The following is a 56,145-nucleotide window of genomic DNA, read 5'->3' as shown; positions in this document are numbered from 1 at the left end:
GGGAACTGGAAACCGTCGCGGCCGCCACCGAAACCGGCGCGGACCCGAGCGGCACCGCCACCGCCCCGCCCGAGGCGCAGCGCTTCGCCATCGACAGGGCGATCGTGACCGGCGGGGTACTCAGCTATACCGACCATGCCAGCGGCACCACACTGTCGCTGACCGATGTGGAGGTCGAGGCGGACCTGCCCGACTACGACGGCGCGGCGCAAGTGCGGGCCACCGCGCGGGCCAATGGCCAGCCGGTGACGCTGGAGGCGTCGATCGACGGGTTCGGCCCGCTTCTGGCGGGTGATGTCCGGCCTCTCGAGATGCGGTTCGGCGCCGGTGACAACTCGCTCGACTTCGCCGGGCGGGCCGGGCTGACCCCGGCGGCTGCCGAAGGCCGGATGGTGGCGGAACTTCCCGCGCCCACGGCACTTTTCGCAGCACTGGGTCAGGAGATGGCGCCGCTGCCCCAAGGGCTGGGGCGCGTCATCGCGGCGAGCGGCGACGTGACGCTCTCGGGCGACGGCTCGGCCCATTTGCGCGGCGGCGAGATCAAGCTCGACAGCAACGTGATCGGCGGCGACGCCGATATCACCATGGGCGCGGCGCGGCCGCGGCTGGTGGCGCGGCTCAGCGCGGACGCGCTCGACCTCTCGGCACTGGGTGGCGGGGAGGAGGGCGCGGGCGCGTCCGGCGGCGCGTCTGGCGGTGGCGCGCAGGCCACCGGATGGTCGACGGAGCCGATCGACGTCTCGGCGCTGGACAGCATGGACGCCGAGGTCTCGCTGACTGCCAATTCCATCGCGCTGGGGGCGCTGTCGCTCGATCGCAGCGATCTCGTGGCGCGGCTCGATGCGTCGCGGCTGGTGCTCGACCTGCGCCGGATCGGCATCTATGGCGGGGGCATCGGCGGCGAGTTCGTCGTCAACGGGCGCGGCGGCCTGTCGGTCGGCGGCGACTTGTCGATGGACGGCGTGCAACTGCGCCCCATGCTGACGGCGACGGCGGATTACGACCGTCTGGTGGGGGCGGCCGACGGGCAGCTCAAGTTCCTGGGCGCAGGCAATTCGGTCGATGCGCTCATGCGCAACCTCTCGGGCGACGGCCGCTTCGCCATCGGCAAGGGCGAATTGCTGGGGCTCGACATTGGCGGCATGCTGCGCAATCTCGACATGTCCTATCGCGGTGCGGGCGCGAAAACCGTCTTCGACAGCGTCACTGCCTCCTTCACCATCGCCAAGGGCGTGGCCTCCAACTCCGACCTAAAATTCAGCGGCCCCGTGGTCGATGCGACAGGGCGGGGCACGGTCGATCTGGGGCGGCAGACGCTTGACTACAGGCTGACCCCGGTCGCGCTGGGCTCGGATACGGGCGGGGGCGTGACCGTGCCGGTCAACATCACCGGGCCGTGGTCGAACCCGTCGATCAAGCCCGATCTGGACGAGCTTCTGAAGCAGAACCTGAAGGAAGAGCGCGAAGAACTGGAACAGCGCGCCCGTGACGCGGTCAAGAAGAAGCTGGAAGAGGAAATCGGCCCGGTCGGCGACGGGCAATCGACGGAGGACGCATTGCGTAACAGGCTGGAGGACGAGGCCAAGAAAGGCATTCTGAACCTGCTTGGCGGCGGCAGCAACTGACCGAATGCGTGCTCCCCGTGCGCCTCAGACGCCGGGGGAGGGCCCTTGGCAGTCGAGCGGCTCGGCGCTCTCCCATGCGACGCTCAGGTCGTCTTCCGGGCTGCCGCCTTCGGCGCGGGCGCGCAGCCCGTCATCGCCGCGCAGGAAATCCCAGCACTGCGGGCCGGGCTCGCGGTCGTAAACGAAGCAGATCTTGCCACGCTCAGAATACCAGAAGCCCGCAATGCAGATATCGCCCGCGAATCGCCAGATCACCTGGCGGCCGGGCAGGTACTGTTCTGACCCGTAAGGGGCGCCGTGCCGCTGGAAATGCAGCGTGCGGCCGGTCACGCGGGCGGCGAATTCATCGGGGCCGAGCGGCTCGGCGGCCAGCGCCGGAGCCGTGGTCAGGGCCAGCAGGACAAGACAACGCAGCATCGTCATTCCTCGCCAATGCGGACGGTTGACCGCGGGGGGATATGGTCAGGACAGGACGACGCGTCTGTCAAGTGTCGGGCCGGGGATGCGCCCGGTCTCGTAGAGCACCTCCAGCCGCGGGTGCATCAGCCGTTGCCAGAGCGGCGGGATCAGCGCCGCCCCGGCCATCACCGGCAGGCTGAAGGGCAGTTCCGGTGCGGTGTCGCGGGGCAGGTCGCGCAGGTCGGGATAGGATTTCGACGGGTTCGCGTGGTGATCGGAATGGCGCGGGGCGTTCAGCATCAGAAGCCCGCTCATCCAATGCGGCGCGTTCCAGGAATGCGCGGGCGAGACCGGCTCGTACTTGCCGTCCGGGCCCTTGTTGCGCACCAGCCCGTAATGCTGGACATAATCGCTAAGCAGGAGTTGCGAGACGCTGTAGACGCAAAGCAGCAGATAGACCGCGACGCCGGCCGGCCCGGCGATCAGCCATGAGAGCGCGATGAAGAGCAGCCCGCCGCCGATATAGGTGTAATACGGGTTCGACCAATGCCAGGGCCGGTGCCCCCGTATCTTGAGCCGCGCCGACTCCGCGATGCGACCGGCCCGGAACGACCCGCGCCAGGCGCGCGGCAGGAATTGATAGAAACTCTCGTCCAGCCGCGCCGTGTTCGGATCGAGCGGCGTGGCGACAAAGCGGTGATGGATGGCCGGATGAGCCGAGGCGTGATGCCCGAAAAGCAGCGAGATATAGACCCACCGGCCCAGCATCCGCAATTCGCGGTCCGATCGGTGGATCAACTCATGCGCGTTGGAGTTCGACACCTGCCCGAACCAGAGCCCGAAAGCGAAGAAGGCGGCCAGCCGGTCGCCAAAATCGGCCGGTCCCGGCCCGGCGATGGTCAGCACCGCGATGCCCAGAAGCAGGAAATGCACCGCCCCCAGCAGGATCGAGAGCATTTCCGCGCCGGCTCGGTCGCGCGCCACGGCACCATCTCGCGGGGCGAGGGCATCGACGACAAGGGTCGCCAGCGTGATGTAGAGCAGGGCCGCCAGCGTCCAGGACGCGCCCAGCAGCGCCCCGGCGATCAGCAAGGGCACGGGGGCAAGGGTAACAAGGGCGAACCAGCGTATATCGCGCGGCATGGGACTCTCCTGCGGCGGTTATGCTACAGGGTTGCGGCAGGATTAAGGACAATCTTTGCCGAGGCCGGGAATTGTATGCGTATCCCGGCCAGCAAGAGGACAGGATGATGCGCCACGCCGAAAGGACGGACCCGCAGCAGACCGCGCCGCGCACGATGTGGAGCCTCTGCGAGGCCCGGCTGTTGACGGCCATCGCGCCACGCGGCGCCCCGGCGCGCGGGCCGCGAGCCGGGCGCTGGCCCTTCCTGCCGCTCCTGCTGGTGCTGGCGATTCTGGCCGGACTCCTGGGTTGGGACGCGCTGCGGCAGCCCGCGCCCCCGCTCGCCGTCGCGGCGGCGCGGGACTGATCCGCCCCTTCCATCCAACGCCGAATGGTCTTAGGTGAAAGGTGGACAGGAAAGCGGGAAAGACATGGCGTTTTTCAGGAAACTCAAGGACAGGCTTTTCAAGTCGTCGTCGCGGCTCGAAGCGGGGCTGGACGCGATCATCGAGGAGGGCGGCGAGGAGGAACCCGTCGAAACGCCGCCGCAGCCCGATCCCGAGACCCCGGAGCCGCCCGCGCCCGGTCCCGAGAGGCCTGCGCCGCAGGAGCCCGAGCCGCAGGAGCCCGAGCCGGAAGAGCCCGCGCCCGAACCGGAGCCCGAGCCTGAACCGGAACCCGATCCCGTCCCCGCGCCCGAACCGGAGCCCGAGCCTGAACCGCAACCCGGCCCGTCTCCCGCGCCGCCCGAGATCACGCCGGAGCCCGAACCGCTGGGCGTACCCGCGCCCGGCCAGGACGATGTCCACCCGCCCGCGCCCTCGGAGGTTCCCGCCGCGCCGCCTGCCGAGTTCCCGCAGGACTTCCCCCAGGAAATGCCGTCGGACCGGCCGGTGCCTGCACCCGCCAACCCCGTGGCCGATGTGACGGAAACCGTCGAGGCCGCGCCCGCTGCGCGTGCGGGCTTCCTGGGCCGCATCCTGGGACGGGGTGAGAAGAAGACAGTGGTGCGCCGCGTGCTCGACGACGCGATGCTCGAAAGCCTGGAGGAGCTGCTGATCAGCGCGGATATGGGGGTGGAGACGGCGATGCGCGTGACCGCCAACATGGCCGAGGGGCGCTTCGGCAAGAAGCTCTCCACCGCCGAGATCAAGGCGTTGCTCGCGGCCGAAATCACCCGGATCATGGACCCCGTGGCCAAGCCGATGCCACTCTATGCGCGGGCGCCGCAGGTGGTGCTGGTCGTGGGGGTAAACGGGTCGGGCAAGACCACCACGATCGGCAAGCTCGCCAGCCAGTTCAAGGCGGCGGGCAAGTCGGTGATCATCGCGGCGGGCGACACGTTTCGCGCTGCGGCTGTGGAGCAGCTCCAGGTCTGGGGGGAACGCGCGGGCGTCCCGGTGATGACCGCGCCGGAGGGTTCGGATCCCGCCAGCCTGGCCTTCGACGCGCTGGCGCGTGCCCAGGCGGAGGGCGCCGATCTGCTGATGATCGACACCGCCGGTCGGTTGCAGAACCGCGCAGACCTGATGGAGGAACTGGCCAAGATCATTCGTGTGCTGCGCAAGCGCGACGAGACCGCGCCGCACAACACGCTTCTGGTGCTCGACGCCACGACCGGGCAGAACGCGCTGAGCCAGGTGGAGATTTTCCGCAAGATGGCCGATGTCACCGGGCTGGTGATGACCAAGCTCGATGGCACCGCCAAAGGCGGCGTCCTGGTCGCGCTGGCAGACCGGTTCGGCCTGCCAATCCACGCGATCGGTGTCGGTGAGCAGATCGACGATCTGGCGCCCTTCGACCCCGAGGACTTCGCCCGTGCCCTGACCGGGCTGGAGGAATGAGCGGCGCTAACCGTCGGGCGCGCTGCTGGCGCCGAGCGCGGCGACCAGCTTGCGCATGAGCCACAGCACGACAAGCGCGATTAGCGCGGCCAGACCCGCCAGGGGCAGCCGCCCAGTGCCGCAGGCCACGCCCACGGCGCCTGCGAACCACATGCCCGCGCCGGTCGTCAGCCCGTGGACCTTGCCGCGGCCCGTGATGATCGTGCCCGCCGCCAGGAAGGCCACGCCCGCCGTCACCGCCTCGATCAGGCGCAGCGGATCGACGCGCATGCGCTCGTCGCCCTCCGTCACAAGCGCCATCAGTTCAAACGCCAGCAGCGTGAAGAGACAGGCCGCCAGCGCGATCATCATATGGGTGCGCAGGCCAGCGGGCTTGTCGTGCATCTCGCGTTCCCAGCCGATCATTCCGCCCAGAATCATCGCGGCCACGAGCCGCAGCGCCGCGACCTCGGCCGGGATCGCGCTGAAGGCGCCGGTGAACTCGGCTATGATGGAGTCCGAAAACATCGCCCTCCATTGCCGCAGATCGCATGGCGGATGTAAAGGCCGGATCGCGCCGGCGCATGGGGCGCCGGCATGAGCGAGTTGATACTCGCGCTTGAAGGCACGTCGGCGGGCCATCACCTGGCGATGGGGCTGGCGCTGCTGGCGGCATTTCTGCACGCGGTCTTCGGGGCGCTCCAGAAAGGCGCGCACGACCCCTGGCTCAGCCGCGCCGCGATCGACATGAGCTATGGCGCCATGGCCGCGCCGCTGGCACTGCTGGCCGTGCCCTGGCCGGAGCCGTATATGTGGCCGATCTTCGCCGGGGTGTTCGCGATCCACGCGGTCTACAAGATCCTCCAGGCCATGACCTACAGCCGCGGTGCCTACACGGTGGTCTATCCGGTGGTGCGCGGGACCGGCCCGCTGGTCGCCGTGCTGGGCGCGGGGCTCGTCTTCGGCGAAGTCTTCACCTGGATCCAGTGGAGCGGGCTGGCCGTGTTGCTGGCCGGGATCTTCGGACTGGCGCTCTACAACATCGTCCATACGCATGTGGATCGCGGCACGCTCTATGTCGCGCTGGTCCTGGCAGTGATGACCGGGGCGATGGTCGCGGCCTATACAACATTCGACGCCTACGGCATCCGGGCCACGGCCGATCCCTTCACCTTCCTGGCCTGGTTCTTCTTCATCGACGGGCTCTTCTTCCCGGCGCTCATGGCGCCGCGGATGCTGCGCCTGACCGTGGCCGAGGCGCTGCCGCTGATGCGGCGCGGGCTGGCCGGTGCTTTCACCGCCTTCTTCAGCTTCGGCGCGATCATGCTGGCGACGCGGCTCGACAAGGTGGGTGAGGCGGCGGTGCTGCGCGAAACCTCGACTGTCTTCGCGGCGCTGATCGGATGGCTGATGTTGGGCGAGCGTGTCGGGCCGCGACGGCTGGCGCTGATGGGCTTGATTGCGCTGGGCGCGGTGATAGTTGAAATGGGCGGCTGAGGAGACGCGCAATGGCGGACAGGAAGATCAATCCCTGGGTGAAGACCGGGCTGGAGCTTGGGCCGATCCTGCTCTTCTTCATCGGCTATGTCCGGATGAAAGATAGCAGCTTCACCATTGCGGGCACCGAGTATGACGGCTTCATCCTCATGACCGCGGCCTTCATCCCGCTGATCCTGCTTTCCACCGGCATCCTGTGGTGGCTGACCGGGCACCTGTCGCGAATGCAGATGATGACGGCAGTGCTGGTCGTGGTCTTCGGCGGGCTATCGGTCTGGCTCAACGACGAGCGGTTCTTCAAGATGAAACCCACCGCGATCTACCTGCTTTTCGGCGGCATCCTGGGGGTGGGGCTGCTGCGCGGGCGCTCCTACCTGCAGGTGGTGATGTCGGAGGTGATGCCGATGACCGCAGAGGGCTGGATGAAGCTGACCCGCCGGGTGACGATCTTCTTCCTGGGCCTTGCGATCGTCAACGAGGTGGTGTGGCGAACCATGTCCACCGATGCCTGGGTCAACTTCAAGACCTTCGGACTGACCGCGGCGGTCTTCGTCTTCTTCATGCTCCAGAGCCGGCTCTTCCGCGAGCACGGCATCGAGGAGGAGGGGGGCAGGGACGGCTGACAACCAGCCAGCGCCCCGTCCCTAGCCCCGAACTCAAGCGGTGACGGTGACCCTCTCGGGTGTTGTTTGATCCGTGACGAGCCACGTCATGGGCGGACCGCGCGGGCGGTCTGGCAATCGCGCTGCGACATCGGGCCTTGGTTCCGCGCCGGGGATGTGGATAATCCTCCCCGGCCCTAACCCTTGCCGAAAAGGATCTTTTGCGCCTCGCGGTCGCTTTGCAGGTTCGAGCGCAACTCAGCCGCCACGGCCCGGCCTGCCTGCACGCCTGGGCGGCTGCTCACCGCCTCCAGCCAGCGCGCCATGTGGGGCTTGTCGTCGAGCGTCTGTTCCTGCCCTTCCCAGAGCGACGCCCAGGGCCAGATCGCCATATCCGCGATAGAGAAGAAACCGCCGGCCACGAACTGGTTCTCGGCCAGCCTGCGGTCGAGCACGCCGTAGAGCCGGGCGGTCTCGTTGCGGTAGCGGTCCTTGGCATAGGGCAGGTCGTTGGGCGGGTCCATCGAAGGAGCATATTTCAGGAAGTGATGCGCCTGTCCGGCCATCGGCCCGACGCCGCCCATCTGCCACATGAGCCATTCCTCCACCGCGACCTGCTCGCGCGGGGTGCTGCCGTAGAACTGCCCCGTCTTGCGGCCGAGATATTGCAGGATGGCGCCCGACTCGAAGACCGAAATGGGCTTGCCGTCAGGGCCGTCGGGATCGACGATTGCGGGCATGCGGTTGTTGGGGGCGATGGACAGGAAGGACGGCTCGAACTGCTCGCCGGCGCCGATATTGACCAGTTGCAGGTTGTAGGGCAGGCCCATCTCCTCCAGCGCGATGGAAACTTTCCAGCCATTGGGTGTGGGCCAGTAGTAGAGGTCGATCGGCTGCGTCATGTCGCGGTGCTCCCGTGGCGGTTGGTTGGTTGCCACATTACTTGGACGGATCGGAAGCGGTGGCAACCCCCCGCGATCGGGCGCGGATTTCAGGCAGGGGTCGCCCCGGCAGCCGCGGGGCGCCAGGCTGCCTGCGGCTCCGCCCGCGGTGTGAGCGCCGCCCGGAGCGCGGGCGCCGACCAGCCGTCGCGCTGCCGCAGGATCGCGTTGTAGAGCCCGAAGATCCCCGGCCTCAGATAGAAGCCCCAATGGCAGACGCGTCGCGTCGGCGGGGCAATAGCCACACCGCGCCTGCCGAGGGCGGCCAGCGTCTGCGGGCAGTCGATCGGGACATCCACCCAGCGCCGGGGCGCGTCCGGCAGCCCGCAGCCCAGCGTCCGCGCGCCGTGTGCCGGCGGTCGCACGAAACTGCGGAAGAGCAGATCGTAGAACGCATTGCTTTCGCTTGTGATATTGAAGATTTCCGCGCCCGAGGCCGCGTGATTGGCCAGCGCGGTTTGCGCCGTCCGGGCATAGTCCGCAGCACCCATCAGGATGGCGCGGCCAAGCACCGGGCGGCGCAGCGCGCCCATCGCCGTCAGCAGGACATGGCAGCCCATCGAATGGGCCAGCGCGTCCACGCGCCGGCCGGGGGCGAGCGCGGCCAGCGTCTCCAGCAGATGGCTGAGCGCGGCGCCGGCCTCGGCGGCACGCGCATAGGCCGCGCCAACTTCCGCGGGCCGGTTGCGCGCCGCCGCGTCCCAGCCGAAGGCGATGCAGAACCCGTCCGCGTGGCCCTCCGCGCTGAAGCCCATCCCGGCGGGCCAGGACCGCGCCTTCCGGCACCCCGGATCGGGCCTGATCGCGAAAATGTGACGATGCGGGTCGGCGGCGCCGTCGAAGGGCGAGAATTTCAGCCCGTGGATCATCACCGCGACCGGCGCATCTGGCGGGGTTTGCGCCAGCGTGCGAGCGATGCCCGCCTCCCAATGGTGGCCGCCGCCGCCGCGAAGACGGAGCCCGCCATCGCGGGTGTTCACTTGCAAGAGTGCCATCTGCCCGTGCCCGACCTCGATTGCCCGACCGTTTCTTCTTTGCCCGCCTGATAGCGCGGCTTTGCAACGGCTGCGTTACCCGAGCGTGACGGTGCGGTGACGGTTTGCGGCGCTTGACGGGCGGGGGCGGCTGGGCTATGGGCTGCGCATCGTGGCGATTTGTTACCGGATTGCGGGCCACGTTAAACAAGCCGCTAAAGAGGTCGAGGTGCGAAGTCCCCCCGACGCTCTGCGGTTCGGGGGTTTTTTTATGCACGGGGATCGTCGGAAATGAGCGAGAATTGGAAACCGGCCACCAAGCTGGTGCATGCGGGCACACGGCGCAGCCAGTATGGCGAAACATCCGAGGCGATCTTCCTGACGCAGGGTTTCGTCTATGACAGTGCCGAACAGGCCGAGGCGCGGTTCATCGAGGCGGGCGCGGATGAATTCATCTATGCCCGCTACGGTAATCCGACCGTGGCCATGTTCGAGGAACGCATCGCCGCGCTCGAAGGCGCCGAGGACGCCTTCGCCACCGCCTCGGGCATGGCGGCGGTCAACGGCGCGCTGATGTCGCTTCTGCGCGCCGGCGACCACGTGGTATCGAGCCGCGCGCTCTTCGGTTCCTGCCTCTATATCCTGGAGGATATCCTGCCGCGCTACGGGGTGGAGGTCAGCTTCGTCGAAGGCACCGACCTGCAAGCCTGGCGTGATGCGATCCGGCCCGATACCAAGGCGGTCTTCTTCGAATCGATCTCCAACCCCACGCTCGACGTGATCGACATCCGTGCGGTCTCGGAGATGGCCCATGCGGTGGGTGCCGTGGTGGTCGCGGACAACGTCTTCGCCACCCCGGTCTTCCAGCGCAGCCTGGAGCTTGGCGCCGACGTGGTCATCTACTCGGCGACCAAGCATATCGACGGGCAGGGGCGATGCCTGGGCGGCGTCGTTCTGGGCACGACAGAGTTTGTCCGCAAGACGCTGGAACCCTATATGAAACACACGGGCGGGGCGCTCAGCCCGTTCAACGCTTGGGTGATGCTCAAGGGGCTGGAGACGTTGGCCCTGCGCTGCACCGCACAGGCGGCGGGTGCGTTGGCCCTGGCCGACCGGCTGGCAGGGCATGGGCGGCTGGAACGGGTGCTCTACCCCACGCATGACGCGCACCCGCAGGCCGCGCTGGCGCGGGCGCAGATGACGGCGGGGGGCACCGTCCTGGCGCTCGACATCAAGGGTGGCAAGGAAGCGGCCTTCCGCTTCCTCAACGCGCTCCGGATCATTCGGATGTCGAACAACCTGGGCGACGCCAAGAGCCTTGTCACCCATCCCGCCACGACGACCCACCAGCGGCTCGCACCCGAGACGCGCGCCGCGCTGGGCATCACCGACGGGCTGGTGCGCGTCTCGGTCGGGCTGGAGGATCCGGAGGACCTGATTGCCGATATCGAAACGGCCCTCGACGCGGTCTGACGGACCCCAGCGGGCGCGCCCGGCCGGCCGGGGACGCGAAAACGCTGGACATTCCGGTGCCGCGTACCAGATAACCGGGGGTCATTGGGTTCTGCGACGGGGGAAGGCATGAACGTGCAGACGCCGAAATGCGAAGCGGATGCGAACCGCCGGAAGGCCGAAAGGGCCGCCGAGGCGCTGGCGCAGCTCAAGGCCTGGGCGGCGGCCGCCGAGCCCGAGGAAATTGCGGCGCTCGATGCCGATCTGGTGCGCTTCCTGCAGGGCGGCAGCGGCGGCAACGCCCGGCCGCTCAGCCGCGACTATCCGCATGATTTCCGCCCCGATGCGGGCTACCGCGCCGCGATGCCCGACCTGCAGAACGGCCCGGCCAGCCTGATCCGCGGCGAGAAGCAGCTTCTCCAGCATGTCGGGATCTCGAATTTCCGCCTGCCGATCCGGTTTCACACCCGCGACAATGGCGACCTGACGCTGGAGACCTCGGTCACCGGCACGGTCAGCCTGGAGGCCGGCAAGAAGGGCATCAACATGTCGCGCATCATGCGCAGCTTCTATGCCCATGCCGAACGCACCTTCAGCTTCGAGGTGATCGAGGGCGCGCTCGACGCCTACAAGGACGATCTGGAGTCGGGCGACGCGCGCATTCAGATGCGTTTCTCCTTCCCCGTCTGGGTCAACTCCCTGCGCTCGGGGCTGGCGGGATTCCAGTATTACGACATCGCGCTGGAACTGGTGGAGCAGGCCGGGCGGCGCAAGAAGATCATGCATCTCGACTACGTCTATTCCTCCACCTGTCCCTGTTCGCTGGAGTTGAGCGAACATGCCCGCGGTGCGCGCGGGCAACTCGCCACGCCGCATTCGCAGCGCTCGGTGGCGCGCCTCTCGGTGGAGGTTCTGGACGGCGAATGCCTGTGGTTCGAGGATCTGATCGAGATCTGCCGCGCCGCCGTGCCGACCGAGACGCAGGTCATGGTCAAGCGCGAGGATGAGCAGGCTTTCGCGGAGCTCAACGCCGCCAACCCGATCTTCGTGGAGGATGCGGCGCGGCTCTTCTGCCGGGGGCTGAAGGCGGACCCCCGGATCGGCGATTTCCGCGTCGTGGCCAGCCATCAGGAAAGCCTGCACAGCCATGACGCCGTGTCGATCCTGACCGAAGGCCCGACCTTCGCTACCGAGAGCATCGACCCGAAGCTCTTCACCACGCTTTTCCACGTCGGCTGAGCGCGGGCGGTGGCGCTTGACAGTCCCACGGGGGCGGGCCAAGCCTGAGCCTCATGTTTGACCTGCGTCCAGTCGGCTATGTGATCGGGCTCCTCGTCGCCGTCCTGGGCGTGACGATGCTGTTCCCGCTGGCGCTCGACCTGGTCGACGGGAACGGGCAATGGCCGGTCTTCCTGCAATCCATGCTGCTGACCTGCCTGGTGGGCGGGCTGATGGCGCTGTCCTGCGCCAACGGCGTGCAGGCGGGGCTGAGCGTGCAGCAGACCTTCCTGCTGACAAGCGGCGTCTGGCTGGTCCTGCCCGTCTTTGCAGCGCTGCCCTTCGGCCTGGGCGCCACCGATGCGCGCTATGTCGACGCCTTTTTCGAGGCGATGTCGGGGCTTACCACCACCGGATCGACGGTGCTGTCGGGGCTCGATACGCTGCCGAGGGGGCTGCTTCTGTGGCGCAGCATGCTGCAATGGTTCGGCGGCGTCGGCATCATCGTCGTGGCGATGGTGTTCATGCCCACGCTGCGGGTCGGCGGGATGCAGATATTCCGCAGCGAAGCCTTTGACACGCTTGGAAAAATCCTGCCACGAGCTGTGGAAATCGCTTCGCGCATCGCGGTGATCTATATTGGCCTGACGCTGGCCTGCACGCTGGCCTACATGAATGCCGGCATGGACGGGTTCGCGGCGGTGAACCACGCGCTGACCACGGTTTCCACCGGCGGCTTCTCGACCTCCGACCAGTCCTTTGGCCTCTATCAGGGAGCGCCGGAATACATTGCCTCGGTCTTCATGGTTCTGGCCAGCCTGCCGTTCGTTCTCTACGTGCAAATGATGGCCAGCAATTTCCGGCCGCTCACCCGCGACAGCCAGGTCCGGGCCTTCATTTCCACGATATTCGGCCTGATTGCGATGATCGTGGCCTTCCGGATGCTGGTCAACCTGGACCATCCCGAGCACGCCTTCCGCGAGGCGCTATTCAACGTCACCTCGATCATGACCGGCACCGGCTTTGCCAGCGTGGACTACCAGCTCTGGGGGGCCTTTCCCGTAGCGATCTTCTTCATCGTGGGGCTGATCGGGGGGTGCTCGGGCTCCACCTGCTGTTCGATCAAGATCTTCCGCTATCAGATTCTATTCGCATCCATTGCTGCGCAGATCCGGCGCATCCATTCCCCGCACGGGATCTTCACGCCGCGCTATCAGGGCCGCGCGGTGCCCGAAGACGCGCTGTCCTCGGTCATGGCATTCTTCATGCTTTTCTTCGTCACGCTCGGCATTCTGGCGATACTTCTGGGCATGACCGGGCTCGATTTCATGACCGCAGTCTCAGGCGCGGCCACCGCGCTCGCCAATATCGGCCCCGGTCTGGGCGACGTGATCGGGCCGGCCGGCAATTTCTCCGGTCTCAACGACACCGCCAAATGGATCTTGTCGGCGGCGATGCTGATCGGCAGGCTGGAGATCATGTCCGTATACGTCCTGTTCACCGTCACCTTCTGGAGGAAGTGAAGCGATGTCCGACCGTCCCCTGGGTGCCCAGATCAGCCACGCGCTGAAGGCCCGCGGCGTCGAGGTGATCTTCGGTATCCCCGGCGTGCATAATGTGGAGCTTTACCGCGGGATCGAGGAGGCCGGTCTGCGCCACGTCCTGACCCGGCACGAGCAGGGCGCGGGCTTCATGGCCGACGGCTATGCCCGCGCGACCGGCAAGCCGGGCGTGGCCTATGTCATCACCGGGCCCGGCCTGACGAATATCATGACGCCGATGGGGCAGGCCCGGTCCGACAGTGTGCCGATGCTGGTGATCTCGTCCTGCCTGACGCGGCCCGACCGGCATATGGGGCGCTACCAGTTGCACGAGATGCGCGATCAGGAAGCCGCGGCGGCCACCGTTACCGACTGGTCGCTGACCGCGCCGGACGGCCCCGGCGCCTGGCGCCTGCTCGACCGGGCCTTCGCCGAGTTCGCCGCGACACGGCCGGGACCCAAGCATATCCAGGTGCCCATCGACGTCCTGGAGGCGCCTGCCCCGCCCGCGCCGCGCCCCCCCGCGGCGCCCGTGCGCGCCGTCGCACCGCCGGAAGCGGCAGCCCGAGCAGCTGAGATGCTGCGCGCTGCGCGTCGGCCGCTCTTCGTCTTCGGCGGCGGGGCGGCGGGGGCTGCGGCGCCCGCGCGGCGGCTCATGGCCCGCACCGGAGCGGCGTCTTTCGTCAGCTTTGCCGGGCGCGGCGTCATCCCCGGCTCCGACCCGCTCAATTTCGGCTCCTATCTGGGCCGGTCCGAGGCGCCGGGCATCATCGCCACCGCCGATCTGGTGCTGGCGGTGGGTACCACGCTGTCGGAATGTGACATGTGGCGGCCCCATCTGGGCCATGACTGCCCGATGATCCGCGTGGATATTGACCCGGCCATGCTGGCCGACGAGCACCGCGCCGAACTGCCGGTCCTGGGCGATGCCCGCGCCTTCCTGGAGGTGCTGGAGGAGGCACTGGGAGCGCACCGCGCAGCACCGGGCTGGACGGCGGCCGAGGTCGCGGCGGCACGGGTGCGGATGCGCGCCGAGACGGATGCCGAGCGGCCCCATATCGCGCCGATCTGCGATGCGCTGCGCGAGGTGTTGCCGCCCGAGACGACGGTCTATTCCGACATGACGCAATTCGCATATGTCGCGCTGGAGGTCTGGGACATGGAGGAGCCCGGCCGCTGGCACCATCCCTACGGCTACGGCACGCTGGGATACGGGCTGCCCGCCGCCATCGGCGGCAAGATCGGCCTGGGCGACCGGCCGGTGATCGCCATCGCCGGCGATTATGGCTTCCACTACACGATGCAGGAGCTTGGCGTCGCGGTGGAACTGGGGCTCAACCTGCCGATCCTGCTGTGGGACAATGGCAAGCTCAAGGAAATCGAGCACTGGATGGAGCAGAGCCAGATCGCCCCCAATGCGGTGGTGGCGCGCAATCCCGATTTCTGCGCGCTGGCGCGGGCCTTCGGGGCGCGGGCGGCCGCGCCGCGGTCACGCGCGGCGCTTCAGGCGGCGGTTACCGAAGCGCTGGCGGGGGACGGTCCCACCCTCATCCACATGACGGCCGAGACGGCGAGCTGACGCGCCCCGCGCTCAGTTCCAGCAGGAGACCAGAACCGTGATGTGGCTGGCGAGCACCGTCAGGTCCTCCGGCGCCATGCTGGTCTGAGGCTCGGCGGTTTTCACCTCGATTCCGTTCTCGCGCAGCAGGTCCGCAATCGGTTCGGCGGCGGAGGCAAAGCGCACATCCTCGGGCAGTTGCTTGCCGTCGCCTTCGTCGCGCGGCATCAGCAGCCCGACCACGGCACCGCCCGTGTCGAGCACCGGCCCGCCTGTGTCGCCGGGCTGGGCAAGGACCGCCAGGCGGCGCATGTTCGGCTCGCCCGAGAGGCCCTGAATATCGGCCAGCGTGCCGAAGGTCAGCGTCGGCGCGCCCAGAAGCCCCGCGTAGGAATAGCCGGCGACCGCGATCTCCGAGCGCAGGCGCGGCGTGCCGGGGGTGAAGGCCGCGTGCCCCATCGGCGCGAGCCCAGATTTCGGCCGCAGAACCGCGATGCCCAGTTCCGCATCGCTCAGCGCAAGCTCGGCCTCGTAGGCGTTGTCGATGGTGATCCGGCCGCATTGCCGCGCCGCGTCAAGCGAGGTGAGCACCGTGCCGCGGTCGTCCACGTAGAAGCCCGAGCGCGCGCGTTCGGGTTTGCGGATCTCCAGCCCGGCCATCAGATCGACACTCTGCGTTGCAACCTCGACCCCGCGCGCGTCGTCCAGAACCTGCCCCGGGATCGCGGTGAAGCTTTCGCGCATGATCTCGCTCACCCGCTCCATGGTGGTGTCCATGCCGCGCGGCCAGATCAGCGTGAAACCCTTGACCGCGCCGTCCACCAGCCGCGCATGGGTGTAGGAGGCGATCTCGTCATTGCGCCCGGTCAGCAGGAAACTGTCGCGGTCCTTGTGGCGCGGCCCTTCCAGCGGGACGATTTCCAGCGTCTGCATGATTTCGTAGAGACCGTGGAGCGTGGCGCGGTTGCCCTCCTGGCTTATGAGAGCCACGCGCACCCCGCCCTGCGTTTTCGGCTCGTAGTGGGCAAAAGGCGCCTCGTAGCGGTCGAAGGCCACGAGCGCGGTCGGCATGCGGATCTCGATCCCGGCAGCCTCGTCGCGGATATCGGCCATGCCGAGGCGCGCGATCACTCTGGTGTAATTCTCCATCAGTTCCGCCCGCTGCCGTGTCGTCAGGATGCCGGTGGGCTCATGCCGGTTGGCTTCCTGCCAGGCGGCCATCGAGCGCCGTGTGCCGGGCCCGAACGCGCCGTCGATCCCGGCTGAGTAAAAGCCGAACCATTGCAGCGCGCGCTGCAGGTCGCGCCGTTCCTCCGCTGAAAGCCGGCGTTCGTTCGCGCGCGCCTCGCGCGGGGTTTCGTCGGGCAGCGCGGCGGGGGCCGTGTCCTCAACGGTCGCTGCGGGCACTTCCGGAGCTTCCTCCGTGACTTCGGCGGCCTGGTCGGCCGCGGTGGTGCCCGCCTGGGCGTCCATCGGCCAGAACTGGCGGCGATATTGCCCGCCATCCACCACGTAGCTGTCGCCGGGCACCGCGCCGCTGCGGCGCAGGAACTGCAGCTCGTCCTCGGCCTGCGGCGCGCTCAGCGGGCCGATGGCGATAGCGTACCAGCCGGTCGTCATGCGGAAGGCGTGGATGCGGTCGAGCTCGGTGGCGTAGATGCGGGCGCGCTCGCGCGCGGTGCGCAGGTCGGGATGGGCCTCGACCTGGATCCAGGCGGTGTCCTGTGCCGCTGCCCGGTCGGGCAGGGCGGCGCACAAGTACAGAACGGAACAAAGAACGGACAGGACAAAATTCTTCATGGACTCCTCGGGGAAATGCGACATCACGGTTTCGGCCAGAACGTAGCAGAGCCCGCGGCCTTTGCACGCCAAGAATTGCCGCGGCGCAATTGACCGCCCTGCCAGTGTTGCCTATTGAGAACGCGCATTCCGCCCCCGGAGGACAGGCAAGGCAATGGGCCAGACGCACCGTGACAGACCCCGCAGTTTCCAGGAGGTGATCCTGCGCCTTCAGGCCTATTGGGGTGCGCAGGGCTGCGCCGTGCTGCAACCCTATGACATGGAGGTGGGCGCGGGCACCTTCCACCCCGCGACGACGCTGCGTTCGCTGGGCTCGAAGCCCTGGGCGGCGGCCTATGTGCAGCCCTCGCGGCGGCCCACCGACGGGCGCTATGGCGAGAACCCGAACCGGCTTCAGCACTACTACCAGTATCAGGTGCTCATCAAACCCAGCCCGCCCGACCTGCAGGATCTGTATCTGGGTTCGCTGGAAGCCATCGGCATCGACATGGGGCTCCATGACATCCGCTTCGTGGAAGACGACTGGGAGAGCCCGACGCTCGGCGCCTGGGGGCTGGGCTGGGAGGTCTGGTGCGACGGCATGGAGGTCAGCCAGTTCACCTATTTCCAGCAGGTCGGCGGGCATGACTGCCACCCTGTCTCGGGTGAGTTGACCTATGGGCTGGAGCGTTTGGCCATGTATGTTCTGGGCATCGACCACGTGATGGAGATGCCCTTCAACGCCCCCGAAGCGCGCATCCCGCTCAGATACGGCGACGTGTTCCGCCAGACCGAGGAGGAATACTCGCGCTGGAATTTCGACGTGGCCGACACCGAGGTGCTGCTGCGCCATTTCGAGGAGGCCGAGGCCGAATGCGCCCGCATCCTCGACGTGCCGGCCGACGACCCCAAGACAGGGCGGCGCATCGTGATGGCGCATCCCGCTTATGACCAGTGCATCAAGGCGTCGCATATCTTCAACCTGCTGGACGCGCGCGGGGTGATTTCTGTCACCGAGCGGCAGGCCTATATCGGCCGTGTGCGGGCGCTGGCGAAACTCTGCGCGGACGCCTTCGTGCAGACCGAAGCCGGGGGCGCGCCTTCGTGAGCGGGCGCTGGATCGTCATCATGCTATTGGGATTTACGGCCGTCTTCGGCGCGGCGCTGTGGTACTTCCAGACCCAGGCCTATTACACCGAGGTCGCTGCCAGCGAAGTGGAGATCCGGATTACCCGCGTCGGCGGCGGGGAGACGCACCCGCTGGCGGCCGACGGGCTGCGCGCCATCGACGCCGAGACCAGCCCGTTGAAATTCCGCGCCTGTTTCACCACGCCCGCCAGCCTGGCGATGCTGACCGAGACCTACGAGATCTACGACGCCGCCTCGCCGCTGACCGCGCCCGGATGGTTCGAGTGTTTCGATGCCGCGGCCATCGGGCGGGCGCTGGAGACGGGCGAGGCGATCGCCTTCATGGGCGAGCGCGACGTGGCCGAGGGCGCGCACCGGATCATCGCGGTATTCGATGACGGGCGGGCCTATGCCTGGCATCAGCTTACCGAAGAATACGCGGAGCAGTAACGACATGCCCGATCTCCTGCTGGAGCTTTTCTCGGAAGAAATTCCCGCGCGCATGCAGAAACGCGCCTGCGACGACCTTAAGGCGCGCGTCACCGATGGGCTGGTGGAGGCCGGGCTGACCTATGCCGATGCGGCCGCCTTCGCCACGCCGCGGCGCCTGGCGCTGGCGGTGCACGGGCTGACGGCGGGCAGCCCGACGCTGCGCGAGGAACGCAAGGGCCCGCGCGTGGACGCGCCCGAAAAGGCGCTGGAGGGGTTCCTGCGTTCCACCGGGCTGACGCGCGATCAGCTGGAGGCGCGCGACGACAAGAAGGGCCGGGTCTGGTTCGCGGTGGTCGAGACGCCCGGCCGCCCCGCGGCGCAGATCGTGGCCGAAGTGGTGGAGCGCGTGATCCGCAGCTTCCCCTGGCCCAAGTCGATGCGCTGGGGCGCGGGATCCTTGCGCTGGGTGCGGCCCTTGCATTCGATCCTCTGCATCCTGTCGGACGAGAGCGGTGCGAGCGTGGTCGATCTCGATATAGACGGCATTCGCGCGGGCGATACCACGCGCGGCCACCGCTTCATGGCGCCAGAGCCTTTCTCCGTAACCTCCTTCGAGGATTACGAGGCGAAGCTCAGGCGCACGAAGGTGATCCTCAACGCCGAGGAACGTGCCGACCATATCTGGATCGAGGCGCATAACGCGGCCTTCGCGCAGGGGCTGGAGATCGTCGAGGACAAGGGCCTGCTGGCCGAGGTGGCGGGGCTCGTGGAATGGCCGGTGGTGCTCATGGGCGAGATCGGCGAGGCGTTCCTGGACCTGCCGCCGGAGGTCTTGCAGACCTCGATGCGCGAGCACCAGAAATTCTTCTCGGTCCGCGACCCGAAGGCCGGGCAGATCGTGAAATTCGTGACCGTCGCCAACCGCGAGACGGCGGATGACGGCGCGACGATCCTGGCCGGGAACGGGCGTGTGCTGGCGGCGCGGCTGGGGGACGCGAAATTCTTCTGGGAAAACGACCTGCGCGTGGTGCGCGAGCGCGGGCTGAGCGGCATGGCCGAAGGGCTGGCCGCTGTCACGTTCCATTCCAAGTTGGGCTCGCAGGCCGACCGGGTAGCCCGCATCACCGCGCTGGCCCGCGAGATCGCGCCGCTGGTCGGCGCCAAGCCCGACCTGGCGGCCGAAGCAGCCGGGATCGCCAAGGCCGACCTGGTTTCGGAAATGGTCTATGAGTTCCCGGAATTGCAGGGGATCATGGGGCGGTACTATGCGCAGGCGGCGGGCCATGACGACGGCGTGCCTGAGGCCTGCGAGGAACATTACAAGCCGCTGGGGCCGGGCGACAGCGTGCCCACAGCCCCCGTCTCCGTCGCCGTGGCGCTCGCCGACAAGATCGACATGTTGACCGGGTTCTGGGTGATTGACGAGAAGCCGACGGGGTCGAAAGACCCCTACGCGCTGCGCCGGGCGGCCTTGGGGGTTATTCGGTTGGTGTTGGGAAACGATCTGTCGCTTAAACTCGGAAGTATCTGTGAATCAGCGTTCTTAGCGCTGCTTCAAACCTACTTCGATAAGGGAGTTTTACTTGCAGATGTTCCCACTGGGCAATCCTACAAGGGCGAAGACGGCAAGCCAGTGCCACAAACTCTGACGGAAAAAATGGAAAGCTTCGACAGAATTTACAGTCTTCCAGTAGGCAGCACGCTGTTTGTTAACACGATTGGAACGACTGTAGAGCTAGGCAAGGCTGGCAGCGGTTCGCATGTGTTTTCTCTGGCGGACCAACGCCACGTGAAAACCGACCTCCTCGCCTTCCTCCACGACCGCCTCAAGGTCCATCTGCGCGACGAGGGCATCCGGCATGACGTGATCGACGCCGTTCTGGCCATGCCGGGCTCCGACGATCTCACCCTCGTCGTCAAGCGCGCCGAGGCGCTCTCGGCCTTCCTGAAGACCGACGATGGCGAGAACCTGTTGCAGGGCTTCAAGCGCGCCAACAACATCCTGACCCAGGCCGAGGAACAGGACGGCGTGGAATATTCCTTCGGGCCGGAGCCGAAACTGGCCGAGGACGCGACTGAAAAGGCGCTCTTCGCGGCGCTCGACCGGGCGGAGGCCGAGATCGCGCCGGCCATGCAGACCGAGGATTTCGCCGCCGCCATGTCCGCCATGGCCGGGCTGCGCGCACCCATCGACGCCTTCTTCGAGGCGGTGCAGATCAACACCGACAACCAGATTGTCCGGCGCAACCGGCTGAACCTTTTGCACCGCATCCGCGCGACCTGCCTGGAAGTGGCTGACCTCACGCGTATCTCGGGCTGATACGCGCGGACTTGCCTAAGGTAAAAGCGCTGCTATGCTGCGGCTGCACAATCCCGAGGCGTCCGTGGAAAATCAGCCGGAATTTCAAAAGCTTCACGCAGAGGCCTATCTGCCGGTCCCGGCCTACGGGAACCGGGCGCGCTGCCTGGTGCGCCTGCTGCGGCTCGAAATGCCGGTGCCCGCCGCGGTGGCGCTGTCATTTGCCACGGTGCGCGGCATCGCGGCGGGGCACATGCCCGATGTCGCGGCGATTCTGTCGGAATTCGGCGCGGATCCGGTCGTTTCGGTCCGTTCCAGCCCCGAAAACCCCGATTGGGGCGGGCCGGGCACGATCCTCAATATCGGGCTCAACGACCTTCAGCACGCGCGGCTCGCCAATCTGCTGGGCGACGATGCGGCCTCGTCGATCTACGGGCGTTTCGTGCAGTCCTACGCGATCCACGTCGCGCGGCTCGACCCGGAGATGTTCGAGCCCCGCGCCGAGGACGGGCTGAGCGCCGGGGATACGCTGCGCCGCGCGCTCGACCTCTACGAGGACGAGATGGACGAGCCCTTCCCGCAAGAGCCGGCGGACCAGCTTGCCCAGGTGCTCAAGTCGATGGCGCGCGCCTGGGAAGGCACCACGGCGCATATCCTGCGCCAGGCCAAGGGCGCGCCCGCCGATGCCGGGCTGGGGCTGATCGTGCAACGTATGGCGCTGGGGCTGGGGCCGGGCGAATGCGGCGCGGGGGTGATGCAATGCGTCTCGTCGACGACCGGCGCGCCGCGGATCACCGGGCGCTACCGCAGTCAGGCGCAGGGACGCGAGGCGCTGCATGGCGAAAACGGCGCGTTCTTCCTGACCAAGGACCCGCGCGGCCCCTCGCTGGAGGAGATATGCCCGGACGCCTTCGCCGACCTGAAACGCTATGCCACCGCGGCCCGGCGCGGGCTGCGCGACGAATTGCAGGTGGAGTTCACCATCGAGGGCGGCGAGGCCTGGATTCTCGACGCCGCCTCGGTGCCGCGCAGCAGCCGGGCCGCCGTTCGGATCGCCGTCGATCTGGCCAATGACGGGATCATCCCGCATGAGGAGGCGCTGCTCAGGGTAGAGCCGCGCGCGCTGACCGAACTGATGCACCCGCAGGTGGACCCCGACGCGGTGCGCGACGTGCTGGCGCGCGGGATCGCCGCCAGCCCCGGCGCGGCCACCGGGCGCATCGTGCTGACGTCGGACGCCGCGCAGGCTTCGGCGTCACGGGGCGAGCCCTGCATCCTGGTGCGCCATGAGACAAGCCCCGAGGACGTGCGCGGCATGCACGCGGCCAGCGGCGTGCTGACCGAACGCGGCGGCGCGACCAGCCATGCCGCGGTGATCGCGCGCGGCATCGGCGTGCCCTGCGTCGTCGGCGCGACGGACCTGCGGCTCGATACGCGCAAGCGCAAGCTGGTGGCCCGCGACGGGCGGGTCTTCCGCGAGGGCGACGTGATCACCCTGGATGGATCGGCGGGCGAGGTTCTGGCCGGCGAAGTGCCCACGGTGGAGGCCACGGTGGACGACGCGCTGGCCAGCCTGATGGACTGGGCGGACGAGGCGCGCGACATCTCGGTCCGGGCCAATGCCGACACGCCGGCGGAGGCGCGTGTCGCGCGGTCCTTCAAGGCCGAGGGCATCGGTCTCTGCCGGACCGAGCACATGTTCTTCGAGGAAGACCGCCTGACGGTGATGCGCGAGATGATCTTCGCCGACGACACCGAGGACCGGCGCGCCGCGCTCGACCGGCTGCTGCCCATGCAGCGCGCGGATTTCGTGGAGCTCTTCGAAATCATGCAGGGGCAGCCGGTCTGCATCCGGCTCTTCGATCCGCCGCTGCACGAGTTCCTGCCCAACGACCGCGACGCGATGCGCGACCTGGCCGAGGCGATGGACCTGCCGCTCAGCCAGGTCATCGCCCGGATCGAGGATCTGCAGGAGTTCAACCCGATGCTGGGAATGCGCGGCGTGCGGCTTGGCATCACCGTGCCGGAAATCTACGAGATGCAGGCGCGCGCCATCTTCGAGGCCACGGTGGAGGCCAGCCGCAACGGCGATCCGGTGGTGCCCGAGGTCATGGTGCCGCTGGTGTCGGCACGTCGCGAGGTCGAACTGGTGCGCAACCGCGTCGATGCCGTCGCCGCCGCGGTGCGCAACGAATCCGGCGCCCGTTTCGCCTACAAGCTGGGCGTGATGGTCGAGACGCCGCGCGCCGCGCTGCGCGCCGGCGACATCGCCGGCGTGTCTGATTTCCTGAGCTTCGGAACAAACGACCTGACGCAGATGACCTATGGCCTGTCGCGCGACGACGCCGGACGGTTCATGAGTACTTATGTCAATCTTGGGGTTTTCCCCGAAGACCCGTTCCACACGCTCGATCCCGACGGTGTGGGGGAGCTTCTACTGATCGGCGCCGAGCGCGGACGGGCAGCCGAATCAGGTCTCAACCTGTCGATCTGCGGCGAGCATGCGGGCTCTGCCGAGAGTATAGCATTTTGTCGCAGGGCCGGATTCGACTATGTTTCCTGCTCGCCCTTCCGGGTTCCGGTGGCCCGGCTGGCCGCCGCGCAGATCGCCGTGCGCGAGCGCGCGGAATCGCGGCAAGATGATGGCAAAACAACGATCTAGCGTTCCTGTCACTCGAGTCGCGGGAAAAGCGCCGTCTTCCATGTGATGACGCAAAAAGAGGCATTGTTGCCCGTTTGCAACGCAAACGCGGATGGCGGCCCGCCTCACTAGGTTAGAGCGTTTCAAAGATTTAGATTCCGTCCGGCTACGAAGGGCTGTTGCAAACTGGGGCTTCGCAGAAAGATGAGACACGGCAAGTTTATTGCCGGCGTGTTCGCCGGTCTGTTCGCTGTTGCCCAGACCGGCGCGGCGGATGTCTTCAAGAGTACGTCTGTAAAACCGGACGATCCGGTCAACGCGCAGGTCTCCCGGATGCTCGGCGCCGAAGCCGCCGCCTTTCGCGGCCTCTCTTCCGAACGTCTCGCCCGCATCGCCACGCCCGTGGACGAGCGCACAAATGCCCGCAGCGTTCTTGGCAATTTCCTGCAGCAACGCAGCGCGCCGGATGCGCGAACCTTCAACTATACTCGTGCCGCGCTGGAGGCGGTGCCGCAGGCCAGTGGCGGCAAGCAATGGGCCTGCCTGACGGAGGCGCTCTATTTCGAGGCACGCGGCGAAAGCGTGGCGGGGCAGTTCGCGGTGGCCGAGGTCATCATGAACCGCGTCGATGCGGCTAGCTTTCCCGACACAGTCTGCCGTGTGGTCAATCAGGGCACCGGCAAGCGCTACCAGTGCCAGTTCACGTATACCTGTGACGGATATTCCGAAGTGATCCGCGAGAAGGGCGCCTATGAAAGCGTGGGCAAGGTCGCGCGGCTGGTTCTCGATGGCGTGCCCCGAACGCTCACCGGCGGGGCGACCTATTACCATACCAAGGCCGTGAGCCCGCGATGGGCGCGCCGCTTCACCCGCACGGCGACGATCGGTGTCCATTACTTCTATCGCGATCCGACGCGCGTCTCGCAGAACTGACCGGGCGGAGTCCGCCTTCTTGCCTTTATCTGTCGTGTGCGGCGCTTGTGGCCCTGCCTGCCGTTCTGTAACAGGACGGGGACGTCTGCCGCTGCGGAGGAAGCGATGACAAACGATCTGCGAACGGCTTTCGCGCATCCCGAGGCGCGCGCCGCTGCGACCGGCGGGCCGGTTCCGTTGGATCGCATATCGCTGCGCGACTATGTCGAAGAGGTCGAGATCGGCGCCTTCCAGGCCGAACGCGGCACCACCCAGCGCATCCAGTTCAACGTGGTGGTGGAGGTACGCCCTTCGACCAAGCCGCTGGATGACGACGTCGACCGGGTGATGTCCTATGACACCATCACCGAGGCGATCCAGCACGAGCTGGCGGCGGAGCGGCTGAACCTTCTCGAAACCCTGGCCGAGCGTACCGCGGACCGCATCCTGATGGATGCGCGGGCCGAGCGGGTCTTCGTGCGGATCGAGAAGCTCGACCGGGAGCCCGGCGCGCTGGGCGTGGAGATCGTGCGCAGCCAGCGCCAGACTCAGCGCGCGGGGCTGCGCAGCGTGCCCGCCACCCAGGCCGAGGCCGATGCCCGCCTGCACCCGATGGTGGTCTATCTGGGCAATGACGCGATCGCCAGCGACCGGCTGGGCGACTGGCTCGACGCGCTGGAGGCGCATCCGCTGCCGGTTATCATCTGCGTCGGACCCGGCGACCAGCCGACGCCGCGCTCGACCAGCGCGCCCACGCAGCGGCGCATCGACCTGCTGGCCATCGAGCAGAATGCCTGGGTTCTGGCGGCGCGGGACGACCGCTGCGTGGTGGTGGAAAGCCGAACCGAACTGGAATGGGCCATGAGCCACGGCCGGATCAGCGTCTGGGCACCGTCGAAACTGGTGCTCGACGCCCGCGACGGGCCGGCGGCGCGCGACCCGGAGGCGCTTGCGCAATGGTTCGCGCATGGCTTCGACGCCCGCCGCATGGTCTTCCTGGGCGCGGCGAACGTGCCGCGTGACAAGGATATTCCCACCGTGGCGCCGGCACTCGACGATCCCGGCGCGCTCTGAACGGCAGGGCATGGGTCTTTTCGCCGTCCGATGACCGGCAAGGCCCCGCACCGCCATCACATGACAGGGGGTTCCAGAATGTCGAAAACCTATCACCGCCCGCTCGCCCAATGCGGCCCGGACCGGCCCAGAAGCGCCCTGTCGCTGGCCGGCGGCTGGGCCTGGTTCACCCATGTGGAACGCATCGTGCGCGGCGGCCCGCGCGAGGTCGTGCCGGTGCGCGAGCTTTCACTGTCGCTGCGCCAGCGCCTGACGACGCCGCGCCTGCCGCTGGCCGGGCTGGCGCTGGACCGGCCGCGCCTGATGGGCGTGCTGAACGTGACGCCCGACAGCTTCTCCGACGGTGGCGCGTTCTCCGACACGGAAACCGCCATCGCGCACGGCCGGAAGTTGCTGGCGGCGGGGGCGGATATCCTCGATATCGGGGGCGAGTCGACCCGCCCCGGCGCTGCGGAGGTGCCCGGCCCCGAGGAGATCGCGCGCACCGCGCCGGTAATCGAAGCGATCCGCGAGGCCGACCCGGACGCGCTTCTCTCCATCGACACGCGCAAGGCGGACGTGGCGGAGGCCGCCCTGGGCGCGGGGGCGGTGATGCTCAACGACGTCTCGGCGATGACCTATGATCCGCGTATGGCGGAGGTTGCTGCGGTCCACGAGGGGCCGCTCTGCCTGATGCATGCACAGGGCGACCCGGCGACGATGCAGAAAAGCCCGCGCTATGACGACGTGCTGCTCGATGTCTACGACTTCCTGGAGGCCCGCGTCGCCGCTGCGGAGGCCGCGGGCGTCCCGCGAGCGCGTCTGGTCGTCGATCCGGGCATCGGCTTCGGCAAGACGCTGGAGCACAATCTGGCCCTGATCCGCGGCATCGGCCTTTTCCACATGCTGGGCTGTGCGCTGCTGCTGGGCGTGTCGCGCAAGCGGTTCATCGGCACGATCGGGGGTGAGCCGGACGCCGCACGCCGGGCGCCTGGCTCCATCGCCGTGGCGCTGGAGGCGATCCGTCAGGGTGTGCAGATCACCCGTGTGCATGATATGGCTGAGACGCGGCAGGCGGTTGCGCTCTGGCAGGCGGTCAACGCGATTGAGTGAGGATTTCGGGCGATGCGGGAGCTTTTCGGGACGGACGGGGTGCGCGGGCGGGCCAATACCCACCCGATGACAGCGGAGGTCGCGCTGCGGCTTGGGGCCGCGGCGGGCCGCTTTTTCCGCCGCGACGGCAACGACCACCGGGTGGTAATTGGCAAGGACACGCGGCGCTCCGGCTACATGCTGGAAAACGCGCTGACTGCCGGGCTGACCTCGACGGGCATGAATGTCTTCCTGCTGGGGCCGGTGCCGACCCCCGCGGTGGGCTACCTGACCCGGTCGATGCGGGCCGATCTGGGGGTGATGATCTCGGCCTCCCACAACCCGCATCACGACAACGGGATCAAGTTCTTCGGACCCGACGGCTTCAAGCTCTCCGACGAGGCGGAGGCCGAGATCGAGGATATCCTGAACGGCGATATCCGGCTAAGCCTGCCGGAAAACATCGGCAGCGCGCGGCGTATCGACGACGGGCGGGGCCGCTATGTGGAATTCGCCAAGACGACCTTTCCGCGCCAGTTGCGGCTCGACGGGCTGAAGGTGGTGATCGACTGCGCGCATGGCGCGGCCTACCGCACCGCGCCCGAGGTGCTGTGGGAACTGGGCGCCGATCTGGTGCCGCTGGGGGTGGAACCCAACGGGATCAACATCAATGATGGCTGCGGCTCCACACATACCGAACTGGCGGCGCGGACCATCCGCGAAACCGGCGCGGATATGGGCATCTGCCTGGACGGCGACGCTGACCGGGTGATGATCCTCGACGAAACGGGGGCGGTGGCCGACGGCGACCAGATCATGGCGCTTTTCGCCGACCGCTGGGCGGCGGAGGAGCGGCTCGCCGGGCGCACGCTCGTTGCCACGGTGATGTCCAACCTTGGGCTGGAGCGGTATCTGGCCGAACGCGATATCGCGCTGCATCGCGCCGCGGTGGGCGATCGCTACGTGGTCGATGCGATGCGCGAGGGCGGCTTCAACCTGGGCGGCGAACAGTCGGGCCATATCGTGATGACCGATTACACCACCACCGGCGACGGGCTGGTGGCCGGGTTGCAGTTCCTGGCCGAGATGGTGCGCACCGACCAGCCGGCCAGTGCGCTCATGCGTCAGTTCGAGCCCTGTCCGCAGCAGCTCCGCAATGTCCGCTATGCGCCCGGCGCCGATCCGCTGGGCAGTGCGGCGGTGCAGAGCGCCATCGCCGAGGGCGAGGCGCGGCTGGCCGCCGGCGGCCGGCTGCTGATCCGCAAATCGGGCACCGAGCCGCTGATCCGGGTGATGGGCGAGTGCGAGGACGAGGCGCTTCTGGCCGCGGTGATCGACGAGATCGTGGCCCGCGTCGAGGCCGCCGCCAGCGCCCCGGCCTGATCATCAATCCGTGAGATCTCCTGCACGCTCTGGAAGCTGCGCCGCAGCCCGGCAATGCTGCGCGCGCAAAGCCCGGTGCAGGAGTCTCGTGAGATGCAGAAGTTTTCCCCGCAGGACGGGCTCGACGGCATGGCGCTTCTGGTGCTGCGCCTCGGGCTGGGATGGTTCATTTTCGTCTGGGCGGTCAACAAGGTTCTGACGCCGGGCCAGTATCAGCAACTTGTGCGCCATTTTGACGGCGTGGAGATCGCGACCTGGCAGGTCATCGCGGTCGCGGCGGTGCAGATCGCGCTTTGCCTGGCGGTCTTCGTGGGGATCGGGCGGGTCTTCTCCTACAGCGCGCTGATGCTGATGCATCTCTTCACCATCATGCGCCGATGGGAACAGTTCCTCGACCCGTTCGAAATCAATGACAACGGCTTCCCGGTCAACCGCAACGTGGTCATCGACCTGGCGGTGTTGGCGGGCATGATCGCGCTGATCCTGATGATCCGGCGCGACCATTTCTCGCTCGGCGGGTGGCTGGCGCGGCACATGGGCCACTGGCGTTTCTGGATGTAGCTGCGTGGGCCTCAGCCCAGGGCGCGGCGCAGGCTGGTCCACTGGCTCAGCACCAGTCCCGCAAGGATCAGGCCCAGCGCGGCAAAGAACTGCGGCGGCAGGGTCTCGGACAGCACCAGCGCGCCGAAGATCAGCGACCAGACCGGAACCTGGTAATTCACAAGGCTCAGGAAACTGGGCCCGGCGGAGCGGATCACCCGCACGAGCATCAACGTCGCCAGCGCGGTGGGCCCAAGTCCCAGGTAGATCACCGCCGCGAGCGCTGAAGACGGTACCGCACCCGGCACGCCCTCCTGCCATAGCGCCATCGGCACAAGCAGGGCGGAGGCCACGCTCAGAGCCGCCGCGCCGAAGGCGATCTGGCTGACCGGCGGACAGAGCCGCGTGATGATCGAGCCGATCGCATAGCAGGCGGCGGCTCCCAGGCAGGCCAGCCGCGCAATCGCCTGCGTGCCGCCTTCCGCGGGATCGAGAAGCGCGCCGGGCCCGATCAGCAGCACCACGCCGCAAAAGCCGATCACGAAGCCCAGCCCCTTGCGCAGCGTCATCCGCTCGCCCGGTACAAGGAGATGCGCGAGCGGCAGCACCAGAAGCGGCACTGCCGACATGGTGATCCCGGCAAAGCCCGAGGCCACGTGCTGCTGGCCCCAGCCGAGCAGGAAGAAGGGCAAGGCGTTGGAAAAAAGCCCCATCCCCGCGCAGTGGAGCCAGACCTTGCGGCCCTCGCGCGTACCCGGCGCGGGCAGGCGGCGCCCGGTGGCGGCGACCACGCCCAGCAGGACAACGGCCGCCAGGCTCACCCGGATCGCCGCGATGGTGAAGGGGCCGAAGCCGCCGAGCCCCACCGAGACCGCCATGAACGAGGCACCCCAGATCACCCCGAGCGCCGCGATGAGCGCCCAGTTGGTCAGGCCGGGTCCGGGCGTGTCGGCGGCGTGCATGGTCCCATCCTTCGGGCAGGGGCGGGGCGGCGCGGCGACCGCCCCGCCGCCGCGTCAGTTCTTGGACTGGTCCACCAGCTTGCCGGCGGAAATCCAGGGCATCATGGCGCGCAGCTTCTCGCCCACCTGCTCGATCTGGTGTTCGTCGTTGATCCTGCGGGTGGCCTTGAAGAAGGGCTGGCCGACAGCGTTCTCCTGCATGAAGTCGCGCACGAACTTGCCGGTCTGGATGTCGTCCAGGATGGCCTTCATCCGCGCCTTGGTCTCGGCGTAGGGCAAAACGCGCGGCCCGCTGACATACTCGCCATATTCCGCGGTGTTGGAGATCGAGTAGTTCATGTTCGCGATGCCGCCCTCATAGATCAGGTCGACGATCAGCTTCACCTCGTGCAGGCACTCGAAATAGGCCATCTCGGGTTCGTAGCCGGCCTCCACCAGGGTCTCGAAGCCCATGCGGATCAGCTCCACCAGGCCGCCGCAGAGTACCGCCTGCTCGCCGAAAAGGTCGGTTTCGCATTCCTGGCGGAAATTTGTCTCGATGATGCCCGAGCGTCCGCCGCCGATCGCCGCGCAATAGCTGAGCCCGAGATCCATCGCCTTGCCGGAGGCGTCGGTATCGACCGCCACCAGGCACGGTACGCCGCCACCCTTGACGAATTCACCGCGCACCGTGTGGCCGGGGCCCTTGGGCGCCATCATGATGACATCCACGCCCGCCTTGGGCTCGATCAGGTTGAAATGCACGTTCAGCCCGTGCGCAAAGGCGATCGCCGCGCCTTCGCGGATATTGTCATGGACATGCTTGCGGTAGGTCTCGGCCTGCAGTTCATCGGGCATGGTGAACATCATCAGGTCGCACCAGGCGGCCGCTTCGGCGATGCCCATCACCTTCAGCCCTTCGGCTTCGGCCTTGGCGGCCGAGGGCGAGCCCTCGCGCAGCGCCACGACGAGGTTCTTGGCGCCGCTGTCGCGCAGGTTCAGCGCATGCGCATGGCCCTGGCTGCCATAGCCCAGGATCGCCACCTTCTTGTCCTTGATCAGATTGATGTCGCAATCGCGGTCATAGTAAACGCGCATCGGAATCTCCTCTTGTTGCGGTTCGGATTGGCCGCGAGCCTACGCTTGCGCCATGCCGGAAGCTTTTCGAAATTTCGAATGACTGGCAAATATGTTTAATTGTCATTCGCAAAAGAAAAGTATAGTGAAAAAATCATGCAAAGCATCGACGATACCGACCGGCGCATCCTGCGCCAGTACCAGGCCCAGCCGGCGCTTTCCACAGCCGAACTGGCGGCGCGGGCGGGGGTGACGCAAGCGACCTGCTGGCGGCGGCTGGAACGGCTGGAACGGGCCGGGGTGATTGTCGGGGTGGAGGCGGTGATCGACTGGCGCGCGCTGGATTACGCGGTGGAGGTCTCGCTGCGGGTGACGCTCGACAAGACCGTGCGTGGCGCCTTCGACGCCTTCCTCGCCGCGGCGCGCGAACTGCCCGAGGTCAGCGAGATCCAGACCTTCCTGGGCCGCACCGATGTCCGCCTCAACGTGCTGGCCCGCGACATGGCCCATTACCAGGAGATTTACCGCGACCGCATCCTGGCGCTGCCGCATATGGCCGATATCGAGGCGCTGATGCTGGTCGCCAACGTGCACGAGACCGAGGCGCTGCCGCTGTGACCGATCTCGACGCCATCGACCGCAAGCTCCTGCGGGCGCTCGCGCAGGACGCACGGCAGAGCGCGGGCGCGTTGGGCCGGCAGTTGGGCCTGTCGCAGCCCGCCGCCTGGCGCCGCATCCGCCGGCTGGAGGAGGCCGGCATCCTGCGCGGCCGCCGGTTGCGGCTCGACCACGCCGCGCTGGGCTTCGGCGTCACCGTGTTCCTCGGCGTCAAACTCGCCACCAAGGGCCGTGTGAGCCTCGAGGATTTCGAACGTGCGGTCACTGCCATTCCCGAAGTGCAGCTCGTCCAGCATGTGTTGGGGCTCTTCGACTACCGGCTGCGGGTCGTGGCCCGCGACCTGCCCGATTTCGAACGCGTCCTGCGCCGCCGGATCATGACCCTGCCGGGGGTCGGCGAGGTGGAGGCCAACGTGCTCTTGAGCGAAGAACGCCGCCCTGGGCCGCTGGGCTGAACGGTATGCCGAAATAGGCTTTGGCACCGACGCCGGGCTGCGCTAGGGCTTTGGGCGAACTGAACGGAGGAATCGCCCATGTCCGCCCTGCATCCCCAGATCGACCCCGACGGCCTGCTGGAGTTCTCCGTGGTCTTCACCGACCGCTCGCTCAACCACATGAGCCGCGCGTTCCAGCAGGTGATGCGCGACATTTCAGCCATGCTGCGCGAGGTCTATAATGCCGACGCGGTGGCGCTGGTACCCGGCGGCGGCACCTATGCGATGGAGGCCGTGGCGCGGCAATTCGCGACCGGGGCCAAGGTGCTGGTGATCCGCAACGGCTGGTTCTCCTATCGCTGGAGCCAGATATTCGAGATGGGGTCGATCCCGGCGGAAGAGACGGTGCTCAAGGCGCGCCGCGTTGGCAACGGCGCCGACGCGCCCTTCGCTCCCGCGCCTGTCGAGGAGGTGGTCGCGCGCATTCGCGCCGAGGCGCCCGACGTGGTTTTCGCGCCCCATGTGGAAACCTCTTCGGGCATGATCCTGCCGGACGCGTATCTCAAGGCTGTTGCCGAGGCCGTGCATGCGGGGGGCGGGCTCTTCGTGCGCGACTGCATCGCCTCGGGCTGCGCCTGGCTCGACATGAAGGAGATCGGCGTCGATGTGCTGATATCGGCGCCGCAGAAGGGCTGGTCGGCCTCGCCCTCGGCCGGGCTGGTGATGCTGAGCGATGCCGCCCGCGCCCGCGCCGAGGCCGCGAAATCCACCAGTTTCGCCGTCGATCTGGGCAAGTGGCTGTCGATCATGCAGGCCTACGAGGCCGGCGGCCATGCCTATCACGCGACCATGCCCACCGATGCGCTGGCCGCCTTCCGCGATACGATGCGCGAGATGCAGGCGCATGGCTTCGCGCGGCTCGCTGCGGCGCAATGGGACCAGGGCGCGCGGGTGCGCGCCGCGCTGTCCGCGCGCGGCTTCGGCTCGGTGGCGGCCGACGGCTACGGCGCGCCGGGCGTTGTCGTGACCTTCACGGACGATCCCGAGATCCAGTCGGGCCGCGCCTTCGCCGCGCAGGGGCTCCAGATCGCCGCCGGCGTGCCGCTGATGTGCGACGAGGGCCCGGAGTTCCGCAGCTTCCGCCTCGGCCTCTTCGGGCTCGACAAGCTCTGCGATGTCGATGCCAGCCTCGCCCGGCTCGAGGCCGCGCTCGACACGGTTCTCGTCCCGCACTGACGCGCGCATTTGCTCTGGGCAAAATATTCCCGCCGGAGGCATCGGCGGGTGAGGTCCGCGCAGGTGGCCGGGCTCAGCGCGCGCCCAGCCCCGCCTGCATCAGCGTGCGGCGCAGCGGCCGGATGTCGTGCAGCGCCTGCATCCCCAGATGGCGCAGCCGCTGCAGCGCCGGCACGCCGGTGATCGAGCTGCGGTTGAGCGCGTCGATCCCCGCCACGCGCAGCCGGATATCGCTCCAGCGCTTTCGGTGATAGCTCTGAAGCATCTCCGCGTCGCCCAGCCCCTCGTGCCGGGCTGTGGCCAGGTCCAGCAGGCAGGCCATGTCCGCCAGGCTCATGTTGAGCCCCTGCGCTCCGATTGGCGGCACGACATGCGCGGCTTCGGCCACCAGCGCCACCCGCTCCGACCAGAGCCGCGCGGCAAGCTGGCTGATGATCGGCCAGACCGTCACCTGGCTGGCCAGCGTCAAGGGCCCGAAAAGATGGCAGGAACGCTCCGACATCTCGCGTTCCAGGTCGGCCGGGGCCATCGCCGCCAGGTCCAGCGCCCGTGGCCCGGCCTCGAGCCAAACCACCGCAGAATGGGGCAGCCCGTCACGGTCGGGCAGCGGCACCATCGTGAAGGGCCCGCCGGAGCGGTGGATCTCGGTTGAGACATTGCCATGCGGGATCGGGTGGGTGACCGTCAGCGCCAGCGCCTTCTGCCCGTAGCGCGTCGTGTGGACCGGCACCCCCACCGCCTCGCGTACGGGCGAGTTTCGGCCGTCGGCGGCGATCACCAGCCGGCATCGGATGCGCGCCCCGTCCGAGAGCGTCACGCGGGCCTCGCCCTCGCGGGTGAAGACCGAAGCCGTGCCCGTGCCAGGGCGGAAATCGACCCCCGGCATCTCTTCCAGCCGGGCCTGCATCTCGCGCCGCAGCAGCCAATTGGGCAGGTTCCAGCCGAAGGGTTCCTCGGAAATGTCAGCGGCGTCGAAATCGCGCACCGCGCCCTGTTCGGGGGCGCCTTCGCCGGCTTCAACGATCCGCATAACCTGCAGGGCCGCGGCGTGCGGCGCGAGCCGCGACCAGAGCCCGGCCGCCTCCAGCACCTTGCGCGCCGGTTGCAGGAAGGCGGTGGAGCGCAGATCGGCGCCTTCGGCCTCGGCATCTGTCACCGGCGGCGCGGGATCGACGCAGATCACCTGGAACCCGGCCGCGCCGAACGCCGCCGCCGCGGTCATGCCGGCCACGCCCCCGCCCGAGACGAGAATGTCGAAATCTTCCGTTGCTGCGCTCATGCCAAGGCCTCCTCGGCACTGATCCTAGTGCCGCGCGCAGGCCGGGCAAAGCGGCAAAGCGTCATCCCCAGGTGATCAGCAGGATCAGCAGGAAACAGACCGGAACCAGTGCCAGCGCGGGCAGAATCAGCGCCGGGTAACCCCAGAGCATGATGGCGATGGTCCAGAGCGCAACCAGCGTCCCGATCGCGTAGAAGACATTGTCCTCGTCGCCCTCCATGACGTCGCGCAGCATCCAGCCCAGGACCGGGATGCGGAAGACGATCCGCTGCCAGAGCGGACGGGTGTCTGGAATATCGGTGCCGGTGGCGCTGGCCATGTGGAGTACTCCTGGGAAAAGTTGCGTTTCGCATGTGCATTTAGGCGCGCCGCGCGGGCCCGGACATGCGACAGCTCAGCGCGCCAGCGCTGTCAGGAAGCCTTCCAGATCGTCCGTGTGGTGGTGGATATGGGGCGCGGGCTCCGGGGCCTCGGCAACATGGACGGTACGCATGCCCATCGCGTGCGGCATGGCCAGGTTGCGCGGGTCGTCCTCGAAGATTGCGCCCGAGGCAGGATCGAGCCCATCGCGCGCGAAAACCGCTTCGAAGGCCGCGCGCTCGGGCTTGGGCAGATAGCCGGCATCCTCCACGCCGTAGACCGCGTCGAATATCCCGGCCAGCCCACGCGCCGCCAGCACCCGCTCGGCATGCCCGGCCGAGCCGTTGGTATGCACGATGCGCCGGCCCGGCAGCGCGGCAATGCCCGCGCGCAGCGCCGGGGCGGGGGTCAGGTGGCGCAGGTCGATGTCGTGGACTTCGGCCAGGTAGGGCACGGGGTCGATGGTGTGTTCACGCATCAGCCCGGCCAACGTGGTTCCGTGGGTCATCCAGTAATGCCGCCGCAGCCGGTCCGCCTCCACCCGGTCGACACCGAGCCGTTGCATCACGAAATCGGTCATCCGAACCTCGATCTGGTCGAAGAGCCGGGCCGCCGGCGGGTAGAGCGTGTTGTCCAGGTCGAAGACCCAGGCGCGCACATGGCTGAAATCGGCGGGTGTCATGGGCGCAGGGTAGCGGCCGGACGCCGCAGGGGCAATCCGCGGCGGCACTTGCCTGCGCCTGCGCTGCGGGGCTAGGGTGGCGCGGTCAATTTCCCGGAGACCCAGGATGTCCGAGGCCAAACCCGCACAGAAAGATGCCTATGAGCTGATCCTGGAGGCCATCGACGGCGGCCTCTTCAAGCCCGGCGACAGGCTGGTGGAATCGGAGCTGGCGGAACGGTTCCACGTCTCGCGCACCCCGATCCGCGAGGCGCTGCAACGGCTGGAGACCCAGTCGATGCTGACCCGCATGGGCCGCAGCCTGATCGTGGCCTCGCTCGACCACAACCAGTTGGCCGAGCTCTATTCGGTGCGCAACGAACTGGAGGGGCTGGCGGCGAAACTGGCGGCCCAGCACGCCGCGCCGGAGGAGATCCGCGTGCTCTACGACATGATCGAGGGCGACCGCGCGCTGGTCGGCGATCCGACGGCGCTGTCGCGGGCCAACAGGCGCTTCCACAAGCAGATCCACCTGGCCTCCCACAACCGCTACCTGGTCCAGCAACTCGACCTGGTGCACCGCTCCATGGCGCTTCTGGCGACCACGTCTTTGGCGGTGGAGGGGCGCGGAGAGACCGCGCTGGAGGAGCATCTTGCGATCGTGCGCGCGATTGAGGCGCGCGACGGGGACGCGGCCTGCGCGGCGCTCAAGAACCACCTGTCCAAGGCGTTCGAGACCCGGCTGAAGCTCGATGCGGGCGAAGTGAAGCGGGTCTAGAACCTGTAGCGGCCATTTGGGTTCCTCCGCGGTCCGGCCATCGCGCGGCTCGTCTCCAGACTTGCGAATGCAAGCAAGGACCATCGTTACCGCCTCGGTTCAGGTTTTCGGGACATGGCTACAGCGGCGTTCCGGCCCGGCCTTCGCGGCGCCACCTGTCATCGAATGGCCGTGATCCGTCTTGTCCCAGTAGAAGGGCCGTGAGACCAGTTCGTAGAGCGCCTTCCAGGCGGCCAGGGTCGCCAGCGGAAAATAGAAATGCAGCGTCGGAACCCAGGGCCAGAGATGCCGGTGCTCGCGTCCTGCGGTGGCGATCAGCCCGGCCGCAATGATGCTGGCCTCCGACAGCAGGAAGAGGCCGCCCAGCCCCCACATGGCCCAGTCCGGCAGGTTCAGATCGACCGGCGCGGTGCCGGTCAGTGTCCAGAGCCAGAAGGACCACAGGACGGGCGCCGCGGCGAAACCCGCGACCGTGCCCAGGAAGAGCGCCTGCAAGGTCAGGAAACCGGACCAGCCCAGATCGGCGCGCAGCCGGCGCGGGTTGCGCATGTGGGTGGCCCAGGTGATCGCGAAGCCCTTGAGCCAGCGCGAGCGCTGCCGCACCCAGCGCCAGGGATGGCAGGTCGCCTCCTCCCGCGTCACACTGCGGATGAATTCCACCCGGTAGCCGCGGCGCGCGATCCGCATGCCCAGATCGGCGTCCTCTGTCACGTTATGGGCGTCCCAGCCGCCCAGTTCCTCCAGCACGTCGCGGCGCATGAAGAGCGTGGTTCCGCCCAGCGGTACCGGCAGGCCCAGAGATTGCAGGCCGGGCAGGACCAGGCGGAACCAGGCCGCGTATTCCACCGTGAAGCAGCGGGCCAGCCAGTTCTGCCGGCTGTTGTAATAATCCAGTACGCCCTGGACGCAGGCGAGATCCGGCCCGCGCGCATGGAAGCGTTCCACCACGGCGCGGATCTGTCCGGGCTCCGGCGCGTCCTCGGCGTCATAGACCCCGACGATGGTGCCGCGGCAGAAATCCAGCGCGTAGTTCATCGCCCGCGGCTTGGTCTTCAGCCGGGCGTCGGGCACCGCGATTGTGCGCATCCACGGCGGCAGCCCGGCGGCGGCGATGGCGTCGCGGGTCTGGGCGTCCTTCTCCTCGACCACCAGGCAGATATCCAGAAGCTCACGGGGGTAGTCGATCGCGTTCAGCCGGTCCACGAGCCGCGGCAGGACATCGGCCTCCCGGTGGAGCGGCACCAGCACCGAGACGCAGGGCAGCCGGGCGATCGTCGCGGTGCCGTCGCGGCGGCTGCGGAACCCGCCGCCGCGAATGTGACGGGCGCGGGCGGTCAGCGTGCTCAGCGCGCCGGCGAGCCTAAGCACAATCCCGGAAATAAGCGTCAGGACGCAGAGCGCGAGGATCAGGCCAAAAAGGAGGGCGGGGTTCAGTGCCAGAAGCACCGGCAGGACGGAGGCGCAGAGGAGCGGAGCGAGCCGCGAGCGGCCGCGGCAACTGTCGGCGGCGGCGCAGCGCGTTTCGGCGCGCAGCAGCAGCGCGTCGCGGTAGAGCGCCACGATGGCGGCCTCGACCTCTCGCCGGTTGGCGAACACCATGTGAACCGGCCCGGCATCGGCGGGCAGTGAGGCCGCGATGACGGCCATCCGGTCGGGTTCAGCGACCGCCAGCACGAGCCGGCCGGAGAGGTCGCGCCGCCAGGGCACGAAGCCCAGCCGCAGGCATGTCTCGGGCCGGGCGAGGGGCGCCAGTGCGCGTTCCGGTGGAATGGCCCGCAAATCCGGCTGCCGCAGCCCGAACTGGCGCGCCAGCGCGGCGTCGAGCGCCGCCTGCGTGACCATCCCGCGCGCCAGCAGCAACGCGCCCAGCCGCACATTCTCGCGCTTCTGCGCGGCCAGCGCGGTCACCATATCGGCGGGGCTCACGGCGCCTTCCGCCAGTAGCATTTCACCCAGCCGCGTAGGGCGGGTCGGACAGAGGCGGGGCCGGGCGGCCTGCGGAACAAGGGGGCTCTGATAGACTGTCATTTGCGGCCTGGCTGCGGTTGCAATCCGCAACAGGCTGCCGCGCCATGCTTAACAGCAGCTTAACGCGCGATTCATGCCCGGATTTCCGGGGAGCCGGGCGCTCAGCCCGCCGCTTTTGTCTCTATCGCGGAAACAAAGCGCTGGAAGAGGTAGTAACTGTCCTGCGGACCGGGGCTGGCCTCCGGGTGATACTGGACCGAGAAGACCGGCCGCTCCCGCATCCGGATGCCGCAATTGGAGCCATCGAAGAGCGAGACATGGGTCTCGATCACATCGGCGGGCAGGGTCTGGCTGTCCACCGTGAATCCGTGGTTCATCGAGGTGATCTCGACCTTGCCGGTCTCTTTGTCCTTGACCGGGTGGTTGGCCCCGTGATGGCCATGGTTCATCTTGATCGTCCGCGCCCCCAGCGCCAGCGCCAGCATCTGGTGGCCCAGGCAGATGCCGAAAATCGGCAGGTCGGTGCCGTCGAGCAACTCGCGGATCATCGGGACCGCATATTCGCCGGTCGCCGCCGGGTCGCCCGGACCGTTCGACAGGAAGACGCCCTCGGGCTCCAGCGCCATGATGTCTGCCGCGCTGGCCGTGGCCGGCAGGACCGTCACCTCGCAGCCCGCCGAGGCCAGGCATCGCAGGATGTTGCGTTTCGCGCCGTAGTCGATGGCCACGACCCGGCGGCCCGGCGTCTCGCGCCGCTTGTAGCCCTCGGGCCAGGCCCAGCGCATCTCGTCCCAGCGATAGGACTGTGCGCAGGTCACTTCACGGGCGAGGTCGAGCCCTTCGAGCCCCGGAAAGCCGCGGGCCTTGGCCACCAGCGCCCCGATGTCGAACCGGCCTTCGGGGTCGTGCGCGATGGCGACATGCGGCGCGCCTTGCTGGCGGATCGCACGGGTCAGCCGCCGCGTGTCGACGCCGCCCACGCCGATGCGCCCGCGGCGCGCCAGCCAGTCCGGCAGTTCGGCCTCGGCGCGCCAGTTGGAGGCATGCGTCGGGTCCCATTTCACGATCATGCCCGCGGCCACGGGCTCCGCCGTTTCGTCATCCTGGGAATTGGTGCCGGTATTGCCGATATGCGGGAATGTGAAGGTCACGACCTGACCGGCATAGGACGGGTCGGTCATGATCTCCTGATAACCCGTCATGGCGGTGTTGAAGCAGAGTTCCGCGACCGCCTCGCCGGTGGCGCCGAAGCCCTTGCCCTGGAATATCGTCCCGTCCGCCAGCGCGATGCAGGCGGTGGGGCGGCCGGAGGTCCGATTCTGGGGGGCTTCAGGCGACATGGGCGACTCCCGCGCGTAAATCGCCCGGAAGGTACGGGGGGGCGGGCGGGCCGTCAAGGGTCATGAGAAAAACAAAATCCAATAAAATCAATAAATTGCCATTAATCGAAATGGTTGTTTCAAATCCTGGCAATCGGTATGGTCACAGACTTGAACATACTCTTTGGGGATGAAGAGGTGAAAGTACATGCGTGACGACATTATGACCGCTCTGAAGGATGCGATGCGAAGCAAGGATCAGGTGCGGCTGTCCACGCTCCGGCTGATCAACGCCGCCATCAAGGACCGCGACATCGCCACACGCGGAGAGGCGGGGGCGGACGGGGCGGCGCCGGGCGTCAGCGACGAGGAAATCCTCGCCATCCTCAGCCGGATGGTCAAGCAGCGCCAGGAAAGCGCCCGCGCCTACGAGGAAGGCGGGCGGCTCGACCTGGCCGAACAGGAGCGCGCCGAGATCGGCGTGATCGAGGAATTCCTGCCGCGACAGCTCTCCGACGAGGAGGTGGACGCGGCTATCAGCAAGACGATCAAGGCGCTGGATGCGGATTCGATCCGCGACATGGGCCGCGTGATGGCGGCGTTGAAATCCGAATATGCCGGGCAGATGGATTTCGGCGTGGTCGGCCCGAAGGTCAAGGCGCGGCTGGGCTGATCAGGACGCCCCCGGCGTGGCGGTCGCGCGGGCGCGCGCCAGTGCCTCCTCCAACTCGGCATGGAGCGCCGCGCGTTCCTCGGGGCTGAGGAACGCGCCCAGCTCGATCTCGCGGCCGCTGCCCTTGAGGGTGATATAGTTCTCCACCGGCCCACCGGTCGCGTGCAGCGTCAGGCTGGTCCAGTAGGGATTGGCCTGCCATTCCTGCGCCGGCCCGCGCGGATTGTGCCGGGTGACGCGGATCAGCCGGTCCGACAGGACCAGCCGTTCGGTCAGCGCGCCGTCGGCGGTATTGCGGCGGATGAAGTACCACAGGAGCGCGATCGCCCCGAGCAGGAAGGGCAGCATCGCCCAGAGCGCCATCGTCCCCAGAAGCGGGATGAGCGGGATCATCATGAAGCCGAAGCAGAGCCCGATCACCACGACGAACCCCTGCGGGCTGAGCGACCGGTTGGGCCGCAGCAAAACTTCGTAGATCGGCCCGCCCGACGCAGAAGGGGCCCCGGCATCGCCTGCCGGAGCCCCTCGCGTTGTCGTATGCTCCAGCGGCATCAGTGGTGCGCGGGCTTGTCCCACATGTCCTGCGTGGGCAGCGTTTCGAACGTGTGCTCCGGTGGCGGGGTGGACACGGTCCATTCCAGCGTGTCTGCCGACGGGCCCCAGTAATTGTCCGCCGTCTCGCGCTTGCCGGCGAAGATCGTGTAGAACACGATGCCGATGAAGAACACGAAGGAGGCGAAGGACAGGAACGCGCCCCAGGATGAGACCTCGTTCCAGTAGGCGAAGGCTTCCGGATAGTCGATATAGCGGCGCGGCATGCCCTGACGGCCCAGGAAGTGCTGGGGGAAGAAGGTCAGGTTGGCGCCGATGAAGAAGGTCCAGAAGTGCAGCTTGCCGGCCCATTCCGGGTATTGGCGGCCCGACATCTTGCCGATCCAGTAGTAGACCCCCGCGAAGATGCAGAAGACCGCGCCCAGGCTCATCACGTAGTGGAAATGCGCCACCACATAGTAGGTGTCGTGATAGGCGCGGTCCACGCCGGCCTGGCTGAGCACGATGCCCGTCACGCCACCCACGGTGAAGAGGACGAGGAAGCCGAAGGCGAAGAGCATCGGCGTCTTGAATTCCAACGAGCCGCCCCACATCGTTGCGATCCACGAGAAGATCTTGATGCCGGTGGGCACCGCGATGACCATCGTCGCCAGCATGAAATAGGACTGCTGCGTCACGCTCATGCCAACGGTGTACATATGGTGCGCCCAGACGACGAAACCCAACGCGCCGATCGCGATCATCGCCCAGACCATCGGCATGTAGCCGAAGATGGGCTTCTTCGAGAAGGTCGCGATCACGTGGCTGATGATGCCGAAGCCCGGCACGATGATCATGTAGACCTCGGGGTGGCCGAAGAACCACAGCAGGTGCTGGTAGAGGATCGGGTCGCCGCCACCGGCGGGATCGAAGAAGGTGGTGTCGAATTTGCGATCCGTCAGCAGCATGGTGATGGCGCCGGCCAGAACCGGCAGCGACAACAGGATCAGCCAGGCGGTGATGAAGATCGACCAGGCGAAAAGCGGCGTCTTGAAGAGCGTCATGCCCGGCGCGCGCATGTTCAGGAAGGTGGTGATCATGTTGATCGCACCCAGGATCGACGAGGCACCGGAGACGTGGACCGCGAAGATCGCGAAATCCATGGATATCCCGGCCTCGCGTGTGGAAAGTGGCGCGTAGAGCACCCAGCCCACGCCCGAGCCGAGTTGCGAGTTGCCGCCCGGCGCCAGCAGCGAGCAGACCGCCAGCGACGAGCCCGCGACATACATCCAGTAGCTCAGGTTGTTCATCCGCGGGAAGGCCATGTCCGGCGCGCCGATCTGCAACGGCATGAAATAGTTTCCGAAACCGCCGAATAGCGCGGGGATCACCACGAAGAACATCATCAGGATGCCATGTCCGGTGATCAGCACGTTCCACAAATGCCCGTTGGGCGAGCCGTCCTCCAGCGTCATGTACTGGACGCCCGGTTCCATCAACTCCAGCCGCATGTAGACCGTGAAGGCCACCGAGATGAAGCCCAGAAGACCGGCGGTGAAGAGGTAAAGGATGCCGATATCCTTGTGGTTCGTCGACATGAACCAGCGCGTGAAGAATCCTTTCGGCGCTTGGTCGTCATGTGAATGCATGGCAGCGTCGGCCATCATGATCTCCCGTTCACTTGGTCTGCTCCGGCGCGGGCCAGCGGCGCGCACGCGAATGTTATTGTCGCTCCGTTTTAGAGCGCGCGCCGGGGCAGGGCAATCGCGGATCGGACCGCCGGGCGGGAAAAATTGACACAGGTCAAATCGCGCATTCTGCCGCACCCGGTCCAGGATTGGCGCGGGATTTCAGGGGGTCAGCGCGGCGCGACCCCGAATACCCTCTCGAAATCCTGCCGCAGCGCCACGTCCAGGTCGGCCATTGTCACCGGCAGGCCCAGATCGACCAGGCTGGTGACGCCGTGTTCGCGGATGCCGCAGGGCACGATTCCGCCGAAATGCTCCAGATCGGGCTCCACGTTGATGGCGATACCGTGAAAGGTCACCCAGCGGCGCACCCGCACCCCGATCGCGGCGATCTTGTCTTCGCGCGGCACCCCCGATGCGGTCAGGGGCTGGTCGTCGCGCACCACCCAGACGCCGACTCGCCCCGTGCGTCGCTCTCCCTTGACGTTGAAGGCGTCGAGTGTGCCGATCACCCAGTCCTCCAGTTGCCGGACATAGGCCCGCACATCGCGCCCGCGGCGGTTGAGGTCGAGCAGCGCGTAGGCCACGCGCTGCCCCGGACCGTGATACGTGTATTCGCCGCCGCGCTTGCTGCGATAGACCGGAAACCGGTCCGGATCGATCAGGTCCTCGGGCCGCGCGCTCGTGCCCGCTGTGTAGAGGGGGGGGTGTTCCAGCAGCCAGACGGCCTCCGCCGCCTCGCCGCGCGCGATCGCGTCGGCGCGCGCCTCCATCCAGCCGCAGGCCGCGTCATAGGCGACCGGTTCCTCCGATATGATCCATTCCACCACCGGGCCTCGCCCTCCGGGTTTCCGCGCCGCGGCACGCCCCGCCCCCCAAGGACGTTACCTGCGGTCGGGTTTGTGCTAGTCTGAGTGTCTAGAGAGTGGTTCACCTGTGGGAGGTCAATATGTTTTTTCGCGGATCGGTCGGGGTGCTTGCAGCCGCCGCCATGTTCACGGTTCCCAACGCGCCCGCGCGCGCGGACTTGGCCGACGGGCTTGTCGGCGGGGTCGTAGGCGGCGTCGTGGGCGGCGTCATCGTCAACGAGGCGGCCAAGAATCGGGAGCGCAAGCGCACGACGACCTATCGTTCGACGGCACCCAGCGTCTCTTCGGCCCAGCGCGCCGAGACGCGCCAGGTTCAGACGTCGCTCAACTACTTCGGCTTCGATGCCGGCTATCCGGACGGGTTGGCCGGGCAGCGGACCCGTTCGGCAGTGTCCAACTACCAGGCCTTCATGGGCTATCCCGTTACCGGGTATCTGACGCCCTTCGAGCAGAATTTCCTGGTGACGTCCCACAGCCGCGCGCAGGCCGGGGGCGCCTATACCGCGCAGCGCGTCGCCGCGCATCCGCAAGGCACACGGGGACTGCTGCTGGACTTCCGCGACGAGATGATGGGCGGCAACCAGGCGCAATCCTATGGCGTGCCGCAGACGGTGCCAGCCGCGCGCAGCCAGGAGGAACCGATGCACGCGCCGCTCGACGAGGCGGCGCTGCAGGCCGATATCGACCATTCCGAACAGGATAGCGGCGCCGCGCTGCCCAATTTCATGGCCGGGCAGGCCACGGCCTCGCTGGCCAGCCATTGCAACAAGGTTAACCTACTGACCAATTCCAACGGCGGTTTCATGACCGTTTCGGCGATGAACGATCCCGGTTTCGCGCTCAACGAGCAATTCTGCCTGGCGCGGACCTATGCCATCGCGCAGGGCGAGGACCTGGTGAAATCGGTCTCCGGCTTCACCCCGGCCCAGATCGAGGCGCAGTGCAATGCCTTCGGCCCGGCGATGCGCGATCACGTCGCCGCCGTGTCGCTGGAGGATGGCGACAAGGTGCAGCGCGACGTGGGCGGGTTCATCCTGAAGTCGGGCATGTCGCCGGCGCAGCTCGGTGCCACGGCCAAGATCTGCCTGGGCGTGGGCTACCGGACGGACGATCTGGAAGTGGCGATGGGCTCTGCGCTGCTCCTGGTCGCGCTGGGTGAGCCTGTCTATGCGGAACTTCTGGGCCATCACCTGTCGCAGGGCATCGGCGCGTCGCGCCGGGCGGACCTGTCCCTTGGCTGGTACGAGAAGGCGGTGAATGCGCTGGAAAGCGGCGCCGAACCGATCTTCGCGCCCAACCAGCCCGACCGCGCGGCACTGCTGCGCCAGGCCGCCTATGGCATCTCCGGCGATCAGCAGGGCAGTGGCCAGAGTGGCGGGGCAAACGCGCTGCCGGTCTTCACGATCACCGAATAGCGGGCCGATTTTCGCCGCGCCGGGCAGGGCCTCCGGCGCGGCGAAACGTGGCCGCGGAAATCCCAATTTACCCCTTCACATCGGACAGGCATGGCGCTAAACACCGCGTCACCCAAGCCGGGACGTGCGGTCGTGGCGGAATTGGTAGACGCGCAGCGTTGAGGTCGCTGTGGGGTAACACCCGTGGAAGTTCGAGTCTTCTCGACCGCACCATATCAGGAACAGCGGGGCACCCGTTCGGGGGCTCATTCCTGCCGGGGCTTGTTCAGGTTGCATTCCTTGTAATCGGACGCGCGGCAATCGCGGGAGAGGTCGTCGGCGGTGGCGATCTCCTTGGCGGTCAGTTCCTCCTCCAGCGCGATGCGCGCCCGGCGCGCGCGGGTGGAGCCGTTGACCTCGGCCAGGCGGAACCACATATGCGCCGCGAGCAGGTCGCGGGGTACGCCCTTGCCCTCTTCCAGGCTCTTGCCCAGATTGTACTGACCCGCGGCATGTCCCTGCCGGGCGGCGCGTTCGTACCAGCGCGCGGCCTCGGCATCGTTGGCCGGCACGCCGTGGCCGTAGGAATACATGACGCCAAGGTTGTTCTGTGCCGCCGCATGGCCGTTCTCGGCGGCACGCAGCGACCATTTCGCCGCTTCCTCGTAATTGATCGGCACGCCCAGACCGTTGCGGTAAATCACCCCGAGATTGTGCTGGGCGACCGAGTTTCCGGCCTCCGCCACCGGCCGCCATTTCTTTATCGCGGTCGCGAAATCGCCCTCGGCCGCGGCCTCGGCCCCGGCATCGAAATCGCCAGCCGAAAGGGTACCCCCCGCAAACAGCAGGGTGCCTGTCAAGAACACCGCGATGCATCGTCTCGGAATCATGCCTGACCCATGCACCCCCAGCCCAGAGATTCCAACCACCGCAGGGAGCGGTTCCGCGACGGTCGCGATCCAGTATATTACCGCGGCGCCGTGATTTCCATGCATTGGCGGCGCTTCTTCCGCCGCCCGCCTATTTCTCCGGGATCAGCCCGCGCGGGCTGAACCGCAGCACCAGAAGCAGAATCAACCCCATCGTCAGCAACCTCATATGGGCGGCGCTCTCGATCAGATGCGCCCTGAGCGCGCTGTCCTCGGACAGCGGTGCGGTGATCATCTGCATGAGCCAGAGCCCGATCGGCTCCACCTGCACCCAGAGGAACCAGATCACGAAACCGCCCAGCACTGCGCCCAGATTGTTGCCTGAACCGCCGACGATCACCATCACCCAGATCAGGAATGTAAAGCGAAGAGGCTGGTAGGACGTAGGGATGAGCTGGCCGTCGAGCGTCGTCATCATCGCGCCGGCAACGCCGCAGACGGCGCTGCCCAGGATGAAGACCTGGAGATGGCGCGCGGTCACGTCCTTGCCCATCGCCTCGGCCGCGACCTCGTTGTCGCGGATGGCCCGCATCATCCGGCCCCAAGGGCTCTTGAGCGCCAATTGCGCCAGCACCAGCAGCACCACCAGCACAACCGCGAAGAGTATTGAGTACGACAGCTTGATATAGAGCGAGGACGCGGTGACCGGGTCGAGCCCGATGCCCTGCGCCGTGGCGACGAAACCGGCATCGTTCTGCAGGTCGATCTCGTTGGGCACGGGCCGCGGGATGCCGTTGACGTTCTTCACCCCGCGCGACAGCCAGTCCTCGTTCTTCATTACCGCCAGGATGATCTCGGCGATGCCCAGGGTGGCGATCGCCAGGTAGTCGCTGCGTAGCCCCAACGCGGCCTTGCCGATGATCCAGGCCGCGCCCGCCGCCAGCACGCCGCCCATCGGCCAGGCGAAAAGCACCGGCAGACCCAGCCCGCCCAGGTAGCCGGTACCGGCGGGGTTGACTGCTTCCACCGCATCGACGCCCGGATCGAAGACCCAGCGGTAAAGGAAGAACCCACCGACCAGGATGGCCAGCACCGTCGCCCCACGCAGCCGCGATTTCGGCAGGTGCCTCAGCGCCAGCGCCGCGGCCACGATCACCGCGGCGCCGGTCAGCAGCCCCAGCAATACCTGCGCGCCGCCCGCCGCCCAGGCGTCGGTCGTGGGCGGCATGGAGACCAGTACCGTGGCCAGGCCGCCGAGCGCCACGAAGCCCATGACGCCGATATTGAAGAGGCCCGCAAAGCCCCATTGCAGGTTCACCCCCAGCGACATGATCGCCGAGATCAGGCCCATGTTGAAGATCAGCAGCGCCGTGCTCCAGCTCTGCATCTCGCCGGTCAGCACCAGCAGGCAGGCCACCGCCGCGAAGAGCAGAAAGGTCCTCAGATTGCCGATCATACCGATTTCCCCCGGAAGAGGCCCGTCGGGCGGAACAGGAGCACGATCAGCAGGATCACGAAGCTGACCGCGAATTTGTAGTCGGTGCTCAAAAGCTGTACCAGGCCAGAGGGCTCAAGGCTCTCGGGCAGGGAATAGCCCAGCACCTTCTTCCAGGCATAGGTGATCGTCACCTCAGAAAAGGCGATGATGAACCCGCCCGCGATGGCGCCCAGCGGGTTGCCCAGGCCGCCCACGATGGCGCTGGCGAAGACCGGCAGCAGGAGCTGGAAATAGGTGAAGGGCTTGAAGCTCTTGTCGAGCCCATAGAGCACGCCCGCCACCGTGGCCAGTGCCCCCACGATGAGCCAGGTGATCAGCACGACCCGCTCCGGGTCGATGCCGGAGAGCAGCGCCAGATCCTCGTTGTCGGAATAGGCACGCATGGATTTGCCCGTGCGCGTGCGATTGAGAAACCAGAACAGCGCCGCGACCACGATCACCGCGGTGACCACGGTGATACCCTGCGTAGTCTTGAGCGCGAGCCCCTCGTCGAGCCCGGTCATCGCCTGGAAATCGCGCGCGGTGACGATGAAACGCTCGCCATCCGCGAAGCGCTGGTCGCCGGGGCCGATGATGAATCGCACCAGCCCGTTCATAATGAACATCACCCCGATGGAGACGATCACTAGGATCACCGGCTTGGCCTTCTGCGCCCGGTAGAAGCGGTAGACGGCGCGATCCGTCCCGATCAGCAGCAGCACGCAGGCCAGGATGCCGAAGGGCAGGGCCAGAAGCGCGGTGGGCAGCGGCCCGAAGCCGATGCCCATCGACTGGAACCACCAGGTGACGAGGATCGTCGCCATCGTGCCAAAGGCCATCGTGTCGCCATGCGCGAAATTGGAGAATCGCAGGATGCCGTAGATCAGCGTCACCCCCAGTGCCCCCAGCGCCAGTTGCGCGCCATAGGCGATGGCCGGAACCAGCACGAAGTTGGAAAGCGCCACGAGGGCGTTGAGAAGGTCCATCACCTATCCCCCCAGAAAACTGCGCCGCACTTCCGCGTCGGCCAGCAGTTCCTTGCCCGTCCCGGTATGCGCGTTGCGGCCCTGCACCAGCACGTAGCCCTTGTCGGCGATCTCCAGCGCCTGGCGCGCGTTCTGTTCCACCATCAGCACCGGCAGCCCGGTGCGCGCCACCTCGATGATCCGGTCGAAAAGTTCGTCCATCACGATCGGGCTGACACCCGCCGTCGGCTCGTCGAGCATCAGCACCTTGGGCCGGGTCATCAGCGCGCGGCCCACGGCGACCTGCTGGCGCTGCCCGCCGCTCAACTCGCCCGCCGCCTGGCGCCGCTTTTCCCTGAGGATCGGGAACAGGTCGTAGACCTGCGCCATGGTGCCGGAAATGTCGTCCTCGCGGATGAAGGCTCCCATCTCCAGGTTTTCCTCGACGGTCAGAGAGGTGAAGATGTTGTGGTTCTGCGGCACGAAGCCCATCCCCTTCTTGACCCGCGCCTGCGGGCTCAGCCCGGTGATGTCGTCGCCATCGAGCCGCACCTGTCCCTCATGCAGGTCGAGCATCCCGAAGATCGCCTTCATCGCAGTGGACTTGCCCGCGCCGTTGGGCCCCACGATCACCGCGATCTCGCCGCGCTCCACCGCCACGGTGCAGGCGTGCAGGATATCGGGTCCGCGCCCGTAGCCGCCGGTCATGGCGTCGCCGATCAGGAAGGGTTCAGACATGGCGCCCCCCTTCATCTTTCCGCAAATACTCCGGGGGGGCAGCGCCCCCGGAAGCGGGGCGGCTGTCCCGCGCGGCCGCCGCTCCGGATGCTCCGATCATGCGCCGACCATCTCCCTGTTCTTCAGGCCGGTGCCCAGATAGGCCTCGATCACCTGCTCGTTGGCCTTGATCTCCTCCAGCGACCCCTCGGCCAGGACCTTGCCCTCGGCCATGCAGATCACCGGATCGCAGAGCCGGCCGATGAAATCCATGTCGTGTTCTATCACCACGAAAGTGTAGCCGCGTTCGGCGTTGAGCTTCTGGATCGCGTCCCCGATCGTGTTGAGCAGCGTACGGTTCACCCCCGCGCCGACCTCGTCGAGAAACACGATCCGCGCATCGACCATCATCGTGCGCCCCAGCTCCAGCAGTTTCTTTTGCCCGCCCGAGAGGTTTCCCGCCCTCTCGTCGGCCAGGTGGTCGATGGTCAGGAACTCCAGCACCTCCTCGGCCTTGTCCTGCAGCACGCGCTCCTCCTCGGCGATGCGCCTGCGGGCCAGCCAGGTGTTCCAGATCCGCTCGCCCGACTGGCCGCCGGGGACCATCATCAGGTTCTCGCGCACCGTCATCGAGGCGAACTCATGGGCGATCTGGAAGGTCCGCAAGAGCCCTTTGTGAAACAGAGTATGCGGCGGCAGGCCGGTGATGTCCTCGCCCGCCATGGTCACGCGCCCCGAGGTAGGTTTGAGCACCCCCGCGATGACGTTGAAAAGCGTGGTCTTGCCCGCGCCGTTGGGTCCGATCAACCCGGTGATCGTGCCTTCCCGGATGGCCAGGCTGGCACCATCCACGGCATGGAAGCCGCCGAAATGCTTGTGAACGTCCTCGACGACGATCATGCGATTTATCCCCCCAGCCTTTTGCCGGTCTTGTCCTTGGGTCCGGCCCGGCGGTTTGCCGGGCCGAACCTGTCCTTGCCTGCCGTCGATCAGCGGTAGGTGACCGTGGTGACTTTCCCGCCTTCGATGACGATCTCGCGGTAATTGCCCGCAGACTCGCCCGGTCCGATCAACTCGACCGCCGTCGCGCCGACATAGTCGATCTCGCCGCCTTCGGCGAGAATGTCGAGCGCCTTGCCCAACTCGCCCGGCAGGATCTTCTCGCCCGGCTCGTTGGCCACGTCCATGACGTGGGATTTGTAGTCGCCCGGCTCGGCCGATCCCGCGGCCTGCATGGCAAGCATGATCAGCGCCGCGGCGTCATAGGCTTCCGCGGAGAAGGGCGAGCCGGGATCGAACGCTTCGCCCGCCATCTCCTGGAACTTCGCCGCGCCGGCGCTGTCGGTGCCCGGATGCTGACCGGTGGATCCGTCGATCTCGGTGCCGAAGTTATCCTCCAGCTTGCTGCTGATCATGCCGTCGGGGAAATGGAAGGTGTCGAAGGCTCCGGCGTCGAGGGCCGCGCGAACGATGCCGCTGCCACCCTGGTCGACATAGCCCGCGACGACCAGCCGCTCGCCGCCGGCGGCGGCCAGCGCGCCGACCTCGGCCGAGTAGTCGGCCTTGCCGTCCTCATGCGCGGCGTTGATCGTCACGGTGCCGCCGGCTTCCTCGAAGGCCGCAGCGAAGCTGTCGGCGAGTCCCTTGCCATAGTCGTTGTTGGTGTAGGTCACCGCGACCTCGTCGATGCCCTGCTCCATCAGGATGTCGGTCATGATCACGCCCTGGCGTGCGTCGGAGGGCGAGGTTCGGAAGAAGAGGCCGTTATCCTCGGCCGTGCTCAGCGCCGGCGAGGTTGCGGAGGGCGAGATCATCACCACCCCGTTGGGCAACGCGACATTGGACAGGATCGCGCCGGTCACACCGGAGCAGTCGGCCCCCATGATCCCCTTGACGCCTTCCGCGGTGATCAGGCGCTCGGCCGCGGCGGTGGCGGCGCCCGCGTCGATGCAGGTGGAGTCGCCGCGCACCGGCGTGACCGTGGAGCCGTCGAGCAGCTTGCCGCTCTCGGAAACCTCCGACATCGCCAGTTCCGCGCCGCCGGCCATATGGGGCGCCAGCGACTCGAGCGGGCCGGTAAAGCCCAGAATCACGCCAAGCTTGATTTCCTCGGCGCCGGCCGAGCCGGCGATCAAAGCGGTGGCGGCCGTGGCCGCAAGAAGCTTTTTCATCGTATTCTCCCTTGTTTTGCTACGGTTTCGCACTTCCCCGTGGCGCGAAGCGTAGTCGGGAGGAACCGATATGAAAAGCGTGATTTTCGGGGCGCCGGAGGCCGACGCGGCGCAAGCCCGTTCGGCGGCCGTATCAGGTTGCCTTGACCATGCCGAAGCGGCGTTCGCGACCTGCGGCCTCGCGCAGCACCGTGGCGAAAAGCCCGGCGGTGAAATCGGGCCAGCATTCCGGGATGAAGGCGAACTCGGAATAGGCGCTCTGCCAGAGCAGGAAATTCGACAGCCGCTTCTCACCCGAGGTCCGGATGATCAGGTCGGGGTCGGGCAGACCTTGCGTGTAGAGGTTCGCGCCCAGTTCGGCCTCGGTGATGGCATCGGGGTCCAGATCGCCCGCGCGAACCCGTTCGGCCAGCACGCGCACGGCATCGACCAACTCGCTGCGCGCGCCATAGTTGAGCGCGATCTGAAGCGTCAGGTCGCGGCACTGCGCGGTGCGCGCTTCCATCATTGCCATCAGGTTACGCAAATTTCCGGGCAGCCGCTCGCGCTGTCCGATGAAGCGCACGCGCACCCCGGTCGTCTCCAGATCGTCCACTTCGCGCACGACGAAGCGGCGGAAGAGGCTCATCAGCACCCGGACCTCGTGGTCGGGGCGATGCCAGTTTTCGGTCGAGAAGGCATAGATCGTCAGGATCTTCACCCCCAGCGAGGGCGCGGCGCGGACGATCTCGCGCACCCGTTCCACGCCGCGGTGATGGCCGTGGGTGCGCGGCAGCCCGCGTTCGGCGGCCCAGCGCCCGTTGCCGTCCATGACGATGGCCACATGTTCGGGGCAGTTCGGAATCTTCATGTACTCGATGTGCTCGCTCATACCAATCGCCGGTCTTTTTCCCGACGCTCTCCACTCAAAAGACCCTGAAAGTCAGGGATGCCTGCAATTGCCCGGTGCCGGAATTCAACGGCCCGGAGGGGCCGCCGGTGCCCGGCGATGGTTCCTATAAACCGAACAAGATGGGAAAATCATGTCATAAATTTGAATCGGCCGCGGCCCGGCCGTGCATCGGCCGATTGACGCGCGGAGATGTTGCAGATTTGCGCCAGTCGGGTTGCCTCCGGGCTCAGCGGCGGCTCCGCGAGCCCTGCCGCAAGCGCGTGCGCAGCGCTTCGGCCGCCAGCCCGGCGACAAGTCCCGCCAGCGGCCCGATCGCGGCCGTGGCCAGGGCCGTCGCGGCGATAACCGGCCGGCAATCGGGGCGGGCGTCGAAGATCCGCCGCCCCAGAACGAGATCGGCCGCGGCATAGGCCAGCAGGGCACCCACGACCGGCAGCGGGATCGCCGCCAGCCAGCGTACGGCGTCCGCTCCGGCCAGGGCCGCGCCCCCGCAGCAGGCGGCCAGGATGAGCGGCGCGCCGGTCCCGCGGGCGCCGAAGCGATGATGCGCGGCGATGCCGCCGGCGCCGTGGCACATCGGCAGGGCCCCGAGCGGCGCCAGCAACAGGTTGAGCGCGCCGCTCGTCGCCGCGAGGCGCCGTTCGCTGATCCGCGCCGCTTCGCCGGGGAAGAGCGACCGCGCCACCGCGGCGGCCACCACCACGGCGTTGACCAAGGTCAGGGGGAGCTGCGCCAGCACGCCCGAGAGCACCGCCGCCCCCGCAACCGGGCCGGTCTTCTGCACTATCTCCGGCAGGTCGGGTGAACCGCCCAGAACCGGACCCAGCAGCACCGCGCCGCCGACTGCCAGCAGTGCCCAGGGGCCGCGTGGAAAGACCAGCGCCAGGCCCAGAACGGCCAGCGCGGGCAGGGCCAGGAGCCAGTCCGCCGCGATCATGCCCGCCGCCGCCATGCCCAGGATCAGCCCCAGCCCGGCCTGTAATCCGGCGACCACCGATTGCGGAATGGCGCGCGCCGCGCGGTTCAGTGCCGGGCTTGCCGCCAGCGCAAGCAGCACCGCGCCGATGACGGCGCCCGCCCAGGCGGTTTCCGCGGCAGAGAGGCCGCCCGCCAGGATCACCGCGCCCAGCGCCTTCATCGGCTGCACGGCGACGGGTACGCGGTAGACCAGCGCGACCAGAAGGTACCCGGCCGCGAATCCCAGGAAGACCGGCGCGGGCGCGAGCAGCCCGCCGCCCACCGCCGCCACGACGTAGGGCAGCCAGGTGCCCAGATCCCCGCAGGCGCCTGAGATCTCGCTGATGGCGCGCCGCAGCCACATGCCGGGGCGTCCTTTATGATGCGGTGCCGGATCCATCGGTTTCGGTCTGCCGCCTTCCCGCCTTCTTGCTTGCCGCGAAGCCTAGCGCCGCCCGCTGGATCGGGAAAGCCTGCTTGCGTCCTTCCACCCCGGAAAAAAGGCGCGCATCCAGCGGCGGCGAATGGGGTGGATTTCGCTGCGTTCTGGTGTATTTATTCCCATAGATCGGAGGAAATGCAAGAATGGACGGCTTTGGAGCAATCCTGGCGGACGCGATCGGGCTGATCCTGTCCGGCGATCCCGACCTGGCCGAGATCATCGGACTGTCGCTGCGTGTGACGCTGAGCGCGGTCGCGCTGGCCTGTGCCATCGGCCTGCCGCTCGGCGCGGTCGTGGGCGCGTTCCGCTTTCCCGGCCGCACGGTATTGACGGTGGTGCTCAACGCGCTGATGGGCCTGCCCCCGGTCGTCGTCGGGCTGATGGTCTACCTGATGCTCTCGGCCTCCGGGCCGCTGGGCGTGCTCGGGCTGCTCTATACCCCGACGGCGATGATCATCGCGCAGACGATCCTGGTCACGCCGATCGTGGCGGCGCTGACCAAGCAGGTGGTCGAAGACATGCACGCCGAATATGCCGAGCAGTTCGTCTCGCTCGGTGTCGGGCCGGCCGGGCGAGTCATGGCGCTGCTCTGGGATGCGCGCTACAGCCTGCTGACCGTGGCGCTGGCCGGATTCGGGCGCGCGGTGGCCGAGGTGGGCGCGGTCATCATCGTGGGCGGCAACATCAACCATGTCACCCGCGTCATGACCACGACCATCGCGCTGGAGACCTCCAAGGGTAATCTGCAACTGGCGTTGGCGCTGGGCGTGGTGCTGCTGTCCATCGCGCTTACCGTCAATGCGGCGGTCATGGCGTTGCGCGCCTCGGCGGTGAGGGCGGCCTATGCATGACGTGGCGCTCGAACTGATCGACGACAGCGGGCAGACCCGGCCGGCGGATTCGCGCGCGGGCACGATCCTCGAAGCGCGCGGCCTTTCTTTCGATGCCGGCGGGCAACGGCTGATCGACGATGTGACCTTGCCGATCCGTCAGGGCCGGCGCACTGTCCTGCTGGGACCGAACGGGGCGGGCAAGAGCCTGCTGCTGCGCCTGCTGCACGGGCTGATCGCGCCGTCGGAGGGCGCGGTCCTGTGGCGGGGGCGGCCGCTTGACCGGACGGCGCGGCGTGCTCAGGCGATGGTCTTTCAGCGTCCGGTTCTGCTGCGCCGGTCGGTGCTGGCGAATATACGCTTCGCGCTGGGAGCGCGCGGGATGCGCGGCGCCGAGCGCCGCGCCCGCGCCGCCGAGGCGCTGGAGACCGCGCGCCTGACCGATCTGGCGCGTCGCCCGGCGCGGGTGCTTTCCGGCGGCGAGCAGCAGCGCCTGGCGCTGGTGCGCGCGCTCGCCTGCGAGCCTGAAATCCTGCTGCTGGACGAACCCACGTCGAGCCTCGATCCGGCCTCCACCCACGCTATCGAGGATCTCATCAACGCCGCCAATGCCCGCGGTGTCAGCGTACTGCTTATCACCCATGACCTTGGCCAGGCCCGCCGGATGGGCGACGATCTGGTCTTTCTGCATGGCGGGCGCGTGGCCGAGACCGGCGATCTGCGGCAGTGCCTCCGGACCCCGCAGTCCGAGCCGCTTCGCGCGTGGCTCGACGGACGGCTCCACTTTGACCAAGCCACTTCGTAAATAGTCTGACAGTAAAGGGAGTTTAACGATGATCAGACGCGCATTCCTTGGCCTTGCGGCGACGACGGTTCTGGCGCTGGGACTCAGTGGCCCTGCGGCTGCCCAGGACAGCTACATCGTCGTGCAATCCACGACCTCGACCCAGAATTCGGGCCTCTTCGACCATATCCTGCCGATGTTCCGCGACGAGACCGGCATCGAGGTGCGCGTGGTCGCGGTGGGCACCGGACAGGCGATCAAGAATGCCGCGAATGGCGATGGCGACGTGCTCTTCGTCCACGCCAAGCCGGCCGAGGAGAAGTTCGTCGCCGAAGGTCACGGGGTCAGCCGCGCGGACGTGATGTATAACGACTTCGTCATCGTCGGCCCGCCCGCCGATCCCGCCGGGGTCGCGGGCATGAGCGATGTTGTCGCGTCGCTCACCAAGATCGCCGAGGCCGAAGCCCCCTTTGCTTCGCGCGGCGACGACAGCGGCACCAACAAGGCGGAGTTGCGGCTGTGGAAGGAGGCCGGGATCGACGCCGCGGCCTCATCGGGTTCGTGGTACCGCGAGACCGGCTCGGGCATGGGCGCGACGCTCAACGCGGGCACGGCCATGGGCGCCTATATCATGACGGATCGCGCCACGTGGATCGCCTTCGGCAACAAGGGCGAATACGAGATCGCGGTCGAAGGCGATCCGAAGATGTTCAACCAGTACGGCATCATCCTCGTGAACCCGGAGAAGCACCCGAACGTGAAGGCCGATCTTGGCCAGCAGTTCATCGACTGGGTGCTGTCGGATGCGGGTCAGGCGGCCATCGCCGGCTACGAGGTGGACGGCCAGCAGCTCTTCTTTCCCAACGCCGGGGAGTGACCGAAGGGGCGGCGCGCCTGGCTCAGGGCGTGAGCCAGCGCACCGCGCCCGAAGGCGCGAGATCGTAGCCGCCCATCGCATCCGCCTTCTCGCGCAGTGCGTCGGTGGCGCAGAAGGCCAGAAGGCGCTGCACCGGATCGGTGAAATAGGCGCGCCGGTCGATCAGCAGGTCGAAGCATTCGCGGGTCAGAGGCAGGAATTCCAGGTGGAAGCGGCGCGCCATCGCCTCGATGCCCAGCGCCGCATCGGCTTCGCCCGCGGCCACGGCGGCGGCCGCATCGCTTTCGGTGCGCGCCAGCCCGCCGCAGGGGGCCAGGTCGTCCTGGGTCAGGCCCGCGCCGTCCAGAAGCCGCTCGCAGAGCGCCGCCGCGCCCGCGCCGGGCTGGCGCATCACCATGCGCCGCCCCCGCAGATCGCCGATCCCGCCGATCTCGCCGCGCAACGCCGGGGCCAGGAGCAGCCCGCGCGACCGCTCGGCCCAGCCGATCAGCACGCAGTCGCGCAGCCCGCGCGCCGCCACCGTCTGGACGTTCCAGCCGTCCGGCTCGGGCAGGTGCAGGCCGCAGAGCGCCGCGTCCCCCCCGGCGAAGCGCTCCAGCCCGTCGCGGCTGCCGTCGAAAAGCGTCGCCAGCCCGCAGCCGGACTCGCGCACCGCCCAGTCGAGCAGCGGATCATGCGAGCCCGCCAGCACCGCAGGACGGTCCCGCGCCGGGTCGGGGCCGTCGATCCAGGCCATGATCTCGTCGCGCGGGAAAAGCAGCTTGCCGGTGATGCGGCGATGCGGGATCTCCCCGGCGGCGGCAAGGTCGTAGACCTTCCGTTCCTTCACGCGCAGCATGTCCGCCACCTCGCGGGTGGTCAGATAGCTGGGGGCGTCGTCCTGCATGTCCTGGGCCATAAACCTGCGCCGTGATCGCTGTTCCCCGGAGGATGTGCGCATTCCGGTCCGGACTCAAGGTCGGGTATTCCGGGAAAGACGGGTATTGACGATGGGAGAACGGATATTGCGAGAGCTTAACGGGCGAATGCGAGGCGAACTGCCGAACGGCGACAGCTTCTTCTCTCTGCTCGAGGCCCAAATCCTGATCGAACAATGGCGGGGGCACTACGATACGAGACGACCCCACAGTGCCTTGGGTTACCGCCCACCGGCCCCGAAAGCCATCCGTCCGATGGACCAGAGGCCGATCATGCACTAACAGGCTGCTGAAGAAGTTGGTCTTGAAGAACGCTTTTCCTGTTGTGACGGTTTGAAGGCGGAGCTCGCGGGGCTGCGAACGTGGGACTGGGGTCGCTCTGTTTGTCAGGCCGCCAGGAGTTTTGGCA

The 56,145-nt window shown here is 67.5% G+C and carries 52 protein-coding genes, 1 tRNA gene, 1 pseudogene and 1 riboswitch (1 of these 55 only partly in view); of the genes and pseudogenes, 29 read left to right on the top strand and 25 right to left on the bottom strand.

The window, feature by feature from the left end:
• On the top strand, window positions 1-1,625 hold the 3' portion of the coding sequence (locus DDZ14_RS03195; RefSeq protein ID WP_158275452.1) for an AsmA family protein. 370 nt of this gene lie to the left of the window's left edge; only the last 1,625 of its 1,995 coding nucleotides appear in the window; the start codon falls outside the window, past its left edge; its stop codon occupies window positions 1,623-1,625.
• A gap of 24 nt (window positions 1,626-1,649) precedes the next feature.
• Here DDZ14_RS03195 and DDZ14_RS03190 read toward each other — a convergent pair whose 3' ends face one another.
• Entirely contained in the window at window positions 1,650-2,042 is a 393-nt protein-coding gene (locus tag DDZ14_RS03190; RefSeq protein WP_233252454.1) for a hypothetical protein, read from the bottom strand.
• Window positions 2,043-2,087: 45 nt separating this feature from the next.
• Window positions 2,088-3,167, bottom strand: a complete 1,080-nt coding sequence (locus DDZ14_RS03185) for an alkane 1-monooxygenase (RefSeq protein WP_109423498.1) — start codon at window positions 3,165-3,167, stop codon at window positions 2,088-2,090.
• 107 nt (window positions 3,168-3,274) lie between these two features.
• Here DDZ14_RS03185 and DDZ14_RS03180 point away from each other — a divergent pair, with 107 nt between their 5' ends.
• Window positions 3,275-3,514: a hypothetical protein gene (locus DDZ14_RS03180; protein ID WP_158275451.1), complete on the top strand. Its 240-nt coding sequence runs from the start codon at window positions 3,275-3,277 to the stop codon at window positions 3,512-3,514.
• 64 nt (window positions 3,515-3,578) lie between these two features.
• Entirely contained in the window at window positions 3,579-4,991 is a 1,413-nt protein-coding gene (gene ftsY, locus DDZ14_RS03175; protein WP_109423496.1) for a signal recognition particle-docking protein FtsY, read from the top strand.
• A 6-nt stretch (window positions 4,992-4,997) separates the two neighbouring features.
• Here ftsY and DDZ14_RS03170 read toward each other — a convergent pair whose 3' ends face one another.
• Window positions 4,998-5,498: an MgtC/SapB family protein gene (locus DDZ14_RS03170; protein ID WP_109423495.1), complete on the bottom strand. Its 501-nt coding sequence runs from the start codon at window positions 5,496-5,498 to the stop codon at window positions 4,998-5,000.
• Between the two features lie 69 nt (window positions 5,499-5,567).
• Between DDZ14_RS03170 and DDZ14_RS03165 the strand changes: the two genes are divergently transcribed.
• Window positions 5,568-6,467, top strand: a complete 900-nt coding sequence (locus DDZ14_RS03165; protein ID WP_109423494.1) for an EamA family transporter — start codon at window positions 5,568-5,570, stop codon at window positions 6,465-6,467.
• Window positions 6,468-6,478: 11 nt separating this feature from the next.
• Window positions 6,479-7,090 (top strand): inner membrane-spanning protein YciB, encoded by a 612-nt coding sequence (locus DDZ14_RS03160; RefSeq protein ID WP_109423493.1) that lies wholly within the window; start codon window positions 6,479-6,481, stop codon window positions 7,088-7,090.
• 176 nt (window positions 7,091-7,266) lie between these two features.
• On the opposite strand, the gene DDZ14_RS03155 is transcribed toward DDZ14_RS03160, so the two are convergent.
• Together DDZ14_RS03155 and DDZ14_RS03150 are read right to left on the bottom strand one after the other, a co-directional pair.
• Window positions 7,267-7,971 (bottom strand): glutathione S-transferase N-terminal domain-containing protein, encoded by a 705-nt coding sequence (locus DDZ14_RS03155; protein ID WP_109423492.1) that lies wholly within the window; start codon window positions 7,969-7,971, stop codon window positions 7,267-7,269.
• A gap of 89 nt (window positions 7,972-8,060) precedes the next feature.
• Complete coding sequence (locus tag DDZ14_RS03150) at window positions 8,061-9,005, bottom strand: alpha/beta hydrolase (protein ID WP_109423491.1); 945 nt, start codon at window positions 9,003-9,005, stop codon at window positions 8,061-8,063.
• A 141-nt stretch (window positions 9,006-9,146) separates the two neighbouring features.
• Window positions 9,147-9,224: riboswitch (SAM riboswitch) on the top strand.
• A 51-nt stretch (window positions 9,225-9,275) separates the two neighbouring features.
• Between DDZ14_RS03150 and metZ the strand changes: the two genes are divergently transcribed.
• The 4 genes from metZ to DDZ14_RS03130 all read left to right on the top strand — a co-directional run bounded on the left by metZ (window position 9,276) and on the right by DDZ14_RS03130 (window position 14,774).
• Window positions 9,276-10,457 carry an O-succinylhomoserine sulfhydrylase gene (gene metZ / locus DDZ14_RS03145; RefSeq protein ID WP_109423490.1) on the top strand — a complete coding sequence of 394 codons (1,182 nt, stop codon included), beginning with the start codon at window positions 9,276-9,278 and terminating at the stop codon, window positions 10,455-10,457.
• Window positions 10,458-10,565: 108 nt separating this feature from the next.
• Entirely contained in the window at window positions 10,566-11,675 is a 1,110-nt protein-coding gene (gene folE2 / locus DDZ14_RS03140; protein ID WP_109423489.1) for a GTP cyclohydrolase FolE2, read from the top strand.
• A 53-nt stretch (window positions 11,676-11,728) separates the two neighbouring features.
• Window positions 11,729-13,177 (top strand): TrkH family potassium uptake protein, encoded by a 1,449-nt coding sequence (locus DDZ14_RS03135; RefSeq protein WP_109423488.1) that lies wholly within the window; start codon window positions 11,729-11,731, stop codon window positions 13,175-13,177.
• Window positions 13,178-13,181: 4 nt separating this feature from the next.
• Window positions 13,182-14,774: a 5-guanidino-2-oxopentanoate decarboxylase gene (locus DDZ14_RS03130; RefSeq protein ID WP_109423487.1), complete on the top strand. Its 1,593-nt coding sequence runs from the start codon at window positions 13,182-13,184 to the stop codon at window positions 14,772-14,774.
• A gap of 12 nt (window positions 14,775-14,786) precedes the next feature.
• Here the strand turns inward: DDZ14_RS03130 and DDZ14_RS03125 are convergent, their stop codons facing one another.
• Complete coding sequence (locus tag DDZ14_RS03125; RefSeq protein WP_109423687.1) at window positions 14,787-16,553, bottom strand: serine protease; 1,767 nt, start codon at window positions 16,551-16,553, stop codon at window positions 14,787-14,789.
• Window positions 16,554-16,707: 154 nt separating this feature from the next.
• On the opposite strand from DDZ14_RS03125, the gene DDZ14_RS03120 reads away from it, so the two are divergent.
• From DDZ14_RS03120 to DDZ14_RS03080, 9 genes are all read left to right on the top strand, one after another.
• A complete protein-coding gene (locus tag DDZ14_RS03120) occupies window positions 16,708-17,640 on the top strand; it encodes a glycine--tRNA ligase subunit alpha (protein WP_109423486.1) in 933 nt (310 codons plus the stop codon).
• Complete coding sequence (locus DDZ14_RS03115) at window positions 17,637-18,110, top strand: DUF6446 family protein (protein WP_233252453.1); 474 nt, start codon at window positions 17,637-17,639, stop codon at window positions 18,108-18,110. Before DDZ14_RS03120 ends, DDZ14_RS03115 begins: the two co-directional genes overlap by 4 nt.
• Before the next feature lie 4 nt (window positions 18,111-18,114).
• On the top strand, window positions 18,115-20,412 hold the full coding sequence (gene glyS / locus DDZ14_RS03110; protein ID WP_109423485.1) for a glycine--tRNA ligase subunit beta: 2,298 nt from the start codon (window positions 18,115-18,117) through the stop codon (window positions 20,410-20,412).
• Between the two features lie 34 nt (window positions 20,413-20,446).
• Window positions 20,447-23,053: a pyruvate, phosphate dikinase gene (gene ppdK / locus DDZ14_RS03105; protein WP_109423484.1), complete on the top strand. Its 2,607-nt coding sequence runs from the start codon at window positions 20,447-20,449 to the stop codon at window positions 23,051-23,053.
• A gap of 183 nt (window positions 23,054-23,236) precedes the next feature.
• Window positions 23,237-23,965, top strand: coding sequence for a cell wall hydrolase (locus tag DDZ14_RS03100; RefSeq protein WP_199221275.1), 729 nt, complete (start codon window positions 23,237-23,239; stop codon window positions 23,963-23,965).
• A gap of 105 nt (window positions 23,966-24,070) precedes the next feature.
• Window positions 24,071-25,018, top strand: a complete 948-nt coding sequence (locus tag DDZ14_RS03095) for a dihydroneopterin aldolase (protein ID WP_109423483.1) — start codon at window positions 24,071-24,073, stop codon at window positions 25,016-25,018.
• Window positions 25,019-25,096: 78 nt separating this feature from the next.
• The gene (gene folP / locus DDZ14_RS03090; RefSeq protein WP_109423482.1) at window positions 25,097-26,110 is read left to right on the top strand and encodes a dihydropteroate synthase; all 1,014 of its coding nucleotides are present in this window, start codon (window positions 25,097-25,099) and stop codon (window positions 26,108-26,110) included.
• Window positions 26,111-26,122: 12 nt separating this feature from the next.
• Entirely contained in the window at window positions 26,123-27,472 is a 1,350-nt protein-coding gene (glmM, locus tag DDZ14_RS03085) for a phosphoglucosamine mutase (RefSeq protein ID WP_109423481.1), read from the top strand.
• A 93-nt stretch (window positions 27,473-27,565) separates the two neighbouring features.
• On the top strand, window positions 27,566-28,033 hold the full coding sequence (locus tag DDZ14_RS03080; RefSeq protein WP_109423684.1) for a DoxX family membrane protein: 468 nt from the start codon (window positions 27,566-27,568) through the stop codon (window positions 28,031-28,033).
• An 11-nt stretch (window positions 28,034-28,044) separates the two neighbouring features.
• On the opposite strand, the gene DDZ14_RS03075 is transcribed toward DDZ14_RS03080, so the two are convergent.
• Window positions 28,045-28,974 (bottom strand): DMT family transporter, encoded by a 930-nt coding sequence (locus DDZ14_RS03075; RefSeq protein ID WP_109423480.1) that lies wholly within the window; start codon window positions 28,972-28,974, stop codon window positions 28,045-28,047.
• Window positions 28,975-29,028: 54 nt separating this feature from the next.
• Window positions 29,029-30,051, bottom strand: coding sequence for a ketol-acid reductoisomerase (gene ilvC, locus DDZ14_RS03070; RefSeq protein ID WP_109423479.1), 1,023 nt, complete (start codon window positions 30,049-30,051; stop codon window positions 29,029-29,031).
• Window positions 30,052-30,186: 135 nt separating this feature from the next.
• Here ilvC and DDZ14_RS03065 point away from each other — a divergent pair, with 135 nt between their 5' ends.
• The 3 genes from DDZ14_RS03065 (at window position 30,187) to DDZ14_RS03055 (ending at window position 32,318) form a co-directional block, all read left to right on the top strand.
• Entirely contained in the window at window positions 30,187-30,648 is a 462-nt protein-coding gene (locus DDZ14_RS03065) for an Lrp/AsnC family transcriptional regulator (protein WP_109423478.1), read from the top strand.
• Window positions 30,645-31,103, top strand: coding sequence for an Lrp/AsnC family transcriptional regulator (locus tag DDZ14_RS03060; protein ID WP_109423477.1), 459 nt, complete (start codon window positions 30,645-30,647; stop codon window positions 31,101-31,103). Before DDZ14_RS03065 ends, DDZ14_RS03060 begins: the two co-directional genes overlap by 4 nt.
• 78 nt (window positions 31,104-31,181) lie before the next feature.
• Window positions 31,182-32,318 carry an aminotransferase class V-fold PLP-dependent enzyme gene (locus tag DDZ14_RS03055; protein WP_109423476.1) on the top strand — a complete coding sequence of 379 codons (1,137 nt, stop codon included), beginning with the start codon at window positions 31,182-31,184 and terminating at the stop codon, window positions 32,316-32,318.
• 73 nt (window positions 32,319-32,391) lie between these two features.
• On the opposite strand, the gene DDZ14_RS03050 is transcribed toward DDZ14_RS03055, so the two are convergent.
• The 3 genes from DDZ14_RS03050 to DDZ14_RS03040 form a co-directional block, all read right to left on the bottom strand.
• Window positions 32,392-33,597 (bottom strand): UbiH/UbiF family hydroxylase, encoded by a 1,206-nt coding sequence (locus DDZ14_RS03050; protein ID WP_109423475.1) that lies wholly within the window; start codon window positions 33,595-33,597, stop codon window positions 32,392-32,394.
• Between the two features lie 61 nt (window positions 33,598-33,658).
• On the bottom strand, window positions 33,659-33,916 hold the full coding sequence (locus DDZ14_RS03045) for a hypothetical protein (protein WP_109423474.1): 258 nt from the start codon (window positions 33,914-33,916) through the stop codon (window positions 33,659-33,661).
• A gap of 75 nt (window positions 33,917-33,991) precedes the next feature.
• Complete coding sequence (locus DDZ14_RS03040) at window positions 33,992-34,639, bottom strand: pyrimidine 5'-nucleotidase (protein WP_109423473.1); 648 nt, start codon at window positions 34,637-34,639, stop codon at window positions 33,992-33,994.
• A 106-nt stretch (window positions 34,640-34,745) separates the two neighbouring features.
• On the opposite strand from DDZ14_RS03040, the gene DDZ14_RS03035 reads away from it, so the two are divergent.
• A complete protein-coding gene (locus tag DDZ14_RS03035; RefSeq protein WP_109423472.1) occupies window positions 34,746-35,396 on the top strand; it encodes a GntR family transcriptional regulator in 651 nt (216 codons plus the stop codon).
• A gap of 99 nt (window positions 35,397-35,495) precedes the next feature.
• Here the strand turns inward: DDZ14_RS03035 and DDZ14_RS03030 are convergent, their stop codons facing one another.
• Both DDZ14_RS03030 and carA read right to left on the bottom strand, forming a co-directional pair.
• Entirely contained in the window at window positions 35,496-37,322 is a 1,827-nt protein-coding gene (locus tag DDZ14_RS03030; RefSeq protein WP_158275450.1) for a glycosyltransferase, read from the bottom strand.
• A 203-nt stretch (window positions 37,323-37,525) separates the two neighbouring features.
• Entirely contained in the window at window positions 37,526-38,704 is a 1,179-nt protein-coding gene (gene carA, locus DDZ14_RS03025; protein WP_109423470.1) for a glutamine-hydrolyzing carbamoyl-phosphate synthase small subunit, read from the bottom strand.
• A 187-nt stretch (window positions 38,705-38,891) separates the two neighbouring features.
• On the opposite strand from carA, the gene DDZ14_RS03020 reads away from it, so the two are divergent.
• The gene (locus DDZ14_RS03020; protein WP_109423469.1) at window positions 38,892-39,356 is read left to right on the top strand and encodes a GatB/YqeY domain-containing protein; all 465 of its coding nucleotides are present in this window, start codon (window positions 38,892-38,894) and stop codon (window positions 39,354-39,356) included.
• Here DDZ14_RS03020 and DDZ14_RS03015 read toward each other — a convergent pair whose 3' ends face one another.
• The 3 genes from DDZ14_RS03015 to lipB form a co-directional block, all read right to left on the bottom strand.
• Entirely contained in the window at window positions 39,357-39,821 is a 465-nt protein-coding gene (locus tag DDZ14_RS03015) for a DUF2244 domain-containing protein (protein ID WP_233252452.1), read from the bottom strand.
• An 86-nt stretch (window positions 39,822-39,907) separates the two neighbouring features.
• The gene (locus DDZ14_RS03010; protein WP_109423467.1) at window positions 39,908-41,551 is read right to left on the bottom strand and encodes a cytochrome c oxidase subunit 1; all 1,644 of its coding nucleotides are present in this window, start codon (window positions 41,549-41,551) and stop codon (window positions 39,908-39,910) included.
• Between the two features lie 194 nt (window positions 41,552-41,745).
• Entirely contained in the window at window positions 41,746-42,405 is a 660-nt protein-coding gene (lipB, locus tag DDZ14_RS03005; protein ID WP_109423466.1) for a lipoyl(octanoyl) transferase LipB, read from the bottom strand.
• Window positions 42,406-42,524: 119 nt separating this feature from the next.
• Here lipB and DDZ14_RS03000 point away from each other — a divergent pair, with 119 nt between their 5' ends.
• Both DDZ14_RS03000 and DDZ14_RS02995 read left to right on the top strand, forming a co-directional pair.
• A complete protein-coding gene (locus DDZ14_RS03000) occupies window positions 42,525-43,859 on the top strand; it encodes a peptidoglycan-binding domain-containing protein (RefSeq protein WP_109423465.1) in 1,335 nt (444 codons plus the stop codon).
• A 126-nt stretch (window positions 43,860-43,985) separates the two neighbouring features.
• Window positions 43,986-44,072 (top strand) — tRNA-Leu (locus DDZ14_RS02995).
• A gap of 32 nt (window positions 44,073-44,104) precedes the next feature.
• Here DDZ14_RS02995 and DDZ14_RS02990 read toward each other — a convergent pair.
• The 8 genes from DDZ14_RS02990 to DDZ14_RS02955 form a co-directional block, all read right to left on the bottom strand.
• Window positions 44,105-44,698 (bottom strand): tetratricopeptide repeat protein, encoded by a 594-nt coding sequence (locus DDZ14_RS02990; protein WP_199221274.1) that lies wholly within the window; start codon window positions 44,696-44,698, stop codon window positions 44,105-44,107.
• A 160-nt stretch (window positions 44,699-44,858) separates the two neighbouring features.
• Window positions 44,859-46,163, bottom strand: a complete 1,305-nt coding sequence (locus tag DDZ14_RS02985; protein ID WP_109423464.1) for a branched-chain amino acid ABC transporter permease — start codon at window positions 46,161-46,163, stop codon at window positions 44,859-44,861.
• A complete protein-coding gene (locus DDZ14_RS02980; RefSeq protein WP_109423463.1) occupies window positions 46,160-47,170 on the bottom strand; it encodes a branched-chain amino acid ABC transporter permease in 1,011 nt (336 codons plus the stop codon). The genes DDZ14_RS02985 and DDZ14_RS02980 overlap by 4 nt, the downstream gene beginning before the upstream one ends.
• 3 nt (window positions 47,171-47,173) lie before the next feature.
• The gene (locus DDZ14_RS02975) at window positions 47,174-47,887 is read right to left on the bottom strand and encodes an ABC transporter ATP-binding protein (RefSeq protein WP_109423682.1); all 714 of its coding nucleotides are present in this window, start codon (window positions 47,885-47,887) and stop codon (window positions 47,174-47,176) included.
• Window positions 47,888-47,983: 96 nt separating this feature from the next.
• The gene (locus DDZ14_RS02970) at window positions 47,984-48,766 is read right to left on the bottom strand and encodes an ABC transporter ATP-binding protein (RefSeq protein WP_109423462.1); all 783 of its coding nucleotides are present in this window, start codon (window positions 48,764-48,766) and stop codon (window positions 47,984-47,986) included.
• 89 nt (window positions 48,767-48,855) lie between these two features.
• Complete coding sequence (locus tag DDZ14_RS02965) at window positions 48,856-50,037, bottom strand: ABC transporter substrate-binding protein (RefSeq protein ID WP_109423461.1); 1,182 nt, start codon at window positions 50,035-50,037, stop codon at window positions 48,856-48,858.
• 133 nt (window positions 50,038-50,170) lie between these two features.
• Entirely contained in the window at window positions 50,171-50,908 is a 738-nt protein-coding gene (locus tag DDZ14_RS02960; protein ID WP_109423460.1) for an isoprenyl transferase, read from the bottom strand.
• Between the two features lie 247 nt (window positions 50,909-51,155).
• Window positions 51,156-52,250 (bottom strand): putative sulfate/molybdate transporter, encoded by a 1,095-nt coding sequence (locus DDZ14_RS02955; protein WP_158275449.1) that lies wholly within the window; start codon window positions 52,248-52,250, stop codon window positions 51,156-51,158.
• A gap of 221 nt (window positions 52,251-52,471) precedes the next feature.
• Here DDZ14_RS02955 and DDZ14_RS02950 point away from each other — a divergent pair, with 221 nt between their 5' ends.
• Genes DDZ14_RS02950 through DDZ14_RS02940 form a run of 3 tightly spaced genes read left to right on the top strand, consistent with a single transcriptional unit; the run spans window position 52,472 to window position 54,819 of the window.
• Window positions 52,472-53,179 carry an ABC transporter permease gene (locus DDZ14_RS02950; RefSeq protein ID WP_109423458.1) on the top strand — a complete coding sequence of 236 codons (708 nt, stop codon included), beginning with the start codon at window positions 52,472-52,474 and terminating at the stop codon, window positions 53,177-53,179.
• Window positions 53,172-53,963 (top strand): ATP-binding cassette domain-containing protein, encoded by a 792-nt coding sequence (locus DDZ14_RS02945; RefSeq protein WP_109423457.1) that lies wholly within the window; start codon window positions 53,172-53,174, stop codon window positions 53,961-53,963. Before DDZ14_RS02950 ends, DDZ14_RS02945 begins: the two co-directional genes overlap by 8 nt.
• A 28-nt stretch (window positions 53,964-53,991) precedes the next feature.
• Window positions 53,992-54,819 (top strand): substrate-binding domain-containing protein, encoded by an 828-nt coding sequence (locus DDZ14_RS02940; RefSeq protein ID WP_109423456.1) that lies wholly within the window; start codon window positions 53,992-53,994, stop codon window positions 54,817-54,819.
• Between the two features lie 22 nt (window positions 54,820-54,841).
• Here DDZ14_RS02940 and DDZ14_RS02935 read toward each other — a convergent pair whose 3' ends face one another.
• A complete protein-coding gene (locus DDZ14_RS02935; RefSeq protein ID WP_233252451.1) occupies window positions 54,842-55,717 on the bottom strand; it encodes a helix-turn-helix transcriptional regulator in 876 nt (291 codons plus the stop codon).
• Window positions 55,718-55,809: 92 nt separating this feature from the next.
• On the opposite strand from DDZ14_RS02935, the pseudogene DDZ14_RS02930 reads away from it, so the two are divergent.
• A pseudogene (locus tag DDZ14_RS02930) lies at window positions 55,810-56,018 on the top strand (transposase); the annotation flags it as partial.
• Window positions 56,019-56,145 lie beyond the last annotated feature (127 nt).

Source organism: Maritimibacter sp. 55A14 (genome assembly GCF_003122205.1).
Lineage (GTDB): Bacteria > Pseudomonadota > Alphaproteobacteria > Rhodobacterales > Rhodobacteraceae > QEYE01.
The sequence above is the reverse complement of the archived record's forward strand: the minus strand, read 5'-3'. Positions and strand labels throughout refer to the sequence as shown.

Coding starts and splice junctions, on each gene's coding strand:
- DDZ14_RS03190 (WP_233252454.1), bottom strand. CDS start 2,042: ATGCTGCGTTGTCTTGTCCTGCTGGCCCTGACCACGGCTCCGGCGCTG.
- DDZ14_RS03185 (WP_109423498.1), bottom strand. CDS start 3,167: ATGCCGCGCGATATACGCTGGTTCGCCCTTGTTACCCTTGCCCCCGTG.
- DDZ14_RS03180 (WP_158275451.1), top strand. CDS start 3,275: ATGCGCCACGCCGAAAGGACGGACCCGCAGCAGACCGCGCCGCGCACG.
- ftsY (WP_109423496.1), top strand. CDS start 3,579: ATGGCGTTTTTCAGGAAACTCAAGGACAGGCTTTTCAAGTCGTCGTCG.
- DDZ14_RS03170 (WP_109423495.1), bottom strand. CDS start 5,498: ATGTTTTCGGACTCCATCATAGCCGAGTTCACCGGCGCCTTCAGCGCG.
- DDZ14_RS03165 (WP_109423494.1), top strand. CDS start 5,568: ATGAGCGAGTTGATACTCGCGCTTGAAGGCACGTCGGCGGGCCATCAC.
- DDZ14_RS03160 (WP_109423493.1), top strand. CDS start 6,479: ATGGCGGACAGGAAGATCAATCCCTGGGTGAAGACCGGGCTGGAGCTT.
- DDZ14_RS03155 (WP_109423492.1), bottom strand. CDS start 7,971: ATGACGCAGCCGATCGACCTCTACTACTGGCCCACACCCAATGGCTGG.
- DDZ14_RS03150 (WP_109423491.1), bottom strand. CDS start 9,005: ATGGCACTCTTGCAAGTGAACACCCGCGATGGCGGGCTCCGTCTTCGC.
- metZ (WP_109423490.1), top strand. CDS start 9,276: ATGAGCGAGAATTGGAAACCGGCCACCAAGCTGGTGCATGCGGGCACA.
- folE2 (WP_109423489.1), top strand. CDS start 10,566: ATGAACGTGCAGACGCCGAAATGCGAAGCGGATGCGAACCGCCGGAAG.
- DDZ14_RS03135 (WP_109423488.1), top strand. CDS start 11,729: ATGTTTGACCTGCGTCCAGTCGGCTATGTGATCGGGCTCCTCGTCGCC.
- DDZ14_RS03130 (WP_109423487.1), top strand. CDS start 13,182: ATGTCCGACCGTCCCCTGGGTGCCCAGATCAGCCACGCGCTGAAGGCC.
- DDZ14_RS03125 (WP_109423687.1), bottom strand. CDS start 16,553: ATGAAGAATTTTGTCCTGTCCGTTCTTTGTTCCGTTCTGTACTTGTGC.
- DDZ14_RS03120 (WP_109423486.1), top strand. CDS start 16,708: ATGGGCCAGACGCACCGTGACAGACCCCGCAGTTTCCAGGAGGTGATC.
- glyS (WP_109423485.1), top strand. CDS start 18,115: ATGCCCGATCTCCTGCTGGAGCTTTTCTCGGAAGAAATTCCCGCGCGC.
- ppdK (WP_109423484.1), top strand. CDS start 20,447: ATGCTGCGGCTGCACAATCCCGAGGCGTCCGTGGAAAATCAGCCGGAA.
- DDZ14_RS03100 (WP_199221275.1), top strand. CDS start 23,237: ATGAGACACGGCAAGTTTATTGCCGGCGTGTTCGCCGGTCTGTTCGCT.
- DDZ14_RS03095 (WP_109423483.1), top strand. CDS start 24,071: ATGACAAACGATCTGCGAACGGCTTTCGCGCATCCCGAGGCGCGCGCC.
- folP (WP_109423482.1), top strand. CDS start 25,097: ATGTCGAAAACCTATCACCGCCCGCTCGCCCAATGCGGCCCGGACCGG.
- glmM (WP_109423481.1), top strand. CDS start 26,123: ATGCGGGAGCTTTTCGGGACGGACGGGGTGCGCGGGCGGGCCAATACC.
- DDZ14_RS03080 (WP_109423684.1), top strand. CDS start 27,566: ATGCAGAAGTTTTCCCCGCAGGACGGGCTCGACGGCATGGCGCTTCTG.
- DDZ14_RS03075 (WP_109423480.1), bottom strand. CDS start 28,974: ATGCACGCCGCCGACACGCCCGGACCCGGCCTGACCAACTGGGCGCTC.
- ilvC (WP_109423479.1), bottom strand. CDS start 30,051: ATGCGCGTTTACTATGACCGCGATTGCGACATCAATCTGATCAAGGAC.
- DDZ14_RS03065 (WP_109423478.1), top strand. CDS start 30,187: ATGCAAAGCATCGACGATACCGACCGGCGCATCCTGCGCCAGTACCAG.
- DDZ14_RS03055 (WP_109423476.1), top strand. CDS start 31,182: ATGTCCGCCCTGCATCCCCAGATCGACCCCGACGGCCTGCTGGAGTTC.
- DDZ14_RS03050 (WP_109423475.1), bottom strand. CDS start 33,597: ATGAGCGCAGCAACGGAAGATTTCGACATTCTCGTCTCGGGCGGGGGC.
- DDZ14_RS03045 (WP_109423474.1), bottom strand. CDS start 33,916: ATGGCCAGCGCCACCGGCACCGATATTCCAGACACCCGTCCGCTCTGG.
- DDZ14_RS03040 (WP_109423473.1), bottom strand. CDS start 34,639: ATGACACCCGCCGATTTCAGCCATGTGCGCGCCTGGGTCTTCGACCTG.
- DDZ14_RS03035 (WP_109423472.1), top strand. CDS start 34,746: ATGTCCGAGGCCAAACCCGCACAGAAAGATGCCTATGAGCTGATCCTG.
- carA (WP_109423470.1), bottom strand. CDS start 38,704: ATGTCGCCTGAAGCCCCCCAGAATCGGACCTCCGGCCGCCCCACCGCC.
- DDZ14_RS03020 (WP_109423469.1), top strand. CDS start 38,892: ATGCGTGACGACATTATGACCGCTCTGAAGGATGCGATGCGAAGCAAG.
- DDZ14_RS03010 (WP_109423467.1), bottom strand. CDS start 41,551: ATGGCCGACGCTGCCATGCATTCACATGACGACCAAGCGCCGAAAGGA.
- DDZ14_RS03000 (WP_109423465.1), top strand. CDS start 42,525: ATGTTTTTTCGCGGATCGGTCGGGGTGCTTGCAGCCGCCGCCATGTTC.
- DDZ14_RS02985 (WP_109423464.1), bottom strand. CDS start 46,163: ATGATCGGCAATCTGAGGACCTTTCTGCTCTTCGCGGCGGTGGCCTGC.
- DDZ14_RS02980 (WP_109423463.1), bottom strand. CDS start 47,170: ATGGACCTTCTCAACGCCCTCGTGGCGCTTTCCAACTTCGTGCTGGTT.
- DDZ14_RS02975 (WP_109423682.1), bottom strand. CDS start 47,887: ATGTCTGAACCCTTCCTGATCGGCGACGCCATGACCGGCGGCTACGGG.
- DDZ14_RS02970 (WP_109423462.1), bottom strand. CDS start 48,766: ATGATCGTCGTCGAGGACGTTCACAAGCATTTCGGCGGCTTCCATGCC.
- DDZ14_RS02965 (WP_109423461.1), bottom strand. CDS start 50,037: ATGAAAAAGCTTCTTGCGGCCACGGCCGCCACCGCTTTGATCGCCGGC.
- DDZ14_RS02960 (WP_109423460.1), bottom strand. CDS start 50,908: ATGAGCGAGCACATCGAGTACATGAAGATTCCGAACTGCCCCGAACAT.
- DDZ14_RS02955 (WP_158275449.1), bottom strand. CDS start 52,250: ATGTGGCTGCGGCGCGCCATCAGCGAGATCTCAGGCGCCTGCGGGGAT.
- DDZ14_RS02950 (WP_109423458.1), top strand. CDS start 52,472: ATGGACGGCTTTGGAGCAATCCTGGCGGACGCGATCGGGCTGATCCTG.
- DDZ14_RS02945 (WP_109423457.1), top strand. CDS start 53,172: ATGCATGACGTGGCGCTCGAACTGATCGACGACAGCGGGCAGACCCGG.
- DDZ14_RS02940 (WP_109423456.1), top strand. CDS start 53,992: ATGATCAGACGCGCATTCCTTGGCCTTGCGGCGACGACGGTTCTGGCG.
- DDZ14_RS02935 (WP_233252451.1), bottom strand. CDS start 55,717: ATGGCCCAGGACATGCAGGACGACGCCCCCAGCTATCTGACCACCCGC.